A 47,500-nucleotide genomic window follows, 5' to 3' on the forward strand; every position below is an offset into this window, starting at 1 on the left:
CCCCTTATAAGCAACGGCATATACACCATACCTTACTTAAGAAGGGAAAAACTATGGGACATGTATTACATGCTCACGCCAGGACAACTCAGGTAGTGCGTAGAGAAATAATAAAATAGTCAAGAAAGCCTGATAAGGCTTGCAGTACATTATGGCGTGAACCTAAAAACTATTGAGAGATGGAGAAAAAGAGACTTTGTCCATTTGATGTGCCTATGGATCCTAAAGTCATCCGCAAGCCAGGTTGAAGAAGCCTCTATTGTGATTGCCTGTATATTTGCTGCATGACTCCATCCCTGCATCGTTGGATTGTCATACGGAAACTGTCAAAGTTTGCATGATAAATCGACGAGAGCTTTAAGCCCAAGAGTTTTCGACTCATGATTGTAAGCAAGCCTGCGCCTTGATAGACGGTTTTACTGCGGAATGGCTGCTTGCCGACAAGAGATCATTAAAGGAAGAATCGTAAGCAGCATCGGGGATACGATGAGGATCTCTACAAACTGCGCCCCTTAGTCGAAAATACGTTCTTACTTCTCAAGCGTTGGCGTGGTATTGCTCTTGATACGCAAAAAATACTGCCTCCTTCGCTGCCGCTGTTCAAATCCTTATGTATTTCTATTTGGGCTGGTATCCTTTACTTGACTATTGGCGGGATTAGCCAATAAGGTGACGTAAAATGAGAAAATGAATCATTCTTTTTCAGACCTAACAGGAATGAGCGTTACAGTCCGCGGTAACATGGCATAATAAATCGAATAAGATCAGCCTAATTGAGGGATAGCGGATTGTCAAAGAGAGAACCGCAGTCATGAGGGACCTGTGTACAGAGTAGATGTGTATGCGGCACCAAAACTGTGGCATAGATTTTTTATTGACAAACCATGTAATCTTTCGCTACGCTATTTTAATATACAAAACAAAGTTTGCTATGCAAAACGTTGTGAACATGAAAGAGCAAGACAGAATAATCCTTTTAGGCAATATTTTGCTCCTTTGGGCAGCGTCATGTGGCTTATTAAGCGGAGGGAGACGAGTGTATGCTGGCCGTACCAGTTCACGGGCAGTAATGGCACGGAAAAAGATGTTGGTTCAAACCTGACAATTTTGTGGAAAACATGGTCTGCGCAAAGGCAGATGAAAGCCGGCGTTGATAATGACGAAGGATGAAGAAATAATGCAGGGAAAAAGCGCGATTGCAAGAGGTGCCCGGGAAACTGGAGCGATGGTCGTCGTCTTATACCCCGAGACACCTGGTGAGATACTGAAAGCGATTGCCGACAACTACCAGGAAATTTATGCTAAATGGGCGAAAAGGTGTCCGTAGTGTACGGGGCCGCCACGGAGGATTAACATACGCGGTATCGTCAAGAGCCGCCAACGATTGAAATTGCAAACAGAAAGCAGTGAACGATGGGGAGAACCAAAATGAGCGGAGTGGGTGCGGAAACGGAAGAAATGAAGAAGACCGAATATACTTCTCTCGTTCCCGCAGTGGACCAGGCATCAAGAATCCTAATCTGTCTTGCGAAAACACCTTCCTTCAAGATGAATCTCACAGATATTTGCAAGAATGTTGGTATACATAAAAGCAAAGGATATGCTATTCTTAATACCCTCCTGAATTTCAAGTTTGTAGAGCGAGACGATGAAGGTAAAACATATACCTTGGGACCGGGGCTGATTTCCCTGTCCCGGAGGGTCCTTGATAACTTGGAATACCGGGATATGGCCGGGCCTTTCCTGGAGAGGCTTGCGCAACAGACAGGCAGTACTGCCACCTTCGGTATAGTGAATGGAAGAAACTTCATCATTATCGCGAAACGGGAAGGAGACAGACATGCGTTTCTCACGATACGGGTGGGCTACCAACTGAGTATCACCCACGGGGCGGTGGGAAAAGCTATCATTGCATGTGTGCCTGGCGATGAGCGCGAGGAAGTGCTCAGCCAGGAGAAGCTTCTTTTTCACGGAGACCCTTCAAAGTTGGACAGGAACCGGCTTGAAACCGAATTTGAGGAGTGCAGGAAAGCCGGCTATGCTCTTGACTTGGGCGAGATGTTTGCCGGACTCAATGCTGTTGCCGCTCCGGTATTCGACCACGCAGGCAAGCCGACAGGGGCCCTGCTCGTCACGGGGAGCTTCTCGAAATCGTTGGCCCACGAGTATGGGGTTAGGGTGGCCGAGTGTGCGAGGGAATTTTCGACGACACTAGGTGCAGACATTGAAGAGATATTCAAGAGACCTGCAAAAGAAGATTTGAAAGATGAAGCTTTATCGCAACGTACGCAGGGTTTTGGACTCCGATAGTTCGAACAAGGGGTTCAAATGGGAGCGGTATTAGTCTATAAAGAATGTATTGTGATGACGCTATCTTTATTAGATTGGATACTCCTCTCGAAAAAGCGAGAACCATCATAATATGGCGGCAGTTTGACGAGAAAGTCAACGAGGTCTGTAAATGTGCTTATCGGAAAAGGCATAAAAAGGCGACAAGGTCGTGCATTTTATGAATAACTCTATCACTTGGTTTGCAGTCTGCTTTGGATTAGTCCATCTAGGTGCGTGGATCGTGTCTTACAACTTTCGTTTCACGAATGATGACGTCAAATACTATACGGGCGTAGCGGAGCCTGATTTGATGATATCTGGCGACGCATTCAATGGCCGCCGGAGGGACTCATCTGCGCCAGAAGAGACGCGCTGTTTTGCGCTGAGTGAGTCCTTCATGAATCCCCTATTGGCCGGTACGTCTATGCCGGAGCTCAGTGTGGAACTTTTTTCACCGATCCATGATGGTTTTACTTTACTTCCGGAACAACGGGGTAGCCTAAGCCTATCCCCTTATTGTGCGCCCGTTTGAATACACAGAATGCCTGCGCCCACGAAGTGCAAAAGGCTATAAAAGGTGTTTTCGGTGAGGATGTGTCGGCATCCCAAGGCAAGATTGAGAGGGTAAGACTGAGGAAACAGTTTATAAGCATGGCAGAAGTTTTTAAGGTTAAATGATTCAGGAAGGAACATTCCCGCATGAGTGTCGATGAGGCGAAGTTCTTCTTCGAGACTGCCGACCACATCGGATCGGGTATGTGCTGGCGTGTTTTTGCAACACAATTAAAATCTTTATTTAGGGGGTTGTTATGAACAAAAAGTCAGTGGTTACGGTGGTTCTAGGCATCTCGTTTGTGTTCTTCTGTCTTGCTGCTTTCCCGGCAATTTCGTCGGCACAGAAGGCAATAACTCTCAACTACTCCAACTTTTTCCCCGCGCCTCACAAAAGCAGCGTCGCTTCCGAGCAGTGGTGCAAAGAGATTGAGAAAAGGACAGGCGGTAAGGTAAAGTTTGCCTATTTCCCCGGTGGAATTCTCACACCCGCTGCCCAGACGTATGATAATATCGTAAAAGGGATAGCGGATGTGGGTTGCAGCGCTCTTGCATACACAAGGGGAAAATTCCCTCTTATGGAAGCGACAGATCTTCCGTTAGGGTACAGGAACGGGACCCAGGCAACGAATTTGATAAACACCTTCTACTCCAAGTTCAAACCAAAAGAACTTGACGACGTAAAGGTTCTTTATTTCCACGCTCATGGACCCGGCATACTCCATACGAAGAAAGAGGTAAGCAAGCTTGAGGATCTGAAAGGGAAGAAGATACGCGCCACCGGCCTTGCCGCAAAGATAGTGGAAGCCCTTGGAGGCGCTCCGGTAGGGGCCACCATGCCTGAAACCTATGATGCGCTCCGGACTGGCGTTGTCGACGGTTCACTGGCCCCGTACGAAGCATTGAAAGGCTGGAAGTGGGGAGAGGTGGTGAGCTTTACGACCCTGAATTATGGCGCTGCGTATACCACCGGGTTTTTTGTCGTTATGAATAAGACCGCATGGAATTCACTGCCTCCTGATATTCAGAAAGTGTTTGACGAGGTAAGCAAGGAGTGGATCACCGTGCATGGCAAGGTTTGGGATGAGATCGACAAAGAGGGCCGCGAGTTCGCTAAGGTTAAAGGGCTGAAGGAAATAGCTTTCTCGAAAGAGGAGAATGCGCGCTGGGCGGCAAAAGTGAAGCCTCTTTTTGACGAATATACGAAAAATGCGAAAGCAAAAGGGCTGCCAGGCGACGAAGCCTTGAAATTTTGCTTCGACTTTTTGAAAAAGTAAAGAGATAGATCCGAAAGCCACGGTACTGTGTCGGAGATATCACAGGATCAGGACTGAAAGGAACATATCTGATAATTGAAATATGGCGGTGAACGGCCCGTCTGTAATGTGTGGGAGTTCACCGCCATATTTTATGACACGGCATCATCTGCGGAACCCAAGACAGCGGCTGAAGACCGGTGACGGAATTTGCCTGCCTGACGTTGGTCATATCGGTATAGGGATTATGATGGTAATTTCTCCGATACTAAGGACCTTCACTTGATTTTGTCTATAATACCGTCCGAATCCACAATCAATACGGGCCGGACATGGACCTTGCCTATTCCATCAAGAACAGCTGCGTTCGGTTTCCAGTCTCTAAAGAGTAATGATATTAGCCTGTTCTTAGACACATGGAAACCAGAACAAAGCTTCCGGCAACAATCCACCGGACCGATTATATGCCTGAATTTTCGTGAAATGCGCAACTTAGGCGACGTCAAGATTTGACGTGCTGGAAGGCAAGGCGGGTCCGCGGGAATTTCGAAATTTAGGCCCATGGGGTGAGCTATTTGGACACACGGCCTTCATGCTGTATCTGAGATGGAGAAGAAAAGGCTGTGAACCTATGGCCACAAGATACGGTACTGTAGTATAATTATGAATTGTCCGGCCCCCTTGGAGCGAAATCGGTTATATATATTTACCGGACCGGAGGGGGCGGGAAAGAGACAGAACTTCTTAAGGAGTGTAAGCGCAATGAAAGATTTCAAACCGTTCACCCTTGAAAAGAGAACTGTCGGAACCCTTGCTGCCGCGCTCGACAGGCTCGAGGCAGGTTTTGCGGGGCTGCCGCCAAGTGAAGACCGATCCATCAACTATGCGTCATTAGAGCGAGTGCTCTTTGAGGTGGCAGACAGAATTCACGATAATTATCCTTACTTCCATCCTCTTTACGCGGGTCAGATGATGAAACCGCCCCATCCGGCGGCAAGGGCGGCTTATATGCTGGCTATGTGGATAAATCCAAATAATCACGCCCTTGATGGAGGACGCGCCAGTTCGGCAATGGAGAAAGAAGCAGTGAGGGACCTTGCCCGGATGATCGGGTGGGATAATCATCTAGGCCACCTGTGCAGCGGGGGCACCATGGCGAATCTGGAAGCGCTGTGGGTGGCAGGACAACTCAGTCCTCGCGCTACCGTCGTTGCCTCGGCGCAAGCCCATTATACCCACGGGCGCATAAGCGGCGCGCTCAAGCTGGATTTTGAGGCTATTCCCTGTGATCGTTCCGGAAGAATGGATGTAGCCGTACTCGAAAGCCGTCTTCAAAGAGGAGGGGTCGGTACAGTTGTCGCGACCGTCGGTACCACGGCGTTAGGGTGCGTCGATCCGTTGCCTGAACTGCTCAACCTTCGTGAGCGGTACAACTTCCGTCTTCACGCCGATGCGGCATACGGAGGATATTTCGGTCTTGTCGACAACCTGAGACCTGATACGCGTCTCAGCTATGACCGGCTTCACGAGGTGGATTCTTTGGTGATCGATCCGCACAAACACGGTCTCCAGCCATATGGATGCGGATGCGTGCTTTTCCGTGATCCCTCCGTGGGAAGATTTTACCAACACGATTCTCCTTACACCTATTTCAGCTCGAACGAGCTTCACCTGGGTGAAATAAGTCTTGAATGCTCCCGTCCTGGGGCGGCAGCTGTCGCGCTATGGGCGACACAGCGCGTGCTTCCCCTTGTAAGAGATGGGGAATTCGCTCTCGGGCTTTCCAAATCCCGTGCGGCTGCACGGGCATTTTACGACAGGCTGCAAGTGGATTCGCGGGTTATGACGCCCTTTGCGCCTGAGCTGGACATAGTTGTATGGACGCCCAGGACATCCAAGGTAAGTGAGTCATCCGAGATGGCTCGTATGATTTTTTCGCTGGCCGCGGACCGAAATCTGCACATAGCTTTGGCCGAACTGCCTGCCTATTTCTTCGATTTCCAGGGCGCCGATATTGAAATGGACAGAGAGACAGTCACCTGTCTGCGCTCGGTTCTCATGAAACCGGAACATCTTGACTGGATTGATCGTATATGGGAAATCCTCAATCAAGTGACGGATGAAGTGATCAAAACGCGATGAGGGGGGGAACCAAGGTATCACGTAGGTGTGCGATTCCTTATCATTGAATGGGAATTGATTCATGAAAACAGTGGCGCTATTCGCAATGAAGGCAGGGGCCCGGCGCCGATGGAGATGCACCGGAGACAGGCTATGCGACAGGAGAAACCGGATGTATCGTACCTTGCAATCCAGGAGGCATGACGAAGCGGACGACTTTTCATGGAAGCAAAACCGGTAAGTTTTTATGGGGAGATAGAAAGATTGCCGAAAGCTTTCCGCTGTGATTCTATGATGTGACAACGTCGGTATCATTGGGTCTAGAGTTCAGGCAAGACCACTTCGTCTTGTGACGCATGGCAGGTTGCCTCCAGGATTTTCATTCTCTCCTGATAGGATTATGTCTCCCGTAAGCTCCCTCTCGGGAGGAGAACGCAATCACTTTCTTCTTGCGAAACTTTTTGCTTTCCCTCTAATGTGTTGGTACTTGGCTCGCCTGCCAACGCCTTGACGCGGAGACGCTGGAGTTGTTGGAGGACCGGTTCTCAATTACAACGGCACGGCCCTAATGGTTATCAGGGCCGTGAATTTTTCAATAGCGTGGTTACTTTCATGATTGCTTTCGAAGGGAAAGTCTCTTGGAAGAGTATGCAGGCGGTTATGATGACTGGTTAAGACAGTGAGCGTCGCCAGAGTGCTTTCGCGACCCGGGCTGTCGGAGGAATAATGGCAGAAGAAGGGAAAACAAAGAGCACAGGGGATTTGAAGTCATGCCGCCAGGAGACCGGAACCATGGAGGAAGAGAAAGAGTAGGGCTTCTTGGCGGACCTAGGCTCTTATGAGTTCTGCGTGAGCCGCGATCTAATCAAGAAAATGGGGTAAATGCCAAACTGGCGACCATCGAAAAGAACCTTGATCGCTCATGCCATCCGGCGGTATACCCTGAAGTCTGGTCCTAAGACTCCAAAGAAAGCCCAACATGAACAAGGAGGATGCGTTCTCTAAAGCTTTAAAGCCTTGAATCGCTTTATGGCTTCCCTGATCCTGTCTTCACCAATCGTGATGGAAACCCTGAAATACCCTTCGCCTTCATCACCGAACCCGCTGCCCGGAGTGACAACGATGCCGGCCTCTTCGATCAGTTTTTCGCAAAAATCGGCCGAATTGTAGCCCTTAGGGACCTTTGCCCATATATAGAAAGTGGCGCGGGGCCTTTCCGTTGAGATGCCAGCCGACAAAAGTCCATCCACGACCAAGTCTCTCCTTCTCTGGAGCGTCTGTTTCATCTCGGCCACAGAACTCTGATCGCCGGTCAGGGCCTCAATTCCGGCATACTGTATAGCCTGAAAGACACCTGAATCAATGTTTGTCTTTAATTTACCGAGGTTTTGTATGGCATCTGTGTTACCCACGGCAAAACCGATACGCCAGCCTGTCATGCAGTACGTTTTTGAAAGGGAGTGGAATTCAACTGAGTACTTTTTTTCTTTATCGAATTCAAGGATGCTCCGCGGGTTGTATTCGTCGTAGGCGATCTCGCTGTAAGCGGCGTCGTGGCACACGAGGATATCGTATTTCGCGGCCGCATAAAGAGCCTTGGCGTAGACCTCGTTATCGGCATGAGCTCCCGTGGGATTATTAGGATAGTTAATGAACATCAGCTTTGCCTTACGCAGCACTTCTTCCGGTATGAGGTCGAATCTTGGCAGATACTGGTTTTCCTCCAGCAAGGGCATGATATAGGGAATGCCCCCGGCCAGGAGCGTCATTATTCTGTAAACAGGGTATCCCGGTGAAGGAACGAGTGCCATGTCACCGCTTTCTATATAGGCCCACGGAATATGTGCAATCCCTTCCTTGGAACCTATAAGGGTGACGACCTGAGTGGCAGGATCAAGCTCTACCCCGAACCGTCTGAGATACCAGTCCGAAACGGCTGTCCTGAACTCTAACATTCCCTCGTAGCTCGGGTACCGGTGGTTCTTCTGGTCAGCCACTGCCTCCTTCATACGCTCCACGATGTTCCCTGGTGTAGGGATATCGGGGTCTCCAATTCCGAAATCTATCAGATCAACTCCTCTGTTTCTTGCCTCTGTCTTTTTTTTGTCAATCCGGGAGAACAGATAGGGGGGGATCGTCTCCACTCTTGATGCTGGTTTGGCCATTGATGCGCTCCTCAACAAGTTTTTTGCCATATTCATTAATGTTTTTTTGAGGTAAAGTAAAGCCTTTTTTGCAATGTCATCTCTGTATCCTCTCTGGAACAGGTGATTTTATTTGAAACCTCCTTTCGTATGTGTAAAAATAGACACGGTGAACAGTTTCTTAAAAATGATACCCCAAGATTTTCCTATTACCGAGCGGCCTTACGAGGAGATGGCAGCGAATGCAGGGGTGAGTGAAGAAGAATTCCTTGAACGGCTGGAGAAGTTGAAGAAAGAAAGCGTGATAAGAAGAGTGGCGGCTATTCTCTACCATCGGAAAGTCTTGTATACCCATAATGCCATGGTCGTATGGAAGGTGGACGAAAATGAGACCGAGAGGATAGGCTGGGTCATGGCCTCATTCCCTGAAGTCAGTCATTGCTATGAGAGGGATAATGGAGGATTCTGGGAGTATACGCTCTATACCATGATCCACGGAAAGAATATGGATAACTGCATGGACACGGTGAGGCGAATATCGGAGAAGACCGGAATAAAAGAATTCGAGATATTCCTGAGTAAACGGGAATTCAAAAAGACTTCTTTATCGGTGGAAGAAGATGTACGTTTGGACTATAGTGTCTGAACACCGGATGTGGTCATTGCTACGAGAGGCAGCAAGGAAATGAAAGCGGGCAGGAAGGAATCGAACAAACTTTACAGAAAGGCGCAGACACTCATGCCCGGGGGCGTGAACAGCCCGGTCAGAGCTTTTTCCTCTGTGCACGACACCCCCTTCTTTGTGAAAAGGGCGAAGGGGGCCTACCTTTATGATGTTGACGGGAATGAATATCTTGATTACGTGGCGTCATGGGGCGCCATAATCCTTGGCCATGCGGCCGATGGTCTTGTTGAGGAGATCAAGACTGCCCTTGAAGAAGGGACGAGTTTTGGTGCGTGTCATCCCATGGAGGTAGAGATGGCCCGGATCATCACCAGCGCCTTTCAGAGTATGGAGACGTTACGACTTGTAAGTTCGGGGACCGAGGCGACGATGAGTGCGATCCGGCTCGCAAGAGGCTACACGGGAAAGAGAGGCGTGATAAAATTCAGAGGATGCTATCACGGACACGCGGACAGTCTCTTGGTGAAAGCAGGTTCTGGGCTTGCCACGTTCGGTACTCCCGATAGTGCGGGAATCCTTGCCGATCTTGCAAAACACACGTATGTGGCCGACTTCAACCATCTCGAGTCGGTAAAACAGGCCGTCAGCGAGCATAAGGATGATGTCGCATGCGTTATCCTGGAACCTGTAATGGGGAATATGGGCGTCATTTTGCCTCAAAAGGCATTCCTTAAGGGAGTCGAAGAGATCTGCAGGGAGAACCGGATCCTCCTTATCTGCGATGAAGTTATCACCGGCTTCAGGGTAGTATACGGTGGGGTGCAGCATCTATATGATATAGTGCCCGATCTGACTTGCCTCGGCAAGATCATAGGAGGCGGTTTTCCCATTGGCGCTTTTGGGGGTAGACGAGAGATTATGGACAGACTAGCCCCTCTTGGCGATGTGTATCAGGCCGGAACACTCTCCGGTAATCCAATTGCTGTGAGGGCCGGGGTCTTTGTACTGAAGTATCTTAAAAAATATCTCCCTTACGGTCTGCTCCGCGATAGGGTAGAATCCCTCCGCGAGATGGTAATTGAACTTGCCGTAAAATCGGGCATTCATTACAGAATCAACGGTCTAGCAGGCATGTTTACAGGTTTCTTTTCGCGGGAAGAGGTGTGGGATTATGAGACGGCCGTGAAATCTGACAGGGCTCTTTACGAGCTGTTTTTCAAGCTCATGCGTGAAGAAGGAATTTTTTTCGCCCCGAGTCCGTTCGAAGCCTCCTTTCTAACCTTGGAGCATGGAGAGAAAGAGTTCGCGAGAACAGTGGACGCTTATGATAAAGTCTTCATAAAACTTAGGAAGCGGCAAATCTTATGACAAGAATTCCAAGAGCGGTGGCATATGTGGATTTAAGTGCCATTGAAAAGAACTATAGAGCCATAAAAGCATATTTACCGTCAGCGGTGAAGGTTCTCTGTGTAGTGAAGGCAGATGCTTACGGCCACGGGGCGGTGGAGGTGGCCCGCAGACTCGAGGTGAACGGTGTTGATTACCTGGGGGTTGCCACGATTGACGAGGGGATGGAACTCAGGGATAACGGGATTACGTCGCCTATTCTAGTAATGAGCGGCATATTCCCCTGGGATGATGTCGGTCTTGTCTTCAAAGGCAGACTTACGCCGGTGGTATACGACTCTGCCGCACTTGACAGGATTGCAGATGAAAGCGCCCCCCATGACAAAACGATGAAGATCCACGTGAAGATAGATACAGGGATGGGCAGACTCGGTTTTTCCGTTGACGACATACCGTATGTGATTGAACGCGTCAAGACTGCAGAGAAGGTGGAGGTGGAAGGTCTGATGAGTCATTTCTCAGTGTCTGAAGTGAGAAATGATTACGGGTTAGGGCAGGTGAAGCTGTTTACGAAAGCGATTAGCCTGGCGAGGGGTGCGGGCCTTGACCCCAAGATCATTCATATGGCAAACAGCGGCGCCCTGACCACTTATCCCGATGCATATTTCGGCATGGTCCGGGTCGGGATCAACCTTTATGGTTCTTATCCCGCTAAAGAGTTAAAGGGTAAGATGGAGTTAGGCCCGGCTATGAAATTCGTGTCTAAGATATCCCTTCTGCGGGATTTCGGCGAAGGACAGGCGTTGAGCTATGGCGGGACCTATATAACGAAAAAGAACACGCGGGTTGCCTATGTCCCCGTCGGATATGCGGACGGCTATCCCAGGACATTGTCGAACAAGGCCTCCGTTCTGATAAGAGACAAGCGATGCAGCATTCTGGGAAGAATATGTATGGATTGGCTTTTGGTGGATGTCACCCATCTCAGCGGTGTCGATGTGGGGGAGGAGGTGGTACTCTTAGGCCGCAGCGACACACAGGTGATAACTGCCGATGAACTGGCGGATTTGGCGGGTACCATCCCCTACGAGATCTTCTGTAAGATGTCGAAAAGAATCATGCGGGTCTATGCCTGACAGACCATTTTCCGCCTTTCCCGACGCGGCCGGCCGCAGCAGACAAGGAGCTGAAAAACACGAGAAGGTGAGGGCCATCACGGCTCTCAGTGAAAAAAATATCACCGGTTGGAATGGTGGTGTCTATGTTGTTGCTGGCATAAGAATAAACCAGGTCTGCAGAGAAGAGCCCCTACGACGCAGGGTCGCGCACATATAAAGTATCCCTGAAGGACCAAGCTTCGGAGGAACCGGCTTCGTATCAAGCAAGTCAGAATGCCATCATATTTCCATCTGTGGAGCGACATACTCACTTTTTGGGTATGATGACTATCTCATGCCCCCTTGGGTTTTATCTTTTTCATGTGGTCAATGTCATCCATGATTGGTATATCTTTATAGTGCCGGTCCCTAGAACTGCGCATACATATTGGCCTAGCCTCAGGAGGGTGCTCTGGTACGACGAGGCCGGACCATGGATCTCCGCTCTATTTAACCCTGAAAGTAAACACTCTTGATTTGATACCAGGACGAAACGCATCTGCCGCATACCTCCCGGCTTTTATAGAGCGGGAGATTATATCCATGATATTGTCAGGCATTCCATGTCTGCGCGGAGGAAGAGTGCTATTTCTTTCCGACGCATGTACGGCCCCCACGATGTTTATCTGAGTTCCTCTGTAGAGGGTGACGTGATTTTAAGAACATCGCTGCGGTTGATTACCCGAAGAGCACTCCTGTTTCGGTCGTTGCCCACGATGATTATCTCCGTCTAAGCCTCGTGATTACTGCTCCTGACATGATTGATGAAGATCCAATGATTATATCTAGTCTCACGACATATGGAAACTGTGACAGGGATAACTGGAATTATTTTTCTATTAGGTTCCATCTTTGCTCTGTTTGTATTTTTTCAGGGAAACTATTGTCAGGAAAAGAACCGACCGAGATACGGCTCCCTCAATTAAAGTCGCTTCTTCGTAGAGTGATATATGAAAACCTTTCTTTGAACGCATCGGGGGACATATGTGCAACTGCGGCGAGACGGGCTAGCTGTTCCCCCGTGAAGTCCTCTTCTTCTAGTCTTATCATGTAGTTTCTCGCCACTTCGTATATCTCGGAATTGATGTCCACTTTACGTACTCTTATGTTGCCTTTGGCGTCGACCATTTCGACAAACGGTACAGGGATGATACGCCCTTCATAAACAACGATCATTGCCGCTGTGCCTCCTTTGAGGAGATAGCGGACAGCCCCGTAGCCGAGGTTTCTGGTATAGTCGATATCAAAGGGTATCGGTGGAGCCGCCCTTAATTCGTATCCGATATTTTTCTCCACTATGCTTGCTTTTAAGCCCATAGACTTGAGATTGTCGATCACCAGGTCTTTGAGCACCCGTTCGATTTGAAGTTCCGACAGTCTGATCCTGCCGGCCGCGTCACGTTCCACATCAAGCAGGTCACGCAGACTGTCCAGTTCGCACTTCTCCGCTATGCCTTCAGCGAGGACCGCCACCCCGTGATCACGACCCATGCAAAGCCGTTTTATGATAGAGCCTGTCAGTACATCCACAAATTTGCGGATGGAGACAGTTTTTTCTTCAAATTCCTCGGGAATGAGGCATATGGTGGCGCCTGAGGCCTTGGCCATTCCCAGTGCCAGGTGCCCTGTGTGTCTTCCCATTGTGGTGATGAAGTACCACCTTCCCATGGTCCTAGCATCTTCCATGAGGTTATTTACAATCTTTACGCCCGTGTGCCTGGCCGTCTGGAACCCGAATGTGGAAAAACCGCCGGGGATAGGGATGTCGTTGTCAATAGTCTTCGGCGTGTGAACGACATTTATCTCGCCGCGACCCTCCCTTTCGATCCAGTTCGCCATGTAGAGGGTTCCCTCTCCACCGATGGTAATAAGATATTTTATACCTAGCTGCTTCAGAGTGTTCATGAGGATCTTGAATTTCTTCTGAGCATTTTCGGGAGCATCCCTGGAGGTCCGTAGAATTGATCCACCTGTGGTATGGAGTCTTGACACAAGGTCAATGGTTAGAGGCATGACACTCTCACGGTTGCCCGCGAACAGCTCTGAAAATCCGCCTACGATACCCAGGACATTTTTTCCGTGATTGATCGCTTCAATGGTTGCGGAACTTATTACCCCATTGATCCCGGGAGCGGGACCGCCACCTACAACGATACCGACAGTTTCTTTTTCCATATACTAGACAGTGTTGCATCTTTCCTAGGATTTTTGCAAGCATTATTTGCACCATGATTCATTTTTCTGATACAGGAGATAGTTGCTTTTCTCGGGAAGAAAGGATAAGTTGTGCTCACTATGAATTTGGGATTCCATGTTTCTATTTCAAAAGGTTTCAAATGGACGTTCAGAGAGGCTCAGAGATTGTCCTGTGATGCGATCCAGATTTTTGTAAAGAATCCTAGATCATGGACGGAAAAGAAGTGGAAAGATGAAGAAGTGGCGGCTTTCAGGGAGTTGCGCACCGGCATGCCGGTTTTTGCCCATCTCTCATATTTGCCGAACCTTGCGAGAATTGACGAAGAAGAAAAAAATATGAAGGGTTTTCTCAATGAAATAAAATTATGTCTTGAACTTGGTGTAAACTCCATGGTGGTTCATTGTGGTTCTCGAGAAGACGAGAGGAAGGGAATCGAGACGACCGCCGCAGCTATTAACAGGGCCCTCGACCAATATGATCTGAACATCATCACGGAGACGGCTGCGGGTCAGAGAAATGCCATCGGGGCAGGATTTCAGGAACTGGCAATGATCTATGACAGGGTGGAACGTAAAGAGAGGGTCTTGCTGTGTATCGACACGGCGCACATATTTCAGTATGGATGCGACATTCGTAAGCGCGAGACATGGGAGGGTATAATTAAGATGATTGACGGACGCTTCGGCCGCGATAAGATAGGACTCTTCCATCTGAATGACTCAAAGACCGATCTTGGCAGCCGGGTTGACAGACACTGGCATATCGGAAAGGGCCTGATCGGCACCAAGGCCTTCGGGTTCATTCTCAATGACAAAAGATTTGCCGGTCTTTCAGGGGTCATGGAGACTCCTAAGACCGGCAGGATGGACGAAATAAATATGAATGTTATGAGATCGTTACTTTCTCCGCTGATGCCTGGTTCTTCTGCGTAATTTTCTATATTTATGCTTCCTGATCTTTTTCTTTCTCCACTTTAAAACACTTCCCATTACTCACCTCATATTTTTTCAACAACAGATGTTCATATCAATGTTCGCGCCAAGAACGATAAAAACATAACCTTCATTTCGTTTTTTTGCAACAATATAATGACTTAAACCGTCAGGTCGGTCAACTTTCAAATATGGTCTTCAGCGCTTCCAGTTATGAAAGGGCCGGAACGGTATGTTATGGTCTCTTCCATGGTCATGCAAGACTCAGGATTATGTTGAAAGACTCCGCAAAAACAGCTATAATAAACCCACGCGCCTGTAGCTCAATTTGGATAGAGCAACGGACTTCTAATCCGTAGGTTCTGAGTTCGAGTCTCGGCAGGCGCGCTTAAAATAGTTCAATAATTCTGCCAAGTTGTCCATCATGCCAACCTATTTATTTTATGCTGTTAAGGGATACTGTGCCTGTCATTGCGCCCATCTGTTTAGGAACACAAGACGGTTCTTGGGCATGGGAGCGATTGGGTCCGAAAATTAGTAATTTGCCACGAGGCACCGCTTGGCCCTACACTCAATGACCTTCATTGTATCACCCGCTATGTCCCGCAGTCTGCCCAATTTTTTTTCCTTGAGAATGGCGACTATTGGGGTGCCGGAAGAAAGAAGCCTGAGAAAATCGGTCTCGGTGATAAAGGTGGTCTTCGAGTCCTCATACGCTGCGCCCATTTCTAGTTCACCCTTGTACCCGGCAACGAGCACCTTTTGTCCCGTGTAAAAAGGCAGCGTTTCATCAAAACCTAGGTAGTTGACTATATGCGCCGGTGCTGGTTTCATGGAGTTAACGATTATACTCAGTCCCTTTGTTGTATTGAGTTTATCCACAGTTCCTGAGTTGAGCATGAGCATTATCACAATGGCCCCGGACAATAAGGTGAGGAGAGGAAAAAGGAAAGAGAATGCGTTGAACCGCCTGAGAAGAAGAAAGACAACCGCTATGGCGGACACCGCAGAAAGGCCTACCGAAAAACCTCTCAATTCCGACATGATCCCCGTCGCTTCTCCTGATATCCTGCCCACATAGGAGGTAAATACGGTGTTGCCGTACAGGAGTGCGGATGACGAGAGGGTAGCGAAAAGAAGGATATACGCAATAATCTCCGGCATGGGACGCCTGGTTTTCCATTTTTCATGAAAGAAGCGGCCCAATACAAGGGAGATTGCGGGAAACACGGGGAGAATATAGGGTGGAAGTTTGGATTTCGAAATACTGAAAAATCCAAAAACAACCATTGTCCATATGAGAAAAAGCCGCAATTCACGCTTGTTCCACAATTCAACAAAACTCCTGGGAATAAAAAGCGACCACGGCAGCATACCACCAAAAAGAACTGGAAAGAAATAGAAGAGCGAGCCCGTTCTCTTATGTTTTGTTGTCAGGAATCTTAGAATGTTTTGGTCCACAACAAAGAAATAAAGAAACTCTTTTTCTCTAAGTGATATGGCGACAATCCAAGGCACCGTGACAATCAGGTAGATGGCGAGTCCTCTGATCCATTTCATCTCCTTCAAAAAAGAGAGATTTTTTTCGGAGAGCAGGAAGATAAAAATAGTAGTGCCGACAAGAATGATACTGACGGGACCCTTTGTAAGGGTTGAGAGACCCATGGCCACAAAGAAGAGATAGACGAAAAGCGGCTTCTGCTCGCGGTAGTATCCGTAGAAGCAGAGCACGGAAAGAAAAAGCCATAGCGAAAAGAACATATCGAGCGTCACAATCCGTGCCATTGCGAAGAACCCGAACGAGGACATGAGTATCACCGACGAAAGAAACGCCACATCACTTCCGAACCAACGCCTTGCCCCGAAATAGAGAGCCATCACACAAATGAGGGCGGAAAGGGCATTGGGGAGTCTGAAAGACCATTCATTGGTTCCGAATATCTTATAAGAAAGAGCGGTGGCCCAGTAGAAGAGGGGGGGTTTTTCGAAATATCGTGCATAGTTGAGGTGGGGGACCACATAGTCGTGCAGTTCGACCATCTCCCTTGGTATTTCGGCATACCTCCCTTCATCGGGTTCTTTCAGGGAATATGTACCTATACCGTGAAAAAAGAAGATGCACGAAAGAAGAAGCAAGGCGATGACATACGTAATATCGGACCTGTTTGTCGCTTGTATGGTCATAAATTATCCCTATGTCTCCGTAGCCGATTGATGTAATGTACTCCCCCGGTCTCTGCCATAAGCTTGTAATATACATATATTGTCCTCATAATTCCAGAATTTATCAGGAACACAGATATAGAGATGAAATGATTTCGGAATATTTCACATATGGGGTAAGAAAAGGGGTAAACTATAAGCCGGGTTTTGTAGCCGGTGTGTCGGCCAGTGACCATTTCTCTTGAGCTCCGATTACCCGGAACCTCTTGCGGCCTACCTGGGTTGAAGGACGGGCCATCCTCGCTGCTCAAAGCGGCAGCCCCCTGTTTGGCCTTGCATCAAATGGGGTTTGCAAAGCCGCTCAGTCACCTAAGCGCTGGTGAGCTCTTACCTCGCCTTTTCACCCTTACCCGTCGGGAAATATCCCATGCGGGCGGTATCTTTTCTGTTGCACTTTCCTTAGGGTTTCCCCCAGCCCCCGTTAGGGGCCATTCTGCCCTTTGATGCCCGGACTTTCCTCAGGCTCTTTCGAGCCTGCGATCACTCGTTTACCCCTTTTCTCGCGCCGTTCTTTGCAAGTTTGTCGGCCAACCGGTTTTTTTCTCTTGGAATATGAGTCAGCGAGAAGCGGCTGAAGCTGCGCGTCATGATCTTGGCCCTGTTCACATATTCCTGCAAATTACTGCTCCTAACTTTGTATAGCCCGCTAACTTGATTTGCCAGGAGGAGAGAATCCGTATACACATGGAGAGTTTCGACCATTGCATCCCGGGCTTTTTGAAGGGCACGGATAAGAGCTTCGTACTCAGCCATATTGTTCGTCATATATCCAAGATAGATACTTTCGCTACAAAGCTCCTGTCCGGCGCTGTTAAAGGCCACGATCCCAGCCCCTGATTCACCTGGATTTCCCGATGAGGCGCCGTCAATATATACATGCCATTCGATCATTCTTCGTCGATAAAGTAGAATATTCTGTTGCAACTTGGACACAATATCATCTGCCTGTTCTTCGTGACTTCAATGAAAAGCTGAGGCGGTATGTTCATGAAGCATCCCAGACATACTTCGTTCTTTACATTGACAACGGCAAGGCCGTCCCTCCTCTCCATAAGAGTGAGGAAGGTTGTCCTGAGGTTTTCATCTATTGCAGCGAGAAGCGTGTCTCGCGTCTTCTTGAGGTCAGCTACCACGGCGTCCACGGATTGGAGTTCGTCATTGAGTTTTTTTCTCTCCGTAGCAGTCTCCGCCTCCTTTTCCTTCAACTCCTTCTTGGCTGCCTCCACGTCCTTTTTTAATTCCTCAATTCTTTCCATGAGGACGAGGACTTCCTCTTCAGTCTTGTCATTGCCTTCCTTGGCTTCCTCTATTTCTTTGAGGAGAGCTTGATATTCCTTGTTTGTTTTGACCTCGTAGAGCTTAGATTCAAATTTCTTTACCTTATCTTTTTCGGTATCAATCTCCTTCTCTTTCTTTCGTCTATCCTTCTCGAGTTCCTCAACGACGCTGTTCCCTCTTGCAACCCTGTCCGCAAGTTCCTTTAGGGTTTCGTCCATTTCATGGATTTTCTTCGGGACCGACAATATCTTCTTTTCATTACTTATTATTTGAGTGCATATTTTTTGAGCTTCATAAATGGTTTTGAGTTGCTGCTCCAATTTGATCCCTCCATAAAATTTAAAAGGGGGGTGAACCTCAATGGATTCACCCCCCTCTTGACAAGTCAGCTTTTTTTATTGCAGTACCGCATATTCATAGTCTATTTTTTGGGCCCACCTGGCCTCGAACCAGGGGCCTACCGGTTATGAGCCGGTGGCTCTACCAACTGAGCTATGGGCCCTTTTGGGTGTTAGTCTACCCGATACCGAACATTTTGTCAATACCGTATCCAATTTTTTTCAGTAGTAATAAGGAGTTGCGGTTGCGTGGAAGAAACTGATGCTCCCTGTGGTATCGTCATGGTGTGCGGGAATTGCGGTCAGCACCGGCGAAAACATCGTCTGGCCTTCCCCGCAGTGATACTGAAAAACAGGACATCTTTGTAAATCTTGAAGAGGGATGCCTCGTCCACTGGGGTTTGTTAATATACCATTTATAAGGAGTATGCCATGGTGGGTCGCTATTACCGTATGTGCAAGGAGGGCCACATCGGAGTTCTTCCTAAAGAGAGACTGGTTTTTGCCAGTTCAAAAATGGACTCAATAAAGGCCAGATACCTTGCATACATATTTTTTTATTCTTATCTCCGCAAAATGGTTCTGCTGCCCGTCATCTCGGATGAAAGGTGGCAAAGAAGACGCACAACGCGCTGTTTGCAGCTGCGTCGTACTCGTTGATGCACCTGTGTGATGCTTCTTTCTATAAGTCTTCATGAAATCATTTCCGGAGGGTTGTATGGCTTTTATCAATCCGCCGATAAATTCCGTGTCATACCTAATCTATAATGGGTAATGGTTTCAAGCAGTTCGTCCTTGCTCTTGAAGTCCCAATGATGATCTCTGCGATAGTAGAATGTATCCCGTGTAATGAAAAGAATCAAATGTATCATAATTATACAGGAGAGTATGGATGGCTATGGAGGGAAGCTGTCCGTTTTCCTCATATTAGCGATAGGTTTATGACATGGTACGCATATTGCAACTATACGATATATTTCTACATGAAAAAGTGTAGAGACGGTGAGAGCAGCCCGTTGGTTTGTGCGCCGATCAACGGTGGACTTGGCAAAGAGTCCTAAGGCTGGTTATTAAACGGTCAGTTAATAGGTATAGCGATTGAGTCGACATAAGCAATTCTACGAGGTGTAGCCTTATGGTCAGTCAGAGCCAGACAAGGGTTCTCACGTGCATCCAGTGCGGAAAATGTACAGGAGGCTGTCCTGAATCAGGAAAGACCCCATTCAACATTCGTATGTTGGTTCGCAAGAGACAATTCAGGAACAAGGTGGAGGAATCTATCCCGTGGTATTGTACTTCGTGCGGTACGTGTACCATCAGGTGTCCGCGTGATGTAAAGCCCTCCGAAATGATAATCGAACTCAGGTCGGGGTTCGTCGAAGATGGGGAGATACCTGTGTCGATCCAGAAAGCGCTTGAAAACGCATTTGTCCAGAAGAACCCATGGGGTCGGTCGAGGGCCAAGAGAGGAACTTGGGCGGATAAGGTCGATATCGAAATCAAGCACGTAAGTGACACCGAATCCAAAAGGTTGCTCTTTACGTGCTGCATCCAGGCATACGACCCCAGATGTATGGTGATGCCTTCCAATGTTGCCCGAATCCTTCATAGAGGGGGGATTGAATTTGGTATTCTTGGCGAGGAAGAGGTTTGTTGTGGCAACGAGATACGCCGGATAGGAGAATCGGGTCTTTTTGAAGAGCTTCAGGAAGAGAATATCGCTGCGTTTCAGGAATATGGAGTAAAGGAAGTCATCACCCTCTCTCCCCACTGCATGAATACTCTGAAAAAGGAATATGGCGACATAGGTATTAAAGTTACCCATTATACGGAAGTGGTTGCCCGTTTGCTCGACGAAGGCGTTCTTGCGCCGAAAACGCCGTACAATAAGAAAGCGATCTATCACGACCCATGTTTTCTCGGGAAACAAAATGGCGTCTTTGATGAGCCGAGAAAGATTCTAGGTGCCTTAGAAGGTCTTGACCTCATGGAGTTTTCGAGGTCCCGAGACATGTCGCTTTGCTGCGAAGGCGGTGGCGGAAGAATGTTTTTTGAGGTGGAGACTGCGTACCAGAGGAATAGCGAGATAAGGGTATTGGAGGCTCAGGCCAAAGGAGCCGAAATTATTGTGACGAGCTGCCCGTTCTGTGTGATGACCCTTGAAGAACAAGCCATGGAAAAAGGACTTGCGGTGAAGGAAATATCCGAGATACTCATGGAGGTCTTATAAAATGAACTTATTAGTATTTACAAAAAGAGTGCCGGCCACTCAAGAGGAGGAAGTGCGCATCATTGACGAAGGTAGGGACGTCGATCTTTCCAAAGTGCCCTTCAAAGTGAACGACTGGGACAACTATGCAGTTGAGGAAGCTGTTCGGATTGCGGAAAAGACAGGCGGTAGCTTAACAGCTATCTCGATGGGAGGCGCCGAGTCGGACGAAGTTCTGAGGCGTGCCATCGCGATGGGCGCAAAAGACGGTTCTCTCGTTGAAATGGACAAGATTTTACATGACCCTCAGGCGCGGGCTGCCCTCGCGGGTAATTTCTTGAAAAAGGAGAACATACCTTTTGACGTGATTTTTACCGGTGTTCAGTCCGAAGACGATCAATTCGCCTCTGTGGGCGGCATTCTTGCCGCGAAACTGGGTATTCCCTATGCTTCGATGGTCGTAGGCATAGACGCCATCGAAAAAGATTTTGCGGTGGTAAGAAGGGAGCTTGAAGGCGGGTTGCAGGAACGGGTGGAGATAAAACTTCCTGCAGTTCTTTCCATACAAAGCGGAATCAACGAGCCGCGGTACGTATCCATCATGGGGATACGGAAAGCGTCCAAGGTGGAGCGCAAGGTCTTCAAGGCAAAGGAATATGAAGATGGCTTTACGAGTCTGATAGAGTTCGAAAAATGGGACTATCCGCCCCAAAAAGGGGGAGCAGTGATACTCTCCGGGGAACTTGACGCCGCGTGTCAGGAGTTGCTTGGGATTCTCAAGGAAAAGGGGGTGTATCAATGAGCTACTCACTGGTTGTATCCGAAGTAAGACATGGTATTTTTGAAGAGAGAAACCTTGATGCAGTCGGTTTTTGCAACCTCCTTCAAAAAGATATCTCCCTTATTTTGCCGGAAGGCGCTTACGACGTAAATGAAAAGCTGGCAAGTACCATGGTGAAAGTGAAGGTGCAAGAGGCGGAATATCTGAACCCCATGAATATGGTCAATGTGGTGAAGAAGGTCATGGATGAAAAAGGAAAACCAGAAGCGATAGTCTTTACTTCTTCATCTTCTGGGTCGGAACTTGCCTCTTACGTGGCTGGTTTCTTCAATCTGCCGCTTATTACGGATGTGAGCGGATTTGATAAGGAAAAAATGGTGTTCCACAAGAGCTACTATTCCGATAAGATTTTCGGGGAATTCAAGGCTGCCGGTCCGGGACCGTTCGTGATTACTGTCAGGAGCGGCAGCTTTAAGGAAAACGCCGTGGAAAAAACACAAGTGGCGGCTGAAGAATCTCTGGATGGGATCCAATTGACGGACAGCCGGACCTTTGTCGAATATGTGGAGGAAGAGAAAAGCGAGGTTGATATCACGAAGGCTGATTTTCTTATCTCCGTAGGCAGAGGTATAGGGAACAAGGATGAGATACCCGATTACATGGAGCTTGCCGACGCCATGAAAGGTGTGCTTTCGGGGTCAAGGCCGGTGATTGATAAACAGTGGCTGCCTAAGGCAAGACAGGTGGGCACATCGGGAAAAACGGTCAAACCCAAAGTCTACCTTGCCATGGGTATTAGCGGCGCGTTTCAGCACATTGCCGGCATGAAGGAATCTGATTGCATCATAGCCGTAAACAAAGACCCGGAAGCCCCTATCTTTCAATATGCTCACTATGGGATTATCGGAGATGTACATAAAGTACGCGACAAAATAAAAGATATCTTAAGAGGATGATTACCGAACAAGAAGAAACGGCAAAACAGGTTCTTGTGGTTGGTGGAGGGATAGGCGGCATAACCGCCGCCCTTGAGCTCGCATCATGCGGGGTCAACGTTACTATGCTTGAGGAAGGTCCTTCCATTGGCGGGAGGATGATCCAGCTGGACAAGACGTTTCCTACCCTGGACTGTTCCACCTGTACGCTTTCACCCAAGATGGTGGAAGTGGCGCTCCAGAAGAAGATTGAGCTCTTTTCGTGGGCCAAGCCGGTGGCGGTGAGAAAAGAAGGGAAAGGTTTTACCGTCACGATTATCAAGAAATCGCGTTACGTGGACATCAAGAAGTGTACCGCGTGCGGCAGTTGCTGGCCAGGATGCCCCGTTGTAATGAAAAGCGAGTTTAATATGGGGACAGGACCCAGGAAGGCGATCTACATTCCTTTCCCTCAGGCCATACCCAACAAGGCGAGCATCGATAAGCGTGAAGACCGCCCGTGCAAGGCTGCATGCGTGGATGCCTGCCCCATACATACTAACGTTCTAGGCTACGTGAAACATATCAGCGAGGGAAGGTTTAACGATGCTTATATGCTCATTAAGGATACAAATCCGTTTCCCTCGGTATGTGGCCGTGTCTGCTATGCGCCGTGTGAAATGGTCTGCAACAGAGGGCAGATGGATGACCCGCTGGCAATCCGCGACCTGAAACGGTTTGCGGTGGACAGGTTTGATCTCGAATCCTTGGAACCCTCCCAGGTACAGAAGACGGGCCGGAAGGTGGCTGTTATCGGCGCTGGACCGGCAGGGCTTGCCTGCGCTCACGACTGCGCCCAGGAAGGGCATGACGTAACTGTCTTTGAGGCCCTTCCGGAACCGGGCGGTATGTTGAGATACGCGATACCTGAATACAGGCTACCCAAGGCGGAGCTGAGCAAAGAAATAAGCTATATCGAAAAACTCGGAGTTACCATAAAATGCGGATTGGAGATTGGTAAAGATATTACTCTTGAGGATGTAAAAAATGAATACGAGGCCCTCTTCATCGGTACAGGTGCGCCGAAAGGATTACTTTTGGGAATTGAAGGCGAGGGCTTTTCGGGCGTGATCGACGGTATCAGATTCCTGAGAGCCGTCAACAGTGGAGAGGCTGTCTCTACAGGAAACAATGTTGTTGTCGTTGGCGGGGGCAATACCGCAGTGGATTGTGCCAGGACGGCGAAGAGGGTGGGCGGCGAGCCCGTAACGCTCATATACCGCCGTACCAGGGACGAGATGCCCGCCGCAGACGAAGAAATCGAAGCTTTGTTGCACGAGGGAGTGGAAATCAAGTTCCTGACCGCACCGGTCCGTTTTCTTGATGAAAACGGCAGACTCTCAAGCATTGAGTGTATTCGTATGGAACTGGGAGACGCAGACGAGAGCGGCAGGAGACGCCCTGTACCGGTAAAAGGCTCCGAATTTACGTTGTCCGTCGATACGGTTATTACCGCCCTCGGACAGGCAACGCAGGTTTCGTTTGTGGGGAGCATAGGGATCTCCATAGGCAGGAACGAGACCATTATAGTCGATCCGGCAACAGGTGCCACCAATATGGAAAGTATCTTCGCCGGCGGCGATGTGACCACCGGACCGGCCTACGTGGTTGATGCCATAGCGGCAGGAAAAAAGGCTGCCCGTTCTATAAGCAAATATCTGAAAGGGGAACCGGTTACTGCAGATAATGAGAGAAAGAAACCGGAGAAATTATCTGGGGATGAGCTGGACGCTGTGTCAAAAAGATTTGCCGAGGCGCATCGGCTGCCCATGCCTGAAGAGGCGGAGGATACTCGAATAGCCGATTTTCGGGAAGTGACCCTTGGATATACGCAAGAAGACGCAATGAAGGAAGCGTCCCGGTGTCTTGCCGGACAGATTGAGGGATGTATTCAGTGCGGGGAGTGCGAGAAGCGGTGTGAGGTGAAAGCCGTCGATTATCAGCTGAAAGACGAGATTGTGGAATTGCAGTTCGACAGTATTCTTCTCGCTCCAGGCTTTGACCTTTACGATCCCACGGAAAAGAAAGAGTATGGTTATGGTGTCCTGGAAGGGGTTATGACGGGTATAGAATTTGAGAGGGTCTGCTCTGTCACGGGACCGACGGGCGGTGACATACAACTGAAAGGGGTGACCCCGAAACGATTCTATTTTATACAGTGCGTCGGTTCCAGAGACAGGCAAAGCGGCGCCCGGTTCTGTTCCCGGGTGTGCTGCATGTATACGGCAAAGCATGCGAGTATCGTAAAAGACAGGATAGTGGGAGCCGAGATATACGTTTCCTATATTGATGTAAGGGCATACGGCAAGAATTACGAAGAGTTTTATAAAAGTACACAGGAAAGCGGTACGTACTATATACGGGGGATCCCCGGAGAGATCGTGCAGGGGGAAAAAGGTCTTCTGGTTCGCGTGGAAGACATGTTAAGCGGGGAGATGATTGAGGTGGAGGTGGACCTCGTAGTTCTCGCAACCGGAGTGAGGCCGCGGAAACAGACCGCGGAGCTCTGCGACATCATGTCTGTGGAGCGGGATGAATACGGTTTCATCAAGGTGAGCCCGATTGCTCCTTCGGAGACGAACGTGGAAGGGATATTTGTGTGTGGTATGGCCTCCGGGCCTAAGGATGTCCCTGATACCGTTGCATCCGGCGGTGAAGCGGCATCGAGGTGCATGGAGTATATGAGCAAATGATGAGTCCTCAGAGGGCCGATGATTTTCAAGGAACCGTAAATCCGCGAGCAACAATAGACATCATGGGATTTATAGCGTCCTTAAAGGGAAAATTAACGTGAAGACCGGCATATTTATCTGTCATTGCGGACATAATATCAAGCATACCGTGGATGTGAAAAAGGTAAGCGAATATTTCAAACGATTCCCCGGCGTCGTTGTCTCGGATGACTACCCGTTCGTCTGTTCAGAGCCGGGCCAAGATATGATCCAGGAAGCGATCAGGAAACATTGTCTCGACAGGGTGATTATCGCCTCCTGTACACCTTCTCTGCATGAGGAGTTGTTCAAGGATGTCCTAAAGAAAGCGGACTTAAATCCGTTCCTTCTTAGGAGAGTGGGAATCAGGGAACACTGCTCCTGGGTAGGGGATGATCCGGAGTTGAATACCGGCAAAGCGATAAGGCTTATAAAAGCGGGGCTTTACGCATCAGCCCACTATGTGCCTCTCGAAGAAAAGCGCGTCGATGTGGTGAAGTCGGGTCTGATTGTCGGCGGGGGAGTTTCGGGTCTGAGCGCGGCGCTCTTTCTCTCGAAAATGGGTATGCATGTCTATCTTGTGGAGAAGGATGCCGAGCTTGGCGGTCATGTCAGGCTTCTTAAAGATGTATGGCCCGCCAGAGAAGACGGCAGCGCCATTGTGAGTAGAATGGTAAATGAGCTTCAGACAAGAGAGAATGTGGAGATCTTTACCTCGACCACGATCACTGAATTTGAGGGTTTTTTCGGGAACTATCAGGCAACGCTTAATACATCTTCGGGTGAGAAAAAGGTTACGGCGGGCGGAGTGGTGGTGGCCATCGGATTCACCCCCTTTGACCCCAGGCTCAAACCTGAGCTGAATTACGGCAATGACAATAGAATTATGACGACCCTTGAGTTTGAATCCAGGAAAGATAGTCTGGCCCTCCCGGAGAACCCTAGGGTCGCCGTGCTTCACTGTGTCGGTTCTAGGGATGAGCAGGCAGGAAGACCTTACTGCTCCAGGGTCTGTTGCATAAATGCGCTTCGAGTAGGAGATGCGGTAAAGGACAGATACAAAGATTCATACGTGGAATCCTTCTATATGGATGTCCGTGCCCATCCGAAGGGTGGGGAGGAATTCTTTGAAGATACTCAGGAAAAGGGCGTGCTTTTTACCAGGAGCAACATTTCAGAGATAAATCTTGGTCCTGGTGGAGTGATCCTCAGAGGTGAGGATACACTCTTTGGGGAGCCCTTCGAAAGGGAATTTGATCTCGCAGTGTTCTCCATAGGTATGTCGCCCCCGGTGGACAGTAAGCGTATCTCGTCGCTTCTCAAAATTACCCTTGACAAGGATAAATTCTTTCTCGAAGCCCATATCAAACTTCGACCATTTGATACGGCGGTAAAGGGGATCTTTATCGCGGGTTCCTGCTCAGGACCGAAAGATGTGGAAGAGTCGATAAATCATGGCAGGGCATCGGCGCTCAAACTGTACGGATTTCTGAACCTAGGTTATGCGTTCGTCGATCCATTTATTTCCTGGGTTGACCCCAAGCGGTGCAGTGGCTGCAGGATGTGCGAAAAGGCGTGCGTGGCCAAGGCTATAAGGTTTGATGAGGAGAAGCGGATAGTGCATGTGGAGGAGGCGGCCTGCATGGGCTGCGGACTCTGCAACAGCACATGTCCGTCCTCCGCAGTCAACTTGAAGGGGCATATGGATAGCTATATTGATGATGAAATAGGCGCCCTTATGGAGGTAATGTGAAAATAACAGCCACCATGGAATATACACCGGTCATCACTGCGGTTTTTGAGCGGTTTCTGGCGACTGGGTACACGGCTGAAGCGTTGGAGGGAAGATGCTGGAAGGCAGAAACGCGAAAAACCCGGAGATCATAGGCTTTGCCTGTTCTTATTGTACATTCAAGGCTTCTGAAATGGCAGGAAGCTTGAGGATGAAATATCCTGACGGAGTAAAGCTCGTGCAGGTCCCCTGCTCAAGCAGGGTGGATCCCGCCTTTGTAATTAAGGCCGTCTTTGAAGGGGCGGACGGCGTGTTTGTTGCCGGATGCCATCCCGGTGACTGCCATTTCATCAAAGGGAATTATTTTACGCGGAGGAAAGTGGCAGCCCTCAAAGAGATGTTCGATACCTTCTCAATTAAAGATAAACTCCATCTCTTCTGGGTAAGTGCTGCCGAAGGTCGGCGTTTTGTGGAGAAAGTTTCCGGAATGTATAATGAGATAAAGGAAAAGAAGAATGCAGGGAAAACAAATTAAGATCGACACCATCAAAGATGCCCTCAACGAGTTTCTGAAAGATGAGCAGCATCTAGTGCTTGGTTTTGAAACAAGTAAAGACGGTGTACGCCACAGGATATTCAAGAGCAGCCTTGAACATTTTTCACTCCTGAACCCCTTTTTCGATGTCAACGGGGCGTTGTACCTGCGCCGGTTGTTCTCCAGGGGATCGCAGATAATCCTCTTGCTCAGGCCCTGCGAAATAAGGGCGTATAGTGAATTGGTCAAGCTTAACCAGATTGAACGTGAAGGTATCACTGCCGTGTCCATTGATTGTTTCGGTGCTGTATCCGCTAAGGATGGAGAGAATGAAACGTTGGCCGATGTGGATCAGCCGAAAGATTACTTCAAAGATACTGAAAAAATGCGCTGGACCTGCCTGGTATGCAGGGAAAGAAGGGGAGTTGTGGGTGATGCCGGCATCAGGATAGGTAAAGACGGTACAATCTGGGTATTTCCTTACACAGGGAAGGGAGAGAATTTTCTCTCACTTCTAAGCGGTGAACTGCAGGAGGCGGTGGAAATGGCCATAGTGGAGCACGCGAAACCGGAAAAATTTGCGACGGATATGACCGAATTTGCTAAAGACATCTCGAAGTGTATCCTTTGCCGGAATTGCAAGGCAATGTGCCCGGTCTGCTACTGTATTGACTGTGTCTTCAATGGGGACGAGTATCTTCCCAAAGGGGACGCGCTCCTGAACAAGGTTTTCAGGACAGGTTCTACGGATATGCCCCCGGGAAAAGAACTTTTTCATATGATCAGGATGTACCATGTGTCACAGGTCTGCGTCGGTTGCGGTTCCTGTGAAGAAGCCTGCCCTCAGGGAATCTCCCTGACAAAGTATTTCAAAGGTGTGTCCGAAAGACTTCAAGGCATGTTTTCTTACATGTCGGGCCGTAGTTTTGATGAAGATATACCGTACCTCACATTTCTTGAGGATGAGCTGAAAGATGCAGAAGATTGATAAAACCATAGAACTTGCAGGGCACAGAAAAGAAGACCTCTCGGTATGTCTCGGGTGTAAGATTTGTGCCTCCGTATGCACGGTCAACGACCTCGGTATAGACACGAACCCTCAGGAACTGCTAGCACGTCTGTTTCTCGGGCAGGAAGTGGACAGGGATGTTCCCCTTATACGCTACTGCACGAGTTGCTACCGTTGCACTGGTGCCTGTCCGTGGAAGATCAGGATTCCGGAATTGGTAAGAGCTCTGAGAGAATCTCTCGATATGGCATCGCCGTTTGAAAAGGCGTTTAAAGGGTCCTTGAGGATATGGGGCAGAGTCTATGAGCCCTATGTCTTCCTTATGTCCGTGCCCTTTTTGCTCAAAGAAGGCTACATGAGGCATATGGTAAAGTGGACGGAGTATATGAGTATCCATTTACCTCATAAAGTAAAACGTTTGAATGTTTCAGACGGCGAAAAAGGCAGGTCGTAATGGACTACGGATATTATCCAGGCTGTTCTTTGACCGGTTCGGCCCGAAAGCTTGATAGAGGCGTGAAGAAAGTAATGAAGAAACTGGGCCACACGCTTGCCGAGATTCCTGACTGGAATTGTTGCGGTGCTTTGGAGTACGGAGACCGGAACGAGCTTATCGCCCTCTCAAGAGAGAATCTGAAGAAGGCGGAACCCATGTGCAGAGAGATCGTGGCGCCGTGTCCGGCATGCTACAAAAACCTCAGAGATGCCGATTCCGATGGTATGTTTAAAATACTTAACCCTCTCGAGTTTCTTGAAAAGAAGGTTTTGGAGACGATTAAGACAAAACGGGACCTGAAAGGGAAGGTTTTTACGCCTTATTACGGTTGTGTCCTTCTGCGGCCTGAAGGAACCGCAATAAAAAACAAGAGCGTTATGGAGGAGTTGATTATCTTATTTGGCGGCGAACTCGCAGGAGAGAAGATCAAAGACCGATGCTGCGGAGGAAATCAATTTTTTGCCAACAAATGGGCTACAGAAAAACTTTCCACCCTGATCACAGAGAAATCAAAAGGGACCATAGTAGTGCTTTGTCCCCTGTGCCACATGGCCTTGAACACTTTCTCGACGGGCAGGAAAATTATCTATCTCACGGACCTCGTGCTTTATATCATGGGAGAGAATAACGTCTTATGAATGTACTCATAATAGGCGGCGGTATTAGCGGAATATCCGCTGCGAAGGTTGCCTTGAAAGAAGGCCACAAAGTCACGGTCATTGAATCAACCTCTGAGGTTGGAGGGCTTATGGCGCGGATCGCGAACTGCAGGGTCGGATTCAAGACGTTTTTCGATGAGATAAAGGAAAATAAGGGTCTCACGGTAATTACGGAAGGTGTAATTTCGTCGGTCGAGAGGAAAGATGGGGTCTTTTCTGTAGCGCTTGAAAACGGCGAGCTCTTGAGCGCGGACAAGGTGATCATTGCAACTGGCCTTACTCCTTACAACCCCGTGGAGTATAAAGGAAAGAGGGTCCTGACGAGTCTTGAGTATGATAAAATTATTGACCAGCGCGTAGGTGACCTGCCCGCCGATTTTAACAGGGTTGCATTCGTTCTCTGTGTCGGTTCGCGTTGCGAGGAATACCCCCTCTGTTCGTCTGTCTGCTGTTCGTATACCATTCGTGAGATTAAGTGGACTCTCCAGCGGGCAAAACCGGAAATAAAAGTCTTTTATAACGACATTCGATTTTTTGGCCAGGAATTTTACCTCGAAAAACTTTACAGGGATGCGGGTGTCGCCTTTGTGAGAGCCAGTTCGCGGTATTTCGATGAAGATGAAACGGGCGTCACCATGAGATATTACTCGGGTGGCGAGCTTAAGGAGGAACGGTTTGAGTATGTGGTCCTTGCCATCGGGCTTCGCCCTAACCCTGAACTTCAGCGCCTGAGCCGACTGTTCGGTTTTTCCTTGAATGAGTCCGGGTTTGTGAAAGAGGCTGAACCGTTGACTACTGATGTGGAAGGCATTTACGCCTCCGGAGGAGCTCTCGAACCCATAAATATAAAAGATTCAATCCTTACCGGGTTCGGTGCGGGAATACTGGCCCTTAGAGGCCGGGACTTTCCGGTTGACGTGATTCAAAATCAGGACAAGCTCTATAAAGAAGAGGAACCAGAAATCACCATACCTGAGAACGGCTCTTCGTATCTCTTTTACATAGGGACCGAGGATACTGGGTCCGCAGTGTTCTATGAATATATCTCGTCCAGATTTATCTCTCTGGCACGCGGTCTTAAGAAAGAAGGAAAGACTGTATATGTGGTGACACGAAACATGGTTGCTCCGTCATATGCGGAGCTTGCCTACGAAAAGGCGAGGCGAGAAGGCGTAGTGTTTATCCATCTTGAAGAAGGGGATAGCGTTGGCTTCGGCCATGGTGAGGCGTGGTTCTCGGGTCCGGCGAGAGTGTTTACGCTGACGGTGGATACGGTGGTCAGGTTTGAGGATTATGCGGCTCTTTTTAAAGACAGGGAATTTTTATCACTGTACAGGTCCGAGCCACAGCTTAGGTGGTCGCCGACAAAATGGGCCCGAAAGAAGTACCATGTGGGCTTCATCAGGCATCCGAGAGGAGAGAGGTGGGAGGCAAGAGAGATACTTGGAGCGCTCGGCGAGATACTTCTTGACTCCGAAGAGGACAGGGCTTTGCCGCACGTTAACGAAGAGCGGTGCAGTGGCTGCGGCTCGTGTAAGGATGCATGTCCCCACAGTGCGATTGAGCTTCAAATAATGGAAACGAGCATTGCCGTGTTCGGACCCCATGCGGTTTCCGGTGTCCCGATCGCCCACGTAAAGGAAGATACCTGCGTGGGATGCGGGCTTTGCGCATCCACGTGCCCGTCGGACGTGATCAGCTATCCGGAAACAGTGTGACCGGGCTATTCCTGCCTCACGCGTAAGGATGTTTGCTCGTATCCCACTTCATGATGGCTAATAGCAATCATATGTCTTGTTGGCAGACGAGCGTAAAGACACATGGTGGCAAGAATTCAGGACAAAGCAGAAGTGGAAAGGATGGATGAACTCCCTCTTTTTGCAATTAGGTTTGTTCATCTTGAGGCTGGCCATACGGAGGCTGAGCGGGCTTTTCAAGGCAGGAACGCGCAACACCATGCCCTCTTCGACTCGGTAAACGATGCTGTCTTTTTCATGGATAACGACAGGATTATGGATTGCGACGGAAGGGTGCTTGATATGTTTGAATGCACGAGAGAACAGATCATAGGGCAGTTCCCGAGAATATTCACCTTTCCCTTGTTGCGGAACAGCAAAGATTCCGGGGGAACAAAAGGGAGTGGGCCGGTGGGACCTACCGTTACGTTCCAGCAATGTATAGAGTACAAACTTTCGAGATATGATGGCGGTCTTTTTGATGCAGAATTAAGTTTTGATCTGTTGAATCTAATAGAAAAGGTTGTCTTTCAGACTATTGAGATGGAGATCACCGGCTTCAAGAGAGTGGAGCAACCTCTGAGAGTCGAAAGCAGGTTCTGTGTCTTGACGAAAAGATATGGGCCGGCATTTGCCTAGGACAAGACGGTCTATTAAAAATGGTATCAATGCTCATTGGAGTACCGATTGTCATCATATAGATTTTCCAGAAAATTATTTGGAGGTAATGGATGGAGCTTACAGTTGAGCAACGAGACATTGTAAAGGCAGCGCGGGAGTTCGCAGAGAAAGAGTTCAAGGACCGGGCAAAAGAATTTGATGAAAAAGAAGAGTTTGATTTGTCCATAGCGAGGCGGGCGTGTGAAAACGGTTTTGTTGGAACTTTCATCCAAGAAGAATACGGAGGGGCCGGACTAGGTTTTCTCGAGCACTCCCTTATAACCGAACAGTTATGGCGTGTTGATCCTGGCTGTGGCCAGGCCGTAAATTCTTGGAGCTTTGGTTCGGAAATGGTGCAGTCTTTTGGCACTGAGGAACAGAAAAAGAAGTATCTGACAAAGATCCCCACAGGCGAGAAGATGATTGCTTTTGCCATAACCGAGCCTGACGCTGGCAGCGATGTGACCGGGCTCAAAACGAGAGCGGAGAGAAAAGGTGATAAATATCTCATCAACGGGTCAAAAATGTTTATCACCAACGGAAGCCTTGCCGACTGGATGCTCGTTTACTGCATTACCCATCCAGAAGAGAAAGACCTGCATAATAGGTCAAGCATTATCCTCATGGATACGTCTACTCCCGGATATGAAGCAACCAAACTGCGCGGAAAGATGGGAATACGGGCGTCAAACACCGCAGAACTGAATCTCAGCAACTGCGAGGTGCCGGTGGAGAACCTCATAGGGCAGGAAAAACGGGGGTTCTACCAACTTATGGATTTTTTTAACAAGACACGAAACCACGTGGCCGCCCAAGGCGTCGGCTTGGCCCAGGGAGCCCTCGAAATGGCCATATCTCACGTGAAGAAGAGAAAGGCTTTCGGGACAACTCTCTCTAAACTCCAGGGAGTCCAATTCAAGCTTGCCGAGATGGCTACAAGAGTTGAAGCGGCGAGATCGCTTTACTACAGGGCTGCTTGGCTTCTTGACCATGGTAAGCTTGACCCAGCTCTCGTTTCCATGGCCAAATGGTTTGCGGGAGAGACGGCGGTCTATGTGGCGAATGAGGCCCTCCAACTCCACGGTGGCTACGGTTATATCGCTGAGTATGATATACAGAGGTTTTACAGGGATGCAAAGATTATTGAAATCTATGAAGGTTCCAAAGAAGTCGAAAAAGCAGTCATCGCCAACGAACTGCTGAAGAAAGTGTTTTAAAGACAGGAAATCGGTAGAGCTATCGTGAATCCGGAAGGCATGCCTTTTTTACGGGTGGCATGTGGTGATTCCTTTGGATACACTTGTCATCATTCTATACAATTAATACTGGATCTGAAGTGAATGGTCTCTTGCGGATGCTCCATTCAATTACTGTATTTGCGGCATATATTTTAAGAGATAAAGAAGCCGAAGAAAACGGCATTCAATTTGCTTCAAACCGTATTTATAAGCAGTTGCCAGCGGAATGACAGTGTTTGAAAACTCTGTCGACTGATGTGAGAGCGGACCGTGGATATACGATTGACGAGGAAGACTCACAAGCACAAGTATGGCAGCCAGCAAGGGAGATCAACATTACAATGGGCCGGCCAGATGAGTCGGCAGAGTGTTTATGCTCCGTATGCGGTGGCTGACAGGGTAACTATACTAAAGACAATCATACTACATAATTAAAAGGAGGTGATTTCGTTCAGGGGAAAAGAAAATACTAATATTCTGTATATTGAAATTAAAAAGATTGGTATTTGACATATTGAAGTTTTATCAAAACCAAAACGCAAGGGAGGGTTTATGAAGGTATCAGCTTGGATAGGCCGATGTTTCGTTGCAGCATTGCTTTTAGTCGTTTTTCTGGTGCCGTCCCGGAGTATAGCCGCAGAAAAAGTAATTACATTGAAGGTGTCCAACTGGTTTCCGATTACCCATAAGCAGAGTATCCTTCTTGATGAGTGGGGGAAAGAAGTAGAGAAGAAGACCAACGGCAAGTTGAAGGTCAACTATTATCCAGCAGGCACTCTTGTGCCAACTGCTCAGAGCTATGATGCAGTGACTAAAGGAATTACCGATGTGGGCAACCATGTGCTTGGATATACAGTGGGGAAGTTCCCTCTCACTGAAATTGTTGACCTCCCCCTCGGATACCCGAACAATACAGTCCCGACAAGACTCGCGAACGCTTTCTACAACAAATTTAAACCAAAAGAGTTCGATGAAGTGAAGATTCTCTGGTTCCACGCTCAAGCCCCTGGAATAGTCCACACGAAAGATAAATCGGTGACGAAGCTGGAGGATTTGAAAGGCTTGAAGATGAGGACTTACGGATCGAATGCGCAATTCATGGGACTTCTCGGCGGGACGCCGGTCGCAATGCCTATGACAGATGTATATGATGCCCTGTCAAGGGGTGTTGCCGATGGCCTGATGTGCCCATACGAGGCGCTGGAAGGATTTAGGATCGGAGAACAGGTGAAATACCATATTGAGAACTATGACACCTCCTACAGCGCCACTTTTGTAGTCGCCATGAACAAGAAGAAATGGAATTCCCTTCCCCCTGATGTTCAGAAAGTGATCGATGAAATGAGTGTTGAATATATTGAGAAATTTGCCGCCATGTGGGACGAGATTCAAAAGAGTGGGAAGGAGTATTGCATCAAGAGAGGGAGCAAGGTCATTACCCTTGACAAAGCCGAACAAGCCAAGTGGGTGGCCAAGGCGGAGCCCCTGTTTGAAGATTATGCGAAGAGAATGAAGGCGAAGGGACTACCTGGCGACGAAGCATTGAAATTCGTACGTGACTATTTGAAACCATACAAAAAATAGTGAGAGATATCGTATCCATTCGAATTTTAAAGGAGAAGAAGGAATGCAGATATTTCACGCGATGGTTTTGAGAGTAAGTAAAGTGATGGATGTGATCGGAGGGGCCATCCTGACGCTCATGATGCTGATTACTGTGCTGGATGTGGTCTTGCGTTTCCTTAAAAAGCCCATTACGGGTACGTACGAACTGGTGTTTCTGGGGGGTGCCGTGGTCATTGGGTGTGCGATTCCGGTGACATCATTGGAGGGAGGGCATGTGTGTGTGGATTTCCTGCTGGAGCATTTTTCGGCAGGAATCAGAAAGGGCTTCATTCTTTTCACGAGGATACTGGGTATGGCATTCTTTTTTTTGCTGGGAAGCAATCTTTTCCTGCTGGGTACTGATCTTTATAAATCAGGCGAGGTTTCACTCACCCTGCATGTGCCTTATTATCCCGCCGCCTATCTTCTGGCTCTCTGTGCATTCGTGGAGTGCCTTGTACTCCTTTCGTCGTTCATAAAGACCATATCTGGGGGAGATCATGAATGAGACTATCGTAGGGGTCATCGCACTCTGCCTGTTGCTAGGATTCTTCCTCACTGGTATAGAGTTGGCCTTTGCCATGGGTATTATCGGGGTGGCAGGATTTGCTTATCTCGTGGATGTACCGGCAGCCATGGGACTGATGGCCAACGATTTTTTTGATACAGTTGCAAACTACGGGCTCACAGTTGTTCCACTTTTCGTGCTTATGGGGCAGATCGCATTCAACGCAGGCATTGCGAAACGTTTATACGATTGCGCTCACAGGTTCCTCGGCCATATTCCTGGGGGTTTGGCTATAGCGACAGTCGCTGGGGCGACGGCATTCAAAGCCATATGCGGATCGGTTGCGGCAACATCAGCGACTTTTGCGAGCGTCGCTGTGCCCGAAATGACAAAATTCGGGTACAGCAAGAAGTTGTCTACCGGTATTGTCGCCATAGTCGGCACCCTCGGATGTCTTATCCCTCCGAGCGTGGTGTTGATTATATTCGGCATCGTCACACAGCAGTCTATAGGCAGGTTGTTTCTGGCTGGTATTATTCCGGGACTACTTATCGCGTTCTTCTTTGTGATTGTTATCTTCGGGTGGTGCAAAATAGACCCTGCCCTCGGACCGAAAAGCGAGAAGTATGCGTGGGCAGACAGGTGGAAAACAGTCCCTGATGTAGTGTGGCCTGTGGTGATTTTTTTTGTCATTATTGCGGGCATGATGAAGGGAATCTTTACACCCACGGAAGCGGGCAGCATCGGGGCTTTCGCCGTGCTGGTACTGTGTATTGCCAAGCGGAACATGAATTTCAAAGGATACGTGAAATCGGTGAAGGAATCCCTGAGAACCGCATGTATGGTGTTGTTGTTGGTCGCCACATCCAGCATGCTGGGACATTTCATTGCCGTGACCAATATGCCTAACCATCTCGGTCAATGGGTCCTGAGCCTCACGTTACCGTCATATATCATTGCATGCATGATTCTTCTCATCTATCTTGTCGGCGGTTCGTTTATTGACGATCTGGCATTTATGATTCTTGCAACGCCGATATTTTTTCCCATAATTACCAAGCTTGGGTACGATCCTCTCTGGGCAGGTATAATGGTAGCCCTTACCGTGTGTATAGGATCGGTTGTTCCCCCTGTGGCGATATGCGTCTTCATAGTCAGAAACATCACGAAAGTACCGATGGGTGTGATCTATTCGGGTGTCTATCCCTTTCTCATTTCACTTGTTCTTGTAGTCGTACTCTGTTTTTTGTTTCCCCAGATCGTCCTGTTTCTGCCGAATCAGCTCATGAAATAGGGTGACAAAACTTGTTTTAAGAGGGACTGAAAGAAATTATTAAGCGTGGTTAAATGGATTTGAAATCAACAAGAACGGTGGCAAAAATAGCACCCTGCAGATTGTTAAGAATTTACATAATGGGAGGAAAGGCATGACCATAGGTGATCTACTTGTAAGAAATGCCCATAAGTTTCCTGATAAACCGGCCGTCATTTCGGAAGATATGACCCTTACTTTTCGTGCCCTCAATGAAAGAGTCAACCGATTGGCTGACTTTCTTATCAATGCGGGACTTGAGAAGGGTGACCGGGTCGGCGCCGTTGTTCATAATGGTCATCAGTTTATTGAGATCTATTTTGCTGCCGCCAAAGCCGGCGGTATCTTTTGTCCTTACAACAACCACGTGAAAAACGAAGAGCTCAGAGAGTTGATCCAGTACTCGTCGCCGAAATTTCTGTTTTTGGACAGGGATTTCGGCGCCATGATTGCGGGACTGAAACCGGTCCTCAGTTCTGTCACACACTATGTCTGCCTTCAGAAGCCGGAGTGGCCCGGAATGGAAGACTATGGACAGAGCATTGATTGCCGAAAGACTGAGGAGCCCAGGTCAAAAATATCGGAAGATGATGTGTTGAGTATAATCTTTACGGCAGGTACTACAGGGAAGCCAAAAGGGGCAATGAGGACTCACCGGCATCTCATGTCCGATGCCGTTGCAAGCTCTATAGACCTCAGAGTCGAGTATGACGAAAGGGTTCTTATCGCGTTTCCCATGTATCACGTGGCAGCCGAAGACAACATAGTAAGGCATTATTTTATGCCGAATACGATTTGCATCAAAAAGGAAGGGGGCTTCAACCCCATAGAAATCCTGGATTATATCTCAAAAGAACGAATAACAAGGTGTCATTTCGTGCCGACCATGATCCACAGCCTCCTTCAGATACCGGATATCAGGAAGTTCGACCTTTCGAGCTTGAAACTTATCCTTTATGCAGGTTCGCCCATGCCGGCTGAATTGCTCCGACAGGCGCTTGAAGTCTTTCCGTGCGGGTTCGCCCAACTGTATGGTCAGACGGAGAGCGGGCCTTTTACGACGGTCCTGAAACCAGAAGATCACATCGTGAACGGCTCAGCCGCAAATCTGAACAGGCTCGCGTCTTCCGGAAAACCGGCACTCAATTATGAGATCAGAATTGTGGACGAGGACGATAGGGATGTGGCTGTCGGAGAAGTGGGGGAGATTATCGGCAAGAGCGAAGCAATGACCATCGGCTACTGGCAGATGCCCGAAGCAACGGCTGAAAAGTTGAGAGGCGGGTGGCTCAGAACCGGTGATCTTGGCAAATTCGATGAAGAGGGTTTTATCTATATCGTGGAAAGAAAGAACGATATGATCATATCCGGTGGTGTGAACATATACCCCCGTGAAGTGGAGGAAGTGCTTTACCGGCATCCTGCCATATCCGAGGTGTCAGTAATTGGCATACCGGACGAACATTGGGGTGAAGTGGTGAAGGCGGTGGTAGTCCTCAAGAACGAGGCGTCAGCGACCGAGGCGGAACTGATCGCGTTTTGTGGTGAGTGCTTGGCCGGCTATAAGAAGCCGAAGACCGTTGATTTCTGGAAAGAGTTGCCGAAAAGCCCCCAAGGAAAAATATTGAAAAAAGAGATTCGTACCTATTACGCAGCCAAGTGATGGAGAACTGGTTTTGGATAAAAATAGGCAGGGCCGGTCGTTGACTGACCGGCCCTGCCTGAGTAACTGACCAGTGTTGCTTCTTCTGTTGAGCTAAATTTATTTCCTCAAGATATAGTTGTTTCAGGAATCAATCCCGATCCTCTCTTGGGAAGAGTATTGTGTCTCTCATCATCCTCTCGTCTTTTGCCGTAGTATAGCCTTTACAGACGGAAGAGTAACCCATGGCCTAAAGCGTACCATTCCTGCTTTCGTGGTGCCGTTTATGTTTGTCCTATCGCTTACAGGATAGGACTCTTTTTTTGAAGGTCCATGTCTTATCCATGGACGTTCGCTGCTGTGGTTTCGGCATGGCAGGCATTGCTGGAGGCGCAAACTCTTGATTTCTCAAGCGGACTTTGTTGTCGAGAGAATTGATCTCATCGCCCTTGGATTTCTCCTGGCCTGCTCATCAATAGCCTTAGATATTGTGTTACTGCATGGTCTTGATTGGCCTCATGATGATATGGCAAAAGATCACGATAAAAAGGGTTACTATTGCGCCTACAGGAAAATAGCGATGTAACCCCAAAAATCGAGTTCAATACTGCACACCGGTTCCATTGACCCATGCTGGCCAATCATGCCGGGATGCTACAGTCCGAAAATAGACGCCCTTAAACGGGATAGTTATATGTTCCACCCGCCGGAGACGGGAATTGAGGCGCCTGTTATAAAACCTGCGTCTTCAGAAGCAAGAAAAGCTACTACCCGCGCGACATCCTCCGGCTCGCCGATCCTGCCCAGGAGGGTTTCGGAAAGAATAGGCGCCTTATATTTTTCCGGCATTGCTATTATCGGAGGGGTCCGTATCAGTCCGGGCACCACTGCGTTCACTGTCACGCCGTCAGGGCCGGCTTCTCTTGCGGTAGTTTTCGTCAATCCCACGACTGCTGCCTTCGCGGTTGCGTAGGCAGCCTCCCCCTTAGCTCCCAGAAGTCCATAGATGGAGCTTACGTTGATGATTCGGCCCCATTTTGTGGCTCTCATGCCAGGCAAAAAGGCTTTAGTAAGAAGGAAAGGGACTATGACGTGAATTCCCATGACCTCGTTAAAATCCTGTGTATCTATTTTCGCCGTGACGCCTGGGCGGTCAAATCCTGCATTATTAACGAGGATGTCGATCCTTGCCTCCGCCTTGATTTGTTCTGTAAGCTTGAGGAGCGGTTCCGTATGGGTAAGATCAATGATGTGGGCAAGAACCGAAGCCGCGCTCGCAGACAAGTGTTCCACGACCTTGGGTAAAGTACCCCTGTTCTTGTCGATAAGTACCAGTTTTGCTCCCCTCTCGGCAAATACTTCTGCGCAGGCTCGGCCGATACCCTGACCTGCCCCTGTGATGAGCGCCGTGCGGCCGGTGAGATTCATATGGATTCTCCTTTCTTGGTGACTGCCTCTGCAACACGCAGTCAGCGGTTGTATGATTAGATTCCAGTTTAACGAATACTGGAAGAACTTACAAGTAATTCACAGCTCTACGCTCTGGCGGCTGCCCCCCTTGGCAAGCGTAGGCGACCGGACCATATAATTTTTTAATCTAAGGATACCTGAGTTGTGGTAATCTTTATCAAACGCCAAGTAGTCGTCGGGGCAATATATTCAAGGAGGTCAGGGAGATGGCATTGCCGATTATACTCAGCAAAGGAAAATTTACCGCTCAGTTCCGAAGGCGGTTTTTCTCGTACTGTGAGAATATAAATGCAGGGGATTATCCGTTGACCAGATGGAAGCAGTGGACGGATAATCCGGCCATCGTTATATTTCGAGCCGTCCGGGACGGAAAGACGGCCGGTTGGATCGCCTACGACAAAAGTAGAAGCAGAGTTCAGGAAATCTGTATTGACGGAAGAGGCAGCATGCCTGAGCTCTGGACGGCGATGATGGATGCCCTTATCGTTCGTGAGAATTTGATTGCATTCGAGCTGCTGGCCGACGATGCGGGCAAATATAACTGGGCTGTGGAATATGGTTTCCGACCCACTCATACATTCAAGATGAACGGCGGCATCCCTCTTGTCCAGATGGATTTGAGTTGGGCGATACTTCGCGAGAAGCTGGATGGGCTCCAGCCCGCAGCGGCTTACAGGACGAAAGAGAAGGTGGCTATCGAGAGGGTGCCTGAAACCAGTACCAATGAAGAGGTCAAAACAGGGCTTCGACGCCTGATACGTAAACTGGGTGGGCTGAAGCGATTTGTAAAGCCGGGCCAGACCGTGGTTATAAAGCCGAATGTGGTGAGCGACCATGGATTGAAGGATGGCGAATATAAGGGCGGTATCATCACAGACATAAGGGTGGTGAGGGCCTTGACGGAGATCCTTCTCCCTGTCGCTGCAAGAGTAATCATTGCCGAAGGGTCTTCAATAAACCGGAGCGAAACCTCCAAAATGTTCGCACATTACGGCTATGACAGGCTGGCGGACATGGATAGAAAAAAAGTGAGCCTTGTAGACCTTAATAAGGATGATACGACAGAGAAAACGATTCTCGGTGGAAAGCGGATGGTTTCCAGAAAGATCCCCCTTACCCTTGAAAGGGCGGATGTCATCATCAGCGTACCGGTCCTCAAGATACATTTTGCGGCTGTGGCCTCCCTGAGCATCAAACATCTCCAAGGCGCCGTGCCTCCTCTTGAAAAGTACATGACACACTTTTTTGGACTCTGGCAGAATCTGGTAAACATTCATCACGTGATCAAGCCTAAACTGACAATTATAGATGGGCTTACCGGTCAGGAGGATTTTGGACCTGTGTCTGGGGTACCGAAGGAAATGGGCCTTCTTATCGGAGGAACAAATCCAGTGGCCGTCGATTCCGTTGCCATGAAGATTATGGGACTTGATCCTCTTGCTTCCCCGCCTGTGTGGCTGGCCTATATGCAGGGTATGGGGCCTGTTGAAGAAAATATGATCACAGTCGTTGGTCCAGGGATTGAAGAGGTAATGAGTCCCTTCAGACAGCCCGCCATTGACCTTACGGGAGGCAGGGATATCACGATCCATGCCGATCGTGCTTGCCCTGGCTGCAAAGGGTATCTTCATTTTGTGCTGAGCAAGCTAAGGCGACCTGACCCCAAGGACCCGAGTCGGCTGCTCATTGACCGGCCATTCAATAAAAGGGTAAATATTTTTCTCGGACCTGCTGGAGATGGTATGGCAAGACCGGAAGAGAATAATGAGAATAATGTCTTTATGGGCATCTGCCAGCAGCATTATGAATGGGCTGGTACTCATCTCCCAGGCTGTCCTCCTCATGCAGAGGTTATCATGAACGGTATATTCGAATTGTTTCCAGACGTTGAGAGGCCTCAGTATGCGGACAAGACCGAGGAGGCGAAACTGAGCGAAATGTTGAGGGAAGTTCTGAGCATGGACAGGGCCTGACATGCGGTTCATCGCGGATCTCCACATTCATTCCAAATACTCCAGAGCCACAAGCTCGGCTATGGAGCCGGAGGGCTTGTGGAGATGGGCTCAGCTCAAGGGGATAACCGTAATGGGCACGGGCGATTTTACTCACCCGAAGTGGTTTATGGAACTGACCGATAAACTTGAACCCGTAGGGAACGGGTTGTTTACGCTAAAGAAGGAGATGCGCCCAGGGGGTGTTCCGGAGTCGTGTAAAAGAGAGCCTTTCTTTCTTCTCTCGGTGGAGATTAGTTGTATTTACAGCAAGAATGGAAAGACCCGAAAAGTACACTGCATTGTTTTTGCTCCTGATCTTGCCGTTGCCGCGAGGATAAACCTTGCCTTGTCGAAGATTGGCAATATCGGCTCGGATGGGAGACCAATTCTCGGGCTTGATGCAAAGGATCTCCTTAAGCTTACCCTTGATGCTTCACCAGAGGCCATGCTTATCCCCGCTCACATATGGACTCCCCATTTCTCCGTTTTTGGCGCGGCGTCAGGCTTTGATTCCCTGGTTGAGTGCTTTGAGGAGCTTACCCCTCATATCAGGGCCGTGGAAACAGGCCTTTCTTCGGACCCGCCAATGAACTGGCGTCTGTCGGCCCTTGACGGAATCACGCTTGTATCAAATTCCGATGCCCATTCACCGCAAAAGATTGGCAGAGAAGCGAATATCTTTGACACGGAAGAAATATCATACAAGGCGATTACTGCGGCGATTGCGGATGGAAAAGGTTTCTCTGGGACAATTGAGTTCTTTCCTGAGGAAGGGAAGTATCACTACGATGGCCACAGGACATGCGGAATCAGTCTTTCACCAGAGGAAACGATCCGTTACGGCTATCGTTGTCCGGTATGCGCCAAACGCGTAACTGTGGGTGTGATGCACAGGGTCCAGGCGCTTGCAGAAAGGGAAGCAGGCTTCATACCGTCGACCGCCACCCGCTATTACTCCGCAATCCCACTCCCGGAGGTTCTTTCAGAGGCCATGAAAGTTGGTGCGGGCAGTAAGACAGTGATGGCTGAATATCTGAAGCTCCTGTCAAAACTGGGAAATGAATTTAAGATACTTCTTGATACCCCTTTGGAAGAGATAGAGCAGGTCGGCAGTGCGCCTCTTGTCGCGGAGGCAATTGCGAGGATGCGCACCGGAGCTGTGCATATCAAGCCCGGATACGACGGAGAATACGGGAAAATCAAGATATTCGAAGAATTTGAGCGCAGGGAAATGAAAGGGCAGATGCCTTTGCTCTGAAAAAACTTCCATAATGTAATTGAACGACAATCAACGGCCCGCTGAATCGGAGCGGATGATGAGAATATGTCCCGTTTACTCGAAGGCTTGAACGAAGAACAGAGGCAGGCGGCAATCACTATATCGGGTCCCGTACTTGTATCGGCAGGACCTGGCACAGGCAAGACCCTTACCATCGTTCGGAGAATCGCATATCTCGTTGATCATGGCGTAAGGCCGGAGGAGATCATTGCGGTAACGTTCACGAACAGGGCGGCACGGGAGATGCGGGAGAGGGTAGACGAGTTTATGGGAAGCCGCGCATCGGGCATGTTCATAGGGACGTTTCACCTTCTCGGCCTCAGGATAATAAAGGAGAACTTGAAGAACGGCATGGCAGTATGCGACAGGCGGCGACAGATTGATATTCTTGAACCGCTTTCAGGCGGTCGCAGAAGAGCGGAACAGATGGCCGAGGCAATATCGAGGATCAAGAGTCTCATGGAAGAGCCGCAGGATATGGAAGTAAGCAAGCTCTGTAAGGCCTATGATGATGAATTGAGGAGACAGAGCTTGTATGACTTCGATGACCTGATACGCATTCCTTTGGCCATCCTGGATGACGAAGCCGTGGCTGCTCAATACAAAAAAGTGTTCCGATATGTGATGGTAGATGAGTACCAGGACATCAATCAGGCGCAGCATAGACTTACGCGACGCCTTACAGACGGTGATAGTAATATCTGCGCTGTGGGTGACCCTGACCAAGCGATTTATGCCTTCAGGGGAGCTGATATGAAGAATTTCCTCAATTTTGAGACAGACTTTCCGGGAGCTTCAATGATCACGCTCACCAGGAACTATCGCTCATCCAAGACCATTCTCGACGCGGCGTCGGGGGTAATACGGCACAATAGAGAGAGACCGGCCAAAAACATTGAGGCAATAAGGGCAAGAGGAATGGAGATTACGGTTATATCCGCCCCCGACGAGAGGAGGGAGGCCGAAATAATCGTGAAAGAAATCGAATCAAGAATGGGCGGGACAAGCCATTACGATCTCATGAAGAGAACGGATGATTTCGATTGCTCGGATGGCTCCTGCGGATTCCTTGATTTTGCCGTGATATTCAGGACTAATTCGCAAGTCAAAGTTTTAGAGGAGGCTTTTTTTGAGTCCGGGATGCCATACCGGGTAGTGCGAGGTGAAGCTTCGGCAGGGATAAAGCAAGTTGCCGAGGCGCTGAAGGAACGGGCTGACGAGAGTTTATCTGTCTTGGACATTCACGATTTTGTTATAGCTTTGTGTGAGGAAAAGGATGTAACAGAAGATGACCTGGCCTTCCTTTGCCAGATTACTTACGCATATGGCAGTCTCCCCGCGAGCGAAGCCATCGACGCGGTTTTGAATGAACTGGTTCTTCTTTCTACAGGAGACGGATATGACTCCAGGGCTCAAGCTATAACCCTTATGACCATGCATGCCGCAAAAGGCCTGGAGTTCAAGGTTGTCTTTATCGCAGGCGTGGAGGATGGGCTCATTCCATTTGGAATTGTGGCGGAAAAGACAGAGATAGAGGAAGAACGCAGGCTCTTCTATGTCGGCATGACACGAGCAAAAGACGAGCTTCTCCTTACACGTGCGCGGAGCCGCTTCCTGCGGGGCCGTCGCAATGTCTCGCGGCCATCTCCTTTCCTTCTTGAAATTCCAAAAGAATTTATAAAGGAGAGAGTCGTGGAAGACAAGAGGTTGGCCCAGAAACAAAGACAAATGAAGCTATTTTGAATTTGTGGAAATTGCAGCGTCCATCCGGCTGCTGGACCGCCCTTTTCATTGCGGGTGAGGCTCTTTCGTGATAATCTACTTTACTTATAGAAAACGGACGCATTGCGGTGTTGTGATGGTCTAGAGACAGATCGGGTGGCCGTCGGTAGGAGGATATATGGGAAGCAATACACTGAAGGAATGGGACAAGCAATACGTTTGGCATCCCTTTACACAGATGCAGGAATACATGGAGACGGACCCTTTGGTGATTGAGCGGGGCGAAAGGTTTCATCTCATCGACTCAGAGGGGAAAAGATATATTGACGGCGTCTCGTCGTTATGGGTTGTTGTTCACGGCCATGGCAAGAAAGAACTCTTGGATGTTATACGCGATCAATCGGAAAAGCTTTGCCATTCAACACTGCTCGGGCTTGCGAACGCCCCATCCGTGCTCCTTGCAAAAAAACTTGTCGAGATAACGCCCCGGGGACTTTCCAAAGTTTTCTATTCCGATAACGGGTCCACATCGGTAGAAATCGCACTTAAAATGGCGTATCAGTACTGGCGGCAGCGGGGAGAAAAGAAAAGGAAAAGATTCGTCTGTTTTAGCAATGGTTACCATGGCGACACCGTAGGATCTGTCAGCGTGGGGGGGATAGATTTGTTTCATAAAATATACCGCCCGCTCCTGTTTAAAACTTTCAAATCTCCGTCGCCTTACTGCTACCGGTGTCCCCTCAAGCTTGCAAAGGAAAGTTGTGGCACGGCATGCATCGGAGAATTTGAGAAGATCGTAAAAAATCACAAGGACGAGATTTGCGCTGTTATAATTGAACCACTCGTTCAGGGTGCCGGAGGTATGATTGTGCAACCGGAGGGGTTCATTTCATCGGTCTCACAGATCACGAAAGAACATGGTATTTTTTTGATCACGGACGAAGTGGCTACCGGTTTTGGCCGGACGGGCAAGATGTTTGCTTGTGAAAAGGAGAATGTGCATCCGGATTTCCTTTGCGTGGCAAAGGGTATCACCGGCGGATATATGCCTCTCGCCGCAACATTGACAACAGACGAGGTGTTTCGTGGTTTTCTTAGCCGATTTGAAGATTTCAAGACTTTCTTTCACGGACATACGTACACTGGCAATCCGCTGGCATGCAGTGTTGCGGTCCGAAATTTGGAGCTTTTTGAGGCCGAGAAGATTGTTGAAAATATGAAGCCAAAAATAGAGACACTCCGAAACGAACTTAAGAAGTTCGCCGACCTGCCTCATGTGGGAGATGTGCGACAGGAAGGGTTTATGGTGGGGATTGAGCTTGTAAAGAATCGAAAAACTAAAAAGCCCTATGTTCCTGGCGAAAATATGGGACACAAGGTGATTATGGAAGCAAGAAGCAGAGGCGCGGTCATAAGACCTCTCGGGGATGTGATCGTGCTTATGCCTCCGCCCGCTATCGACGAAAATACGCTGGAGGAACTTGTGGCGATTACGTATGAAAGTATCAGGGCGGTGACGGAAAGATGCTGAATAACGAATAGCCGGAAAAGCAGTGAACATTCATCAGCGAATAGTGAATAATCCAGAGGCGGGGGTGTTGGCCGCAGAGAAAGAGTTGGCCGGTCATCTGCCGGGAAATTAGGAAAAACCGTTACAGACGGGTCTTTTAGCACACCGACTACCAATGGAGGCCAACATAGCCCAACAAAAAGATTCCTATGAAAACCATTGCACAACGAGCCCTTACAAGCTCCATCGCGCCTAAAACCTGAAAAATAGTGAATCTGTCGCAAGAAGTACTTGCAAGTTTAAATCTGTTGTGCTATTATCTCACCCATGTTGACGTTATTGCAAAACACGAAGGCAGGGAAGGAAATATGAGCCTGCGTATTAGTGGCAGTATACTTGGATATGAAACCGGATGTTTACCGATGCCTGTCAGCTGTACTCTAAATGAGATGCACGTCTCAGAGGTTCTTGGTTGCAGTTCTGTTTCAGCTTCAAATGTCGAGGAAGAATTCGAAAGACGTTTTAGTAAAATATTTTTTGAAATCGCTTGACAATAGAAAAAAAATAAGTATACTTAACACTGCTTCAAGGTTGAGCAGTTAACAATTGTTCTTTGAAAAGAAAATAGTAGGTCCTCGTTCAAGTATGATTTTGAACAATTTTTAGTTTGATCTGAGAGTTTGATCCTGGCTCAGAACGAACGCTGGCGGCGTGCCTAACACATGCAAGTCGAGCGCGAAAGTCCCTTCGGGGGCTAGTAGAGCGGCGGACGGGTGAGTAATACGTGGATAATCTATCCTTGAGCCCGGGATAACTCTGCGAAAGCGGAGCTAATACCGGATAAGACCACACAGCATAAGCTGTGGGGTAGAAGGTGGCGCATGTATTTATACAAGCTATCACTTGAGGCTGAGTCCATGGCCTATCAGCTTGTTGGTGAGGTAAAAGCTCACCAAGGCGATGACGGGTAGCTGGTCTAAGAGGACGACCAGCCACACTGGGACTGAGACACGGCCCAGACTCCTACGGGAGGCAGCAGTGGGGAATATTGGGCAATGGGCGAAAGCCTGACCCAGCGACGCCGCGTGGGTGATGAAGGCCTTCGGGTTGTAAAGCCCTTTCGTGCGGAAAGAACAGTCCTGCGACTAATACTCGCGGGATCTGACGGTACCACAAGAAGAAGCACCGGCTAACTCCGTGCCAGCAGCCGCGGTAAT

General features: G+C 48.8%; 36 protein-coding genes, 2 tRNA genes, 1 rRNA gene, 1 other RNA gene and 2 pseudogenes (1 of these 42 cut by a window edge). 33 read left to right on the forward strand and 9 right to left on the reverse strand.

The window, feature by feature from the left end; genetic code table 11:
- Positions 1-382: 382 nt before the first annotated feature.
- The 6 genes and pseudogenes from LBQ00_00590 to LBQ00_00615 all read left to right on the forward strand — a co-directional run bounded on the left by LBQ00_00590 (position 383) and on the right by LBQ00_00615 (position 6,281).
- A pseudogene (locus LBQ00_00590) lies at positions 383-668 on the forward strand (IS5/IS1182 family transposase).
- Between the two features lie 154 nt (positions 669-822).
- Positions 823-1,170 (forward strand): hypothetical protein, encoded by a 348-nt coding sequence (locus LBQ00_00595; protein ID MDR2017383.1) that lies wholly within the window; start codon positions 823-825, stop codon positions 1,168-1,170.
- Positions 1,171-1,177: 7 nt separating this feature from the next.
- Positions 1,178-1,327 carry a hypothetical protein gene (locus tag LBQ00_00600; GenBank protein ID MDR2017384.1) on the forward strand — a complete coding sequence of 50 codons (150 nt, stop codon included), beginning with the start codon at positions 1,178-1,180 and terminating at the stop codon, positions 1,325-1,327.
- Between the two features lie 101 nt (positions 1,328-1,428).
- On the forward strand, positions 1,429-2,310 hold the full coding sequence (locus LBQ00_00605) for an IclR family transcriptional regulator (GenBank protein ID MDR2017385.1): 882 nt from the start codon (positions 1,429-1,431) through the stop codon (positions 2,308-2,310).
- 830 nt (positions 2,311-3,140) lie between these two features.
- The gene (locus LBQ00_00610) at positions 3,141-4,160 is read left to right on the forward strand and encodes a TRAP transporter substrate-binding protein (protein ID MDR2017386.1); all 1,020 of its coding nucleotides are present in this window, start codon (positions 3,141-3,143) and stop codon (positions 4,158-4,160) included.
- Between the two features lie 741 nt (positions 4,161-4,901).
- Positions 4,902-6,281 carry an aspartate aminotransferase family protein gene (locus LBQ00_00615; protein MDR2017387.1) on the forward strand — a complete coding sequence of 460 codons (1,380 nt, stop codon included), beginning with the start codon at positions 4,902-4,904 and terminating at the stop codon, positions 6,279-6,281.
- A 980-nt stretch (positions 6,282-7,261) separates the two neighbouring features.
- Here the strand turns inward: LBQ00_00615 and LBQ00_00620 are convergent.
- Entirely contained in the window at positions 7,262-8,425 is a 1,164-nt protein-coding gene (locus tag LBQ00_00620) for an LL-diaminopimelate aminotransferase (GenBank protein ID MDR2017388.1), read from the reverse strand.
- Between the two features lie 112 nt (positions 8,426-8,537).
- On the opposite strand from LBQ00_00620, the gene LBQ00_00625 reads away from it, so the two are divergent.
- Genes LBQ00_00625 through alr form a run of 3 tightly spaced genes read left to right on the forward strand, consistent with a single transcriptional unit; the run spans position 8,538 to position 11,512 of the window.
- On the forward strand, positions 8,538-9,050 hold the full coding sequence (locus LBQ00_00625) for a hypothetical protein (GenBank protein MDR2017389.1): 513 nt from the start codon (positions 8,538-8,540) through the stop codon (positions 9,048-9,050).
- Positions 9,051-9,089: 39 nt separating this feature from the next.
- Positions 9,090-10,397 (forward strand): glutamate-1-semialdehyde 2,1-aminomutase, encoded by a 1,308-nt coding sequence (gene hemL, locus LBQ00_00630; GenBank protein ID MDR2017390.1) that lies wholly within the window; start codon positions 9,090-9,092, stop codon positions 10,395-10,397.
- Positions 10,394-11,512, forward strand: coding sequence for an alanine racemase (gene alr, locus LBQ00_00635; protein ID MDR2017391.1), 1,119 nt, complete (start codon positions 10,394-10,396; stop codon positions 11,510-11,512). The genes hemL and alr overlap by 4 nt, the downstream gene beginning before the upstream one ends.
- Before the next feature lie 939 nt (positions 11,513-12,451).
- Here the strand turns inward: alr and LBQ00_00640 are convergent.
- Positions 12,452-13,708 (reverse strand): 6-phosphofructokinase, encoded by a 1,257-nt coding sequence (locus tag LBQ00_00640; GenBank protein ID MDR2017392.1) that lies wholly within the window; start codon positions 13,706-13,708, stop codon positions 12,452-12,454.
- Between the two features lie 120 nt (positions 13,709-13,828).
- On the opposite strand from LBQ00_00640, the gene LBQ00_00645 reads away from it, so the two are divergent.
- Positions 13,829-14,662 (forward strand): deoxyribonuclease IV, encoded by an 834-nt coding sequence (locus LBQ00_00645; GenBank protein ID MDR2017393.1) that lies wholly within the window; start codon positions 13,829-13,831, stop codon positions 14,660-14,662.
- On the opposite strand, the gene LBQ00_00650 is transcribed toward LBQ00_00645, so the two are convergent.
- Positions 14,627-14,719, reverse strand: a complete 93-nt coding sequence (locus LBQ00_00650) for an AURKAIP1/COX24 domain-containing protein (protein MDR2017394.1) — start codon at positions 14,717-14,719, stop codon at positions 14,627-14,629. The two genes, LBQ00_00645 and LBQ00_00650, sit on opposite strands and share 36 nt — an antisense overlap.
- Positions 14,720-14,974: 255 nt before the next feature.
- Between LBQ00_00650 and LBQ00_00655 the strand changes: the two genes are divergently transcribed.
- A tRNA-Arg gene (locus LBQ00_00655) sits at positions 14,975-15,049 on the forward strand.
- Between the two features lie 147 nt (positions 15,050-15,196).
- Here the strand turns inward: LBQ00_00655 and LBQ00_00660 are convergent.
- The 5 genes and pseudogenes from LBQ00_00660 to LBQ00_00680 all read right to left on the reverse strand — a co-directional run bounded on the left by LBQ00_00660 (position 15,197) and on the right by LBQ00_00680 (position 18,665).
- The gene (locus LBQ00_00660; GenBank protein ID MDR2017395.1) at positions 15,197-16,846 is read right to left on the reverse strand and encodes a glycosyltransferase family 39 protein; all 1,650 of its coding nucleotides are present in this window, start codon (positions 16,844-16,846) and stop codon (positions 15,197-15,199) included.
- 159 nt (positions 16,847-17,005) lie between these two features.
- An RNA gene (gene rnpB, locus LBQ00_00665) (RNase P RNA component class A) lies at positions 17,006-17,381 on the reverse strand.
- A gap of 5 nt (positions 17,382-17,386) precedes the next feature.
- Positions 17,387-17,776 (reverse strand): annotated as a pseudogene (locus LBQ00_00670) (ribonuclease HI family protein).
- Complete coding sequence (locus LBQ00_00675) at positions 17,773-18,483, reverse strand: C4-type zinc ribbon domain-containing protein (protein ID MDR2017396.1); 711 nt, start codon at positions 18,481-18,483, stop codon at positions 17,773-17,775. The pseudogene LBQ00_00670 and the gene LBQ00_00675 overlap by 4 nt, the downstream one beginning before the upstream one ends.
- 109 nt (positions 18,484-18,592) lie before the next feature.
- Positions 18,593-18,665: transfer RNA gene (locus tag LBQ00_00680), tRNA-Ile, on the reverse strand.
- A gap of 971 nt (positions 18,666-19,636) precedes the next feature.
- Here LBQ00_00680 and LBQ00_00685 point away from each other — a divergent pair.
- From LBQ00_00685 to LBQ00_00765, 17 genes are all read left to right on the forward strand, one after another.
- Positions 19,637-20,731, forward strand: coding sequence for a (Fe-S)-binding protein (locus tag LBQ00_00685; protein ID MDR2017397.1), 1,095 nt, complete (start codon positions 19,637-19,639; stop codon positions 20,729-20,731).
- 1 nt (position 20,732) lies between these two features.
- A complete protein-coding gene (locus LBQ00_00690; protein ID MDR2017398.1) occupies positions 20,733-21,512 on the forward strand; it encodes an electron transfer flavoprotein subunit beta/FixA family protein in 780 nt (259 codons plus the stop codon).
- Entirely contained in the window at positions 21,509-22,447 is a 939-nt protein-coding gene (locus tag LBQ00_00695) for an electron transfer flavoprotein subunit alpha/FixB family protein (protein MDR2017399.1), read from the forward strand. The genes LBQ00_00690 and LBQ00_00695 overlap by 4 nt, the downstream gene beginning before the upstream one ends.
- Positions 22,444-25,158: an FAD-dependent oxidoreductase gene (locus LBQ00_00700; GenBank protein ID MDR2017400.1), complete on the forward strand. Its 2,715-nt coding sequence runs from the start codon at positions 22,444-22,446 to the stop codon at positions 25,156-25,158. Before LBQ00_00695 ends, LBQ00_00700 begins: the two co-directional genes overlap by 4 nt.
- A 97-nt stretch (positions 25,159-25,255) precedes the next feature.
- A complete protein-coding gene (locus tag LBQ00_00705) occupies positions 25,256-26,929 on the forward strand; it encodes a CoB--CoM heterodisulfide reductase iron-sulfur subunit A family protein (protein MDR2017401.1) in 1,674 nt (557 codons plus the stop codon).
- Positions 26,930-27,023: 94 nt separating this feature from the next.
- A complete protein-coding gene (locus tag LBQ00_00710) occupies positions 27,024-27,443 on the forward strand; it encodes a hydrogenase iron-sulfur subunit (GenBank protein ID MDR2017402.1) in 420 nt (139 codons plus the stop codon).
- Positions 27,424-28,431, forward strand: a complete 1,008-nt coding sequence (locus tag LBQ00_00715; GenBank protein ID MDR2017403.1) for a 4Fe-4S binding protein — start codon at positions 27,424-27,426, stop codon at positions 28,429-28,431. Before LBQ00_00710 ends, LBQ00_00715 begins: the two co-directional genes overlap by 20 nt.
- Positions 28,418-28,906 (forward strand): 4Fe-4S dicluster domain-containing protein, encoded by a 489-nt coding sequence (locus LBQ00_00720; GenBank protein ID MDR2017404.1) that lies wholly within the window; start codon positions 28,418-28,420, stop codon positions 28,904-28,906. Before LBQ00_00715 ends, LBQ00_00720 begins: the two co-directional genes overlap by 14 nt.
- Positions 28,906-29,586 carry a hypothetical protein gene (locus LBQ00_00725; protein ID MDR2017405.1) on the forward strand — a complete coding sequence of 227 codons (681 nt, stop codon included), beginning with the start codon at positions 28,906-28,908 and terminating at the stop codon, positions 29,584-29,586. The genes LBQ00_00720 and LBQ00_00725 overlap by 1 nt, the downstream gene beginning before the upstream one ends.
- Complete coding sequence (locus LBQ00_00730) at positions 29,583-31,325, forward strand: FAD-dependent oxidoreductase (protein ID MDR2017406.1); 1,743 nt, start codon at positions 29,583-29,585, stop codon at positions 31,323-31,325. Before LBQ00_00725 ends, LBQ00_00730 begins: the two co-directional genes overlap by 4 nt.
- Positions 31,326-31,427: 102 nt before the next feature.
- On the forward strand, positions 31,428-31,982 hold the full coding sequence (locus LBQ00_00735; protein ID MDR2017407.1) for a PAS domain-containing protein: 555 nt from the start codon (positions 31,428-31,430) through the stop codon (positions 31,980-31,982).
- A 92-nt stretch (positions 31,983-32,074) separates the two neighbouring features.
- Positions 32,075-33,220, forward strand: a complete 1,146-nt coding sequence (locus LBQ00_00740) for an acyl-CoA dehydrogenase family protein (protein MDR2017408.1) — start codon at positions 32,075-32,077, stop codon at positions 33,218-33,220.
- 573 nt (positions 33,221-33,793) lie between these two features.
- Positions 33,794-34,825, forward strand: coding sequence for a TRAP transporter substrate-binding protein (locus LBQ00_00745; protein ID MDR2017409.1), 1,032 nt, complete (start codon positions 33,794-33,796; stop codon positions 34,823-34,825).
- A gap of 43 nt (positions 34,826-34,868) precedes the next feature.
- Positions 34,869-35,354 carry a TRAP transporter small permease gene (locus LBQ00_00750; GenBank protein ID MDR2017410.1) on the forward strand — a complete coding sequence of 162 codons (486 nt, stop codon included), beginning with the start codon at positions 34,869-34,871 and terminating at the stop codon, positions 35,352-35,354.
- Positions 35,347-36,648, forward strand: coding sequence for a TRAP transporter large permease (locus LBQ00_00755; protein ID MDR2017411.1), 1,302 nt, complete (start codon positions 35,347-35,349; stop codon positions 36,646-36,648). The genes LBQ00_00750 and LBQ00_00755 overlap by 8 nt, the downstream gene beginning before the upstream one ends.
- 133 nt (positions 36,649-36,781) lie before the next feature.
- Positions 36,782-38,329 carry a long-chain-fatty-acid--CoA ligase gene (locus LBQ00_00760; protein ID MDR2017412.1) on the forward strand — a complete coding sequence of 516 codons (1,548 nt, stop codon included), beginning with the start codon at positions 36,782-36,784 and terminating at the stop codon, positions 38,327-38,329.
- Between the two features lie 379 nt (positions 38,330-38,708).
- Positions 38,709-38,894: a hypothetical protein gene (locus tag LBQ00_00765; protein MDR2017413.1), complete on the forward strand. Its 186-nt coding sequence runs from the start codon at positions 38,709-38,711 to the stop codon at positions 38,892-38,894.
- 104 nt (positions 38,895-38,998) lie between these two features.
- Here the strand turns inward: LBQ00_00765 and LBQ00_00770 are convergent, their stop codons facing one another.
- Positions 38,999-39,736 (reverse strand): SDR family oxidoreductase, encoded by a 738-nt coding sequence (locus LBQ00_00770; GenBank protein MDR2017414.1) that lies wholly within the window; start codon positions 39,734-39,736, stop codon positions 38,999-39,001.
- A gap of 248 nt (positions 39,737-39,984) precedes the next feature.
- On the opposite strand from LBQ00_00770, the gene LBQ00_00775 reads away from it, so the two are divergent.
- The 5 genes from LBQ00_00775 to LBQ00_00795 all read left to right on the forward strand — a co-directional run.
- Positions 39,985-41,751: a DUF362 domain-containing protein gene (locus LBQ00_00775; protein MDR2017415.1), complete on the forward strand. Its 1,767-nt coding sequence runs from the start codon at positions 39,985-39,987 to the stop codon at positions 41,749-41,751.
- 1 nt (position 41,752) lies between these two features.
- A complete protein-coding gene (locus tag LBQ00_00780; GenBank protein MDR2017416.1) occupies positions 41,753-43,030 on the forward strand; it encodes an endonuclease Q family protein in 1,278 nt (425 codons plus the stop codon).
- Positions 43,031-43,096: 66 nt separating this feature from the next.
- Positions 43,097-44,794: a UvrD-helicase domain-containing protein gene (locus tag LBQ00_00785; protein ID MDR2017417.1), complete on the forward strand. Its 1,698-nt coding sequence runs from the start codon at positions 43,097-43,099 to the stop codon at positions 44,792-44,794.
- A gap of 157 nt (positions 44,795-44,951) precedes the next feature.
- Entirely contained in the window at positions 44,952-46,304 is a 1,353-nt protein-coding gene (gene bioA, locus LBQ00_00790; protein MDR2017418.1) for an adenosylmethionine--8-amino-7-oxononanoate transaminase, read from the forward strand.
- A 647-nt stretch (positions 46,305-46,951) separates the two neighbouring features.
- Positions 46,952-47,500, forward strand: a 16S ribosomal RNA gene (locus LBQ00_00795) (it continues 1,013 nt past the right edge of the window).

It is taken from the genome of Syntrophobacterales bacterium (assembly GCA_031274925.1).
GTDB lineage: Bacteria > Desulfobacterota > Syntrophorhabdia > Syntrophorhabdales > Syntrophorhabdaceae > PNOM01.

Bases quoted from the DNA above. Each gene is read 5' to 3' on its own strand.
- LBQ00_00600 (MDR2017384.1), top strand. From the start codon at position 1,178: ATGCAGGGAAAAAGCGCGATTGCAAGAGGTGCCCGGGAAACTGGAGCG.
- LBQ00_00605 (MDR2017385.1), top strand. From the start codon at position 1,429: ATGAGCGGAGTGGGTGCGGAAACGGAAGAAATGAAGAAGACCGAATAT.
- LBQ00_00610 (MDR2017386.1), top strand. From the start codon at position 3,141: ATGAACAAAAAGTCAGTGGTTACGGTGGTTCTAGGCATCTCGTTTGTG.
- LBQ00_00615 (MDR2017387.1), top strand. From the start codon at position 4,902: ATGAAAGATTTCAAACCGTTCACCCTTGAAAAGAGAACTGTCGGAACC.
- LBQ00_00620 (MDR2017388.1), bottom strand. From the start codon at position 8,425: ATGGCCAAACCAGCATCAAGAGTGGAGACGATCCCCCCCTATCTGTTC.
- hemL (MDR2017390.1), top strand. From the start codon at position 9,090: ATGAAAGCGGGCAGGAAGGAATCGAACAAACTTTACAGAAAGGCGCAG.
- alr (MDR2017391.1), top strand. From the start codon at position 10,394: ATGACAAGAATTCCAAGAGCGGTGGCATATGTGGATTTAAGTGCCATT.
- LBQ00_00640 (MDR2017392.1), bottom strand. From the start codon at position 13,708: ATGGAAAAAGAAACTGTCGGTATCGTTGTAGGTGGCGGTCCCGCTCCC.
- LBQ00_00645 (MDR2017393.1), top strand. From the start codon at position 13,829: ATGAATTTGGGATTCCATGTTTCTATTTCAAAAGGTTTCAAATGGACG.
- LBQ00_00650 (MDR2017394.1), bottom strand. From the start codon at position 14,719: ATGGGAAGTGTTTTAAAGTGGAGAAAGAAAAAGATCAGGAAGCATAAA.
- LBQ00_00660 (MDR2017395.1), bottom strand. From the start codon at position 16,846: ATGACCATACAAGCGACAAACAGGTCCGATATTACGTATGTCATCGCC.
- LBQ00_00685 (MDR2017397.1), top strand. From the start codon at position 19,637: ATGGTCAGTCAGAGCCAGACAAGGGTTCTCACGTGCATCCAGTGCGGA.
- LBQ00_00690 (MDR2017398.1), top strand. From the start codon at position 20,733: ATGAACTTATTAGTATTTACAAAAAGAGTGCCGGCCACTCAAGAGGAG.
- LBQ00_00695 (MDR2017399.1), top strand. From the start codon at position 21,509: ATGAGCTACTCACTGGTTGTATCCGAAGTAAGACATGGTATTTTTGAA.
- LBQ00_00700 (MDR2017400.1), top strand. From the start codon at position 22,444: ATGATTACCGAACAAGAAGAAACGGCAAAACAGGTTCTTGTGGTTGGT.
- LBQ00_00710 (MDR2017402.1), top strand. From the start codon at position 27,024: ATGCTGGAAGGCAGAAACGCGAAAAACCCGGAGATCATAGGCTTTGCC.
- LBQ00_00715 (MDR2017403.1), top strand. From the start codon at position 27,424: ATGCAGGGAAAACAAATTAAGATCGACACCATCAAAGATGCCCTCAAC.
- LBQ00_00720 (MDR2017404.1), top strand. From the start codon at position 28,418: ATGCAGAAGATTGATAAAACCATAGAACTTGCAGGGCACAGAAAAGAA.
- LBQ00_00725 (MDR2017405.1), top strand. From the start codon at position 28,906: ATGGACTACGGATATTATCCAGGCTGTTCTTTGACCGGTTCGGCCCGA.
- LBQ00_00730 (MDR2017406.1), top strand. From the start codon at position 29,583: ATGAATGTACTCATAATAGGCGGCGGTATTAGCGGAATATCCGCTGCG.
- LBQ00_00735 (MDR2017407.1), top strand. From the start codon at position 31,428: ATGGTGGCAAGAATTCAGGACAAAGCAGAAGTGGAAAGGATGGATGAA.
- LBQ00_00740 (MDR2017408.1), top strand. From the start codon at position 32,075: ATGGAGCTTACAGTTGAGCAACGAGACATTGTAAAGGCAGCGCGGGAG.
- LBQ00_00745 (MDR2017409.1), top strand. From the start codon at position 33,794: ATGAAGGTATCAGCTTGGATAGGCCGATGTTTCGTTGCAGCATTGCTT.
- LBQ00_00750 (MDR2017410.1), top strand. From the start codon at position 34,869: ATGCAGATATTTCACGCGATGGTTTTGAGAGTAAGTAAAGTGATGGAT.
- LBQ00_00755 (MDR2017411.1), top strand. From the start codon at position 35,347: ATGAATGAGACTATCGTAGGGGTCATCGCACTCTGCCTGTTGCTAGGA.
- LBQ00_00760 (MDR2017412.1), top strand. From the start codon at position 36,782: ATGACCATAGGTGATCTACTTGTAAGAAATGCCCATAAGTTTCCTGAT.
- LBQ00_00770 (MDR2017414.1), bottom strand. From the start codon at position 39,736: ATGAATCTCACCGGCCGCACGGCGCTCATCACAGGGGCAGGTCAGGGT.
- LBQ00_00775 (MDR2017415.1), top strand. From the start codon at position 39,985: ATGGCATTGCCGATTATACTCAGCAAAGGAAAATTTACCGCTCAGTTC.
- LBQ00_00780 (MDR2017416.1), top strand. From the start codon at position 41,753: ATGCGGTTCATCGCGGATCTCCACATTCATTCCAAATACTCCAGAGCC.
- LBQ00_00785 (MDR2017417.1), top strand. From the start codon at position 43,097: ATGTCCCGTTTACTCGAAGGCTTGAACGAAGAACAGAGGCAGGCGGCA.
- bioA (MDR2017418.1), top strand. From the start codon at position 44,952: ATGGGAAGCAATACACTGAAGGAATGGGACAAGCAATACGTTTGGCAT.